Genomic DNA, 57,671 nt, shown 5'->3' on the forward strand with positions numbered 1-57,671 from the left:
CTGAACTCGGCGAAGGAACCGAATGGACCGGCGAGAAGTTAGAAACCGCCATTCAAAAGCTGGAAGCTCGGCTCCAGGAGAAACCGAAAGATAAACCACTGAAGAAAGCGGTACGTCAGCTCCGTAAGGATCTGCTTCCGCGCCTGAGAAAGTACGAACAGTATCAGAAAACGCTGGGGAGTCGAAACAGCTTCAGCAAGACCGATTCGGACGCCACCTTCATGCGAATGAAGGAAGATCACATGCGAAATGGCCAGCTTAAACCGGGATACAATGTACAGATCGGGACGGAAAATCAGTTTATCTTAGCCTACAGTGTTCATCAAAGACCTACAGATACACGGTGTCTGGAACCTCATTTTGAGAAGGTGAAACGGATACTGGGAAGACTGCCTGAAACGGTCATCGCCGATGCAGGGTATGGAAGCGAAGAAAATTACGCCTATTTAGAAAAAGAAAACGTCCAAGCCGTTGTCAAATATAACAGCTACCACAAAGAGAAAAGTAAGGCCTGGGAAACCCAGGTGGGGAAAATCGAAAACTGGAGCTACGACGAGGAGCAAGATGCGTGGACCTGTAAGGCTGGACGAACGCTTCATTTTCGCTACGAGAGCAAAGAAAGAACGGAAAGTGGATACGAAATTCGTAAACGCCATTACCGAAGTATCGGTTGTGAAGACTGTCCTCTGAAATCCAGCTGTACGAAGGCGGCGGGAAACCGGGAAGTCACCGTCAGTATGGAGGCCCTGCGTTACCGAAATCGGGCAAGGGAGCTACTGCGAAGCGAGGAAGGATATGCGCTTGCGGTTCGAAGAATGACGGAACCGGAAAGTGTGTTTGGCCAACTGAAGAACAACCGGGGATTCCGGCGTTTCCTGCTTCGAGGGTTGTCAAAAGTGACGCTCGAAGTCGGGTGGCTTTCGCTTGCCCATAACCTGCTAAAGCAGGCCACTACAGATCAAAAACGAAAACAAGCCAGTCTCCAATAACCCGGAGACTGGCTCGTTTTTTTACTTTTAAGGTTTTGAAGTGTCAAAAGACTGCCTCATACGTGAAAAATATCTTCTTTTGGGACAGCCTCCGTTCACTCAAAACTTCGCTATAAAAAATAGTCGACTACCAAACCTCTTACTCTCTACTTACATTATAACCCCATCTGAGAATTATTTATAGACTACTTTTTGACCCACCATAGCCTTATACTGTTATTCGAAAGACTAAAACTAAAAGGGGTGTGCCTATATGAATGACAAAAAAAACATCTTAGATCCAGGTCCGTTCTTTCATGGTACTAAAGCAGAATTGAAAATCGGAGACTTGCTTGAACCATTGTATTTTTCCAATTATCAGGATAAAAAATCTAATCATATATATTTTACTGCAACATTAGACGCTGCTAAATGGGGTGCTGAATTAGCAAAATCTAAATCAAAAGAGAGAATTTATATTGTAGAGCCAGTAGGTGATTTCGAAAATGATCCGAACTTAACTGATAAAAGATTTCCTGGAAACCCAACACGTTCATATAGGTCTAAATCTCCTTTGAAAATAATAGCTGAATTAAGTTCATGGGAAAGACATTCCGATGAAGAAATAAATCATATGCTTATATCTTTAAAAAAACTAAGTGAAGAAGGAAAGAATATAATATATGATTGAATCTTGCATTATTAAGTCTCCCACCAAACGCCAGATAAAAGCCAGATAAAAACTGAAGTATTGAACTAACGGGCAGTTTAATGCAACAATATTCTTGAGCAGAATCCTTTGATTCAGGTTATTTAACGACCCCGATTTACAATGCCTTAAAGATCGATCGAATCATACGCGGTATGTGCGTCCGCAACAGCAACAATTACTCTACCGAACTACGGATGGACGAAGTACCTTAGAATTAACAAAAGAAACTCGAAGTTTCATAAAAGACTTGGGTTCCTCGTCAATCTGAGTAGCTTTTAGGACTACTTTTTATTTGCTAATATTAAACCAACCAGGCATTGATTGAATTACATTCGAAAGTTTTTCTGGAATATTAAGCTGGTCGAGTTTCGAAACGTTCAACTCAGAATCCACCTCGGCTTCACGTCCATTTGCGACCTTTTCAACCCAATTAGGATCTATAATTAACGCATGCCCAATGGCGACTAGCGGCAATCCTAATTCCACAGCTTTAAGAGCATCATCCGGTGTTATTATGGAACCAGCAGCCATCACAGGTACCTTACCATTTGCTCTTTCAAGAATTAATTCAAGCCGTGTTTTTTCATCTTGACTATCTACTGGCTTTGAAGACACATTATCTAATGAAGCATGTATATAATCTAAATCCTGTTCAACAAGGATATCAATTAATTCATACGTGTCTTTCATACGTAATCCGTCCACTTTGGAGGATTCTTCAGGGGAAAGTCGGAATCCTATAATGAATGGTTTTATAGCATGTTTTTCAATGACATTTTTGATTTCGTCAATAATCGCCAATGGAAAGCGCAAGCGATTTTCAAGTGATCCTCCCCATTGGTCCGTCCGTTGATTTGTCGCTGGCGACCAAAAATTCTGAATTAAAAATCCATGAGCCCCATGAATTTCGACGCCATCAAATCCGGCTTCAATCGCTCGTCTTGTTGTGTCGCCAAAAGCACGTATAATCGATAAGATCTCCTCATGTGAAAGCTCTCTTGTCTCTGCAGTTGAACCTAAATTAGTAACTTCGGGTTGCAATGCACTCGCACTAACTGCATCCAATCCGGACAAGGCTTTATTTCCAGCATGAAAAATCTGTAGTATCGCAGGAGATCCTCCACTTTTCGCTGCCTCAGCTAATTTTCGTAAACTTGTAGTAAATTCATCGTTGTACCCAGCGAATTCATTCGTAAAACCCTGCCCATTAGGTGTAACATGAGTACACCCTGTAATGACGAATCCTACTCCATTCACTCTTTGTTTGTAATACTTTAATTCGTCATCCGAAATGGTAAGATCGTCATTACTTGACCAGGTTGTCATAGGTGCCATAACGATTCTATTCTTAATTGTTATTCCACTTCTGAATGTGAAGGATTCAAATAACCTACTGTATTTTTGATTCATTTCATTAACCTCGCTATCATATTTTCTTTTCTATTTCAGTGTACTTGGTTACCGTTACAGTAAGTCAAGGATTTATTTTTATATGATTACATATAGAATTGTTGTGTTGTCATTCTCTTTATGATATATATTTAGTTACAGTAACTGTAACTAAAGGTGGGGCAAGTAGATGTTGTATTCAATGACATATGTAGTGGAGAATTTAAATGTATCTGCAAAGACACTTCGATTTTATGAAGAGCAAGGGATATTACCAAATATATCTCGTGACGAAAAAGGCCGTAGAGTTTATAACGAACAACAAATAGATTGGATTTCTTTTATTCGTTGTCTCAAAGAGACAGGAATGCCTCTTTCGAAAATAAAGGATTACAAGGAACTTTATGAATTGGGAAATAATACATTTTTGCAAAGAGAAGAAATGTTGATGCAGCATAAATTGGAAGTGCAGAAGAAAATTGACGAAAGTTTTAAACACTTAGAAGAAATAAATTATAAAATCGCCATGTATGAACTTCAGAAAGAAGAGGTTATGAAAAACCCCAACCATAAATTTAAATGTCACGGTTTGGAGGTTAAGATAGTGAATTAATGTACTTACGCTCCCTTGAAATGATTCAGTATCCTCACTCTAGCTCATGAATTCGCAGGATTTCACCCTGTGGTAAGTGTAAGGGAAGAGCACATGGTGGAGGCGGTGGCTGGGGGATATCAGAAAGGGCATGCGGGAACAGAGGTGAGGTGTTCATCACCTATATTATTCCATACATGCACGTCTCCACTCTCCCCTAGCGATTATCGCTCCCATGTCTCAACGGGTCAAAGCCCTTTCATTCCTTCGTCACATCTTACTAAGGGGTGGAGGTCGGTCTTTCTAACGGAATGGGTCCGAGCCCTTTTGCGTAACGCCTCCCGATACTCCGTGCTTCTTTCATCCTGCGAATACATGAACTGGTGAAGTCGACAGGTGTTATGCGGCTTGTGGAAAGACTTTTATGGAGTCGTAAGCTTCACTGCTCTTAGCCAGGCCAACAAGCATTCGGGCAACTTTACCGCATAATTTCATAATGGACTTCATCTTCTTTAACTTCTTTACCTCGACGTTATGGTGGTGTAAGGCCCTGACGTCCGGATTGGTCATTACCATGCACATCGTCATTAAATAGAGAAAGTGTCGCAGACGTGGACGGCCTCGTTTGCTGAGCACCATTTTTCCACGCCACTTCCCCGAACTTGCTTCAGCTAGATTTAGGCCAGCACGTCGTAGCAAGGCATTTCCGTGTGCATAGCCGCTCAGATCACCGGCTTCGCCTAGTATGCCAGCTAAGCTCGTTGCATTAATGCCTCGGATTTGAAGCAGCTTCTGCGCGTAGGGAATACGTTCGAGGATGAGATGGAGTTCAGTCTCAATCTGTTCCAGCTGGCGCTGTGCTAAGTCATATTCCTCAAGTAGTTGGCCCAGATGAAGCTTGTAAGCGTGGAGCGCCTGAGTTGCACCCACACTGCATTTAGCTAGCATAATGAGTTGCTCAGCTCGTTTAACTCCGGAATGACGCTTTACGTATTGCTTCCAGCCGGTAAGGACCTGTTCAGTCGTTAGTCGACTAATTTCGTTCGGTAGAGGGAAGAGCCTAAGTGTAGCGATGGCACTGTTGCAGGTAAGAATCTTAAAGACCTGTCGCAACTCGGGGAACACAATATCTACCCAACGATGAATCTGGTTAACAGCACTGTTGAGCCGTTTGGTGACGGTGCCCCGGTTTGACATGAGAATTCGCAGTTCCTCGTAGGCTTCTGGATTAAAACGTACAGGAGAGTAGTATCCATTCTTAATCATATCTGCAATAACAAGCGCGTCCTTACGATCGCTTTTGGATGGGGTATTGTCGCGATTTTCCTTGTTCTTTTTAACGAGGTGTGGATTCACGAGAACAGCCTCAATGCCTTGGTCTGAGAGCCAGCGAGCCAGGCTCAGCCCCAGTAATGTCCGGTGGGTTCCATACCCACAATGATTTTGCTCAGCTTGTAAGACTTAAGCAGATCTTGAATCCAGCGTCCGAACAGGCGAAAGCCCTCGTCATGGCTGCCGAACTCGAGCGGCGATCCCAAAGCAATTCCCCGGTAGCTTACTGCACGAGCGACATGTGCTTCTTGTGCTATATCTACGCCGACTACAAGATGGGATGAGGAAATGTTTTCAATGAGTTGATTTTGCTTTTCTTGAGCTTTAAACTTCATAGTAGAGCGACCTCCTATATGGTGAGATTAAAAGGGCTGTAGACCCGTATCCAACTCCCATGTTACAGAGGCGCTCGTTTTTGTTCAAACTCCAAATTATTCAGTTTACAGGAATTCTAACAGGCAAGAACATGCGGAATCCAGTTATACTAGGTGATTAAACAATAAGCTATATTTTCGAAATATAAACGTAAGCAAGCCACAAGTTGGAAAGTGAGGGTCCTCATGGATTTTCCAGTCAACATCCTGCTCGTAGACGATCACCCCGAAAACTTGCTTGCCATAGAGGCAGCTCTCAGCGGAGCGCCTTATCGTCTTTTTCGGGCATATTCCGGGATTGAGGCTAAATTTACCCATGAAGGCAGTATATACATAATGGTTAACAAGCTGTCACAATTGTCCTAATGGATATCATGATGCCGGGCATGGACGGCTACGAGACGACCCGCGCGATCTGGCTCAAGCCGGAATTCAAGAACCTCCCCATCTTGCACTCACGGCGAAGGCCATGAAGGGAGACCGGGAGCTGTGTCTTGAAGCAGGCTGCTCGGATTACATTACCAAACCGGTCAACAGTGCGCAGCTGTTATCGATGATGCGTACCTGGCTGGACAAGTAAGAGGATATAAGGAGAGTTAATGATGTCAAAACAACGTAAGATTATTTTGACCATAACCGTATTCTATACCATTTTGATTCTTTATTTTCTGTTTTTCGCCTTCGGGCGATCAGATGCCGCAGAGCGAGCGAGTGACTACACCTTCATTTTTTTACCGGAAAATTTCTTGAAGCTGCCGTCGATATCCGATCTCCTGCCTCCTACCCTCATGGATTTGGTAGCGTTCGGTAACACCTTGGCCTTCATTCCTTTCGGAATATTGGTTCCATTGTTATACCGGATCACCTTTGTCCGATTCATTACATTGTTCTTTCTGGCGATTCTCCTGATGGAAACCATACAGGCGCTTTCGTTTCTCGGCAGCTTCGATATTAACGACGCCCTTCAAAACACAGTTGGCGCAGCCATCGGTTTTGGGGCGTACAAGCTCGGTGCTCGTTCAAAAAACGGCTGGCGCAAAGTGGTAACCACCGCCATTTCCTGTCTGGTTCTTTTTTTAGGGGTATGGGGATTGGGCGGGCTTGCAGATAAAGCGTTAACCAAAGAAGAAGGTCCCTTTGTGGCGATAAAAGAATTGATAGACAGCTCCGGAAATGCATCAGCGGGCAACCAAACGACTGAAATGATCATCAGCGATCAAAACGTAAAACCCCGCTATAACATGTATGACGCTGAAGGGAAAAAATGGAAACCTTCACGTTTAAGACTAGGGACGAACTCATCTTCTCCATAAATTTCGGAATTCCAGAACAAACGGATTATTCCGGAAGGATTCGCCTTTCTGTCGATGGACAAGAGATATTGAACAGCTCCGGAGAAGAACAACGGAGTGACCCGGAGCTGTTCCCTGCGAAGTTTGAGATGCCTGACGAGGCGGGGAGCGAGCTTAAGATCACTATTGAGGGCGACGAGAAAATGTGGGATGTCGGGTATAGGAAAATGCAATATTTTTGGAATTAAGCCAACAGCCATAGGATTCAATTAACGGAAAGGTGTGACTTCCGTGATTCGGGATCTCTCGCTGAATAGCCGCTGCTACGAGACACTGATTCACTTCTTCCGTTCGTCCGGCTGGTCCACCTTCTCGCTTCGGCAGAGGTGGCTTCAGGTCGTGCGCCAGCATGCGCCTTTGCTGGTGATTCAGAATCGCGTGGTCCTCGTCGGCGATGGCATGAAACAAGCCAAGGAAGGTCGCCGCATGTCAGGGGTCAAGAAGCTTCATCAGGAATCCGAAAATGTCTCCAAAGGTGACTATATCTTTGGTCATTTGTTCGGTGCCATCGGCATTCTAGTCGGCGATTCCCGGAAGTGGTTCTGCTTGTCCTTGTTCATGAATCTACAAGACGGTGTCCAAACCATTCTGGGCTGGAAGAAGTCCAGAGGCGAAGCGCAGACGCCTTCCCATGTCGTTCAGATGATTGAGCAGGGCTTCGAGGCTGCGAAAGGTTTCGGTCAGGCACTGCTGCTTCTGGATCGGTACTTTTTGTCCGTTCCAGCCTTGGAGCGGCTGAATGCGTGCCACCTCGCTTCCGAAACCCGCATGCACCTGGTGACGAAAGCCAAATCGAACGTAGTCGCTTACGAACGGCCCCGGCGAAGAAGCCGGGACGGGGCCAACCGCCGAAAAAAGGGCATGCGGTCAAACTGAAGGAGCTGTTCGCGACTCGCGCTGCCGATTTTCAAACCACCACCCTTCCGCTGTATGGCAAAGAAGAGACGATTCAATTCCTGTGCCTGGATCTGCTTTGGGGCCAGGGCTTGTATCAGGAATTGCGCTTTGTGCTGGTGGTGCATGAGGGCCGCTGCTCCATTATGGTCAGTACGGATTTGAGTCTGGCAGCCACCGACATCATCCGATTGTACAGTTATCGTTTCAAGATCGAGTGCACGTTTCGGGAAATGAAACAGGTCACTCACGCCTTCGGCTACCGTTTCTGGAGCAAGTCCATGCCGAAGCTGAACCGGTTTTTGAGAAAAGAGGAAGCGCACCCGCTCGAAGCCGTAACGAACGAGCAAGACCGGCAGCGCATCCAGAAAACGATCCAAGCGATCGAGGGATTCGTCATGTGCCAGTGCATTGCGATGGGACTCCTACAACTTGTCGCCTTGCAGTTTTCAGGCCGAACCTCGGGGCTGTTTTTCCGCTATCTGCGAACGCCCTCCCATGCCGTGGTCTCAGAGGCCAGCGTTGCCGCCTATTTACGCAAGTCTATTTTTCGCCTGTTTGTTCAAAGTCCACATTTATCCATAACAAAAATAATTAAATCCAAGCAGGAAAACGCTGATGCAGAACACGATTCGCTGGTTTCTTAGCGCTGTAGAACTTTTGACTGTCCAGACAATATGTTAGTACCAAGAAAATAAGGGGTGAATAAATGAAGAAGATTTGGGTAAATAACTTGTTTATTTATTTGGGATTCTTAGTAATCGTGATCTTAGTTTTTATATTCGGGTTAAAATATCAACATCATTTACAGGTAGAAGCACTCACGACGTATCAAACTAAAACTAGTGTTGTCTTTTCTGTTCTTTTTCCAATCTTCTTTGGATTATTACTCGGTTTGATAAGATTCTTTGAATTACTTCGGAAGGCTGGAGAATGGAAAATAAATTGGATTAAACTCTGTATATTCGGCTTACCTGCACTCTATGTCTCCTTATCTCCACTATTATTTTGGTCTGGTTTATCTATTTCTTATTATGATTTACCTTTGGGCTACCTTTTGGTCACTTCGGGAACAACAGCTCATACAATTAGCGGTCTGATATTCGGTTTTTTATTATTATACGTACTCGAAAGGGAAATTAATGAAAGATAGGAATCGCAATTTCTGTTTTTTACTTAAGCGAAGCGGGTATTAGCGTAGTGAAATTAGACATCTTCAACTCACGGGCAGTGTAGTTTAGTATGGGGTAATAAATGTTATATACCACATTCTAAGAGGTTTAGAGTGGGCAAACAAAAGTGCCCATTTCCCGGCTTCATACACGAGTATTCATATAATTGAGTATCAAGTTGGAAAATGGGTAGTCACATTTGAAAACCATGCTGAACAACTGACATACGCAAATTGATCGATGCACTGCCGCGATCGTGCAAGAACAATTCGCAATCGATAGCATACGGGCGGCAATGTGGACAGCGCCGTTTTCCCGATTCTGCGGGAACATTTCAACGATGCAAAGATTAGCGAGTTGTGTGTATGGATCTGTTTTACCATCGCAACGCAATGGTTTGGTGCCGCCATCTGACTTGAACCGGAGAACGATTAGATAAGATGAGCTTAAGATTGATACTATGATTGATTAGACAGATTACTTAACGGCTCTGGTATGGACGAAATCCATGCCTTTTAGCACGTAAGGCAACAAACAGAGCAAGAAGCAAGAGAAGCAGGAGTGCCCAAGGAAAGGATGTGGTACCCCATTGATTCAGAAGGACTCCTCCCAATATCCCGCCGCTAGCGATAGCCAAATTCCAAACCGTTGTATTGATTGGCATCACGATATCCACACCTTGCTTCCCCGCAGCCTGGGCAAGTGCTGTCTGCAACAATGTTGCCGCACCACCGAATGTCAGCCCCCACAGCGCAACAGAAATGAAGATAATAGTACCATGCTCACTCCAAAGTCCCAGTACAAGAGAAATCAGAGCAAATCCGGTAAGACTGATGAGAACCAACGGACGCAACCAACGATCAATGAAAATCCCAATCACCCAGATTCCCACCAGTGCCATAATTCCAAAAACAAGCAGAATCTGTCCAAGATAGGGTTCAAGCCCCATATCATCCAGGAAAGGAGCGATATAGGTGTACAAAATATTATGAGCCAGCATCCAAGCAAGAACCACAACCAGGATAGGAATCACCCCTGGTGTGAGTAAAACTTTGAATACTGAAATGCGTTTATCAGCCGACTGTCCCGGATAATCAGGTACTTTCCAGAGCACCCAGAAAATTAGCAAGAACGCCAGCAATGACATCAACCAGAACACCGAGCGCCAGCCCATAAAGGTACCTATCAGCGTACCGGCAGGAACTCCAAGGGATAAGGCAATGGGTGTTCCAATCATGGCTACAGCCATGCCCCTTCCTTTTAGATGATCAGGCACCATACGTAGAGCATAACTGGCAATTAAGCCCCATAAAACACCAGCAGCTACTCCGGCAAAGAAACGAGCGACAAGTGTTAGCACATAGTTCGATGAGAGAGCTGTAATGGTATTGAAGACAAGAAAACCGATAATCGATAGAAGCAAAAGAGGACGGCGCCGCCACCCCCCAGTTAGTACTGCCACGGGTATGGCGGCAACCAGCGAACCAATGGCGTACAATGTGACAAGTTGCCCTGCCAAAGCTTCCGATACCTGCAGCCCTTCTTTGATTTGCGGCAACAACCCCGCGGGAAGGGTTTCGGTCATAATTGCAATAAAACCAGCCATAGCCAAGGCTAATAATCCCAACCACGGAAAACGATTAGAAGATAAATCAGACATCTGTGAGCCTCCTTTTAGGCAGATATAAGAAAGTTGATCGAATTATGGATCGATCATTCCTTATGTTATTCGAACTTTCACACCTTGTCAATAACTTCTGGATCGATTAGTATATAATTAAGAAAACAAGGGGGAATCTCTTATGGCAAGAACTAGACGTCCGCGCATTTTCGATCGGGATGAAGCACTATTACAGGCGATGATGCTCTTTTGGGAACAAGGATACGAAGCAACCTCGTTGCTTCAACTTCGAGCGGACATGGGTAATATTTCAGCAGCCAGTTTCTATGCGGCCTTTGAGTCAAAGGAAGCCCTGTTTAAAGAAGCTGTTGAACAATATATGGGTACTTTTGGACGTGTCACAGAAAGTCTTGCGGATCTCACGCTTACTCCTCGGGAAGCAATTGAAACAACTTTAAGACGTACCGCAAAAATGCAAACGGATAGCGACCATCCGAATGGCTGTTTGATTGTGCTGTCAGCCAGCACATGCTCTTCCAAAAACAATCATATTCGTGAAATTGTTGCTGAAAAAAGAAAGCAGATTCGTAGCCATCTGCATGATTGCATCCAGCGTGCCATAGATGTTGGTGAAATTCCTTCATCCATAGATGTCTCAATGTTGACTACCGTCTTTGATACCTTTATGCATGGCATATCTACACAAGCCCGGGACGGAGTCCCTTTTGCAACGATAGATCGCGCCATCACGGAAGTAATGGGCATCTGGGAGCTTTTTAAACATTCAGCCTGACCGCTCGTGCTTTTAAAGCGATAGAAAAGCCAAAATAGGCACTCGGGACTAATCCCATAACGTGAGACAAATCAAAACACCTTTAAGAGGGTTCTTCCCTGTCGTAAGATAGGGAGATAATCTTGGAGGTGTTTTTGTGTTGGCAACCAGAGTGGGCTACTCGGTAGAAGTGAAGTTGAAGGCCATAGAAATGAGATTGGCAGGCGTTCCGGTGAGAGACTATGGGGCAGTTGTCCGCAGAAAATAAAGTCTTAGACTGACGAAGCGGCATTAAACTAACGGAGAACGTTAGATGAATAGTTACCTTTAAAAGTTGGGTGAAAAAATGCAGTATTTTTTAGGTGTTGTTCCTCCAAATGAGTACAAAGAACAAATAATCAGATTTCAAAATCGTTGGTCTAGTAATCGTATAGTGGATATGGAAGATGAAATCTGTTTTTGGATAGCGAACGGGGAAGGGCATTGTACGAACGGGCAGTTTAGCGTAACAAATCCAATTGTTGGAGATCTAATAAATTCTGAAGTAGTACAACACTTTATTAATAGCAACGGAAACACTGTCGCAATTGTCGTGACCACATTTGTGAGAGTGGTTTTTTTTGATGAGGTTACCGCTGAACATGCGTTCAAGAAAAAATCGGATGACAATAATCGAGAGTTTCATAATAAACTACCAGTTGTGTGTGACAGGTTTCAAATAATTCACAAGAAAAATAATGCTAAGTAGGTTATTTATTATTCATCGATGCTAAACTACGGAACCCCAAGAATTCATTATTAGTTGATGGACTATGATCATTAAAGCGCAATATTGAGGAGGTTTCTGTAAAATAGAGTGTTTAGAATGGTGTTATACTAAGACAATATCTATAGTTGAAGGGACGGATTACGGGTGTTTCAAGTACTGGTAGCAGAAGACGAACTCTGGATTCGCAAAATGATCATAGACATCATAGAGAAAACGGATGGATTTCAGGTAGTCGGTGAAGCCCGTAATGGCCAGGAAGCCTGGGATATGCTTCAGGAATTATGGCCCACCCTAGTCGTGACTGACATTATGATGCCTAACCGAGATGGGCTATGGCTGGTCGAACAAATTGCGGAGAAGAAGCTCCCCATGGAAACGATCATTATTAGCGGGTATGATAAGTTCCAATATGCACAGCAGGCGATGAAGCATCAGGTATCGGAGTATTTGCTTAAACCGCTCAAAGAGCAGGAGCTGAGAGATGCTATGCAGCGCTTGTATGCAAGACTTGAGGATAATGGTAAATGGCATACTTATTTAGTGAAGGTACAGTCGTTCCTAGAGGAGCTTGCCGCAAAAGAAAAGCCGACGGATATTCACGACCAGCTTGATAAGCTGCTGCATTCTGTCTTGGAGCTTCGTGATACCCATCCTGCTTATTACACGGCGTTATTACGGCTCCTGCATACGAAATGGTCCGAGCGGCTAGGCAGTATTCCCAACGGGACAGGTCAGCTTTTCTATCCTAAGGATGTCTTGTCGGTCGAACAGATCCGGACATCTTTCGAAGAACTACTAAGGAGTTCACTGCAGACTCAATCAAACGACAGTTACCAGTTGGATAAAAAAGTGATAAGGGAAATATGCGCGTACCTCGAGCAGCATTATCGGAAAAATGTTTCGCTGACCGAAATGGCCGAACGTTGCCATATGAGCGTCTCGCATTTCTGTAGTGTCTTTAAGAGGCAGACTGGGATGACGCTGATTAATTACGTAAATAAAACCCGTATGGATAAGGTAAGGCAGCTACTTCTTGAGCCGGATCTTAAAATCTATGATATTGCCGATCTTGTGGGCTATACGACAATGTCTTATTTCAATCGGATTTTCAAAGAGATGGAAGGTATATCGCCCAACGAGTACCGGAAGGCAAGAGGGATATGAGCATACGTAATCGGCTATCATGGTATAACTACTCCATAAAATTCAAGCTTACGTTCCTGCTGCTCGTCAGCAGTATTATGTGTACGTTTGTGACAGGTTATCTCATTAATCATAACTACAGTACAGCCGTCCTTCGTGATTATCAGGCGACTTCCAATGAAGCGACAAGTCGGTTGGGCTACCAGTTGGATTATTATTTGGAGCAGGTCGAGCATTCTACCTGGAATATGATCGGAGATTCAAAAATTCAGAGCTGGCTGGAGCAACCCGGAGAGTCAAATCGGGAGAGTGTGGCCGAAGTCCAGAATACGCTTGAAATGTACCGGATTTTCAATTCTTGGGATATTGCCGGACTTTGGGTAGTATCCACAAACGGGCAGATTGTATCAAGCGTTACAGATTTCGAAATTCCAAAGGCCCAATATACGAATACTTCCCCCCAAGTATCGATTGTGCGGCAGACAGGGTTTTATCGTAACGAGACATTTCCGCTAATTAGGATATCAATGCCTATTAACAGCGTTAACAATGGGCGGTTAAAAGGGCATTTAGTGCTGAACCTGCAGTTTTCTGAACTGCAACGGTTATTTACCGAGACAAAGCTGGGACAGACGGGGAAGTTTTATGTTATTGATAGTCAAAAGGACACTACGGTCTTCCATCCAATCCAGGCATGGATTGGCAGGTCAATTCAGGATACTGATTTGTCCGGTATGGATCTGCAATTCAAGGGCAATGTCTCGCTGCAGACGCTTGGACATAAGAGCATGCTGATTGGAACAAAGGAAATGCCCAGTCAAAGCTGGACCATTGTTTCGGCAGTTCCGCTTAGCGAGATGGCATCTGGACTTAGGGTGGCAAAAAGGACAACCGTCGTTATAATGGCGGTTATTTTACTGTTAGTGCTTCTGCTTGTTCCAGCCTTAGCGAAACGGTTCGTCGCACCAATCGGTAGGCTGATGACGGCAGTTAACCGGATGGAGCACGGCGATTTGAGCGTAAGGACGGAATTTCATCCGGGACCGGATGAAATCCAAGTTCTGAGCATGAAGTTCAACCGGATGACCGACCGGCTTCAGACGCTTATTGATGAAGTCATGGATTTAACAAAGAAGGAAATGCGGCTACAAATCAGACAGAATGAAGCGGCGATTCAGGCGCTGCAGAATCAGATCAATCCGCATTTTCTGTACAATACCCTCGATATTATTAAAAGTATCGCGTACTTCGAAGGAAATCAACGGGTCGTTGATATGACTCATAGCCTTGCGGATTTCTACCGGTATACCGCCAATGTCCGCGAGAAGGAAGTGACACTTGCTGAGGAACTCAACGCGTTGGAGCTGTATTTAAACATTATTCATATCCGATTTCCTGTTGAGTTTGCAAGCGAGGTGCTGGTGAACGAGAAATATAACGGCTGCCGGATGGTGAAGCTTACGCTTCAGCCGCTTGTCGAGAATGCGATCAAATATGCGATAGAGCCACGGGGGGGCGAAGGCGTCATCCGAATCAGCGCCTATAGCGAGAAAGAAAAACTGATTATCGAAGTAATGGATAATGGCCCAGGTATTCCGGAGCATATGCTTCATACGCTGCAGGAGCGCTTGGCAAGAGTAGTCGCGGATCCGGATAGTTATCGGGGCGAAGATTCGTATGGACTTGTTAACGTACATTCCCGCTTATATCTACAATACGGCGAAGGCAACGGACTAAAGCTGCATGCCTTTGAAGGCAGAGGAACAGTTGTGACAATTGTGGTTCCGTTAACGCACAATAAAGGGTTTAACTCTAAGCTGCTGGCTTAGGGTTAAACCCTTTTGTCGTCCTATTAGGCTGCGAATCTAATGTATATATAGATTTTGAGAAAGAGAAGAAAATTGAATCATATTGCAGAAGATTGAGAATTCAAGCAAAAGCCTGCTTTTGGTACTATTGGAGATGCAGCAACGACAGATTAGAGAAAAGGGGAATGAAGATGAAGAGGAAAAAATTAGCCTTTCTAGTATTAACGGCAGCGATCTCCTCGGCCGTATTGTCCGCCTGTGGTTCCAATAGCGCAAATAACGAGAACCAGGCGAACAATGCCAATAATGCGGCAGCACCGGCAACGAAAGATTCAGATAAGCAGGTCGAGCTTCGCATTATTAACTGGCGAGTAGAGGATAAAGCCTTCTTCGATCAGTTCAATGCCAAATTCGAGCAGGATAATCCGAATATCAAAATCAATTATGATGCCACGCCTACCAAAAGCTATCAGCAGCTCAAAAACTCCCGTATTGCTGCGAACGAAGTCGATATCGTCGCGGGAGATTACAAGACGATGAACTCGGCTGACCAGCGCGAACTGTGGATGGATCTGACGGGTCAAAGCTTCCTTAACAACTTTATGGAGGATGCCCTGCAGAACCTGAACTACGACGGTAAACAATATGGCCTGCCTTGGAACAAGGTCAGCCTTGTTGCTTACTATAATAAGAAGATTTTCAGCGATCTTGGCCTGCAAGAGCCAAAGACCTGGACGGAATTCACAGCACTGCTGGACAAGATTAAAACAGCCGGCATTGATCCGATACTGGTTGGTGGCAAGGATGGATGGCCAATACAGCAGATCATTCATACGCTGGAGCCGTCTATTGTTCGCGGCGCCAAGCCGGACTTTTATGGCAAAGACAATGCCAATGTGATGGCTCTTACGAGCAAGTTTACCGATCCGGAATGGGTGGAAGTGCTCACGAAGTTCCAGACCATCAGCAAATACTTCCAGAAAAACTCCCTTGGTATGGCTTATGGACAAGCTCCGGGTCTGTTCGCCCAAGGCAAAGCTGCGATGACTATCGACGGGACATTCAGCTTGACGCAAATCAACGACGCTAAGCCAAACTTCGAAGTAGGCGCATTTATCGTTCCTGCAACGGACGATGAAGCGAAGAATAAAATTGGTTATGCCAAAATCGGCGGTGTATGGTTCATTGCAGACAAATCTCCTAACAAAGAGGCTGCACTGAAGTACCTTGAAGCATTTAGCCAAAAAGAAAACTATCAGCTGTACGTTGATACCGTTAACCAATTCCCGGTTATGGAGGGCATCACGATGAAAGATCCGCTTGCTCAAAAGCTTAACGATCAATTATCAACTAAGAATGCCGTTGACCAGTTCACCAATATTCAAAATCCGGGCTCTACGTATCAGTTGGATTTGTTAATCAAAATTGCAACAGGCGATATAGAACCGGAAGATGCAGCCAAGCAGTGGCAGAAGGATTACGAAGAAAGCAAGCCTAACTGGAAGTAGAAAGATAGGGTTCAGGTCCCGCGAGGAATGCGGGACCTGAACCGTTCGAAAGGAGTGGGAAGATGGTTAAGACGTATCGCTCGTGGGCACCTTGGATGGCTATATTGCCGGCTTTAATTCTGTTTTTTGTCTTCAAGATTTATCCTTCAATCGGCACTCTCTATTTCTCAATGACGGATTTTAACGGCAACATTGACCATTTCAGCTGGATTGGTCTGAAAAACTACAAAAACGCACTTACGATTAATCTTGACGAGCTGATGAATGCTATTGGCATATCGTTTACATTTTCTTTTTTTACCACGGTAATCCAGAACGTTCTGGGCGTGGTATTAGCCGTGCTAGTTAACTTGAAAATTCGCGGTAAAAACGCCTACCGTTCGATTCTGTTTATGCCCAATGTGCTTGGGGTAGTTATCATCGGCTTGGTATGGACGCTGATCTTTGATCCGTATTCGGGGCCAATGAATCAAATCCTGGGTCTGTTTGGTACCAGTTCGAGTATGCTCGGCGATTCGAGGCTGGCGCTGCCCCTTGTTATATTCGTTCAGGTATGGACTTCGGTCGGTTATGCGATGGTGTTGTACCTTGCCGGTCTTCAAGGGATCTCGCAGGATATTTATGAAGCGGGAAACGTGGACGGTGCAGTCGGTTGGAAGTCGTTCCGCTATATTACGTTACCACTGTTGCAACCGATTATCGGCATTAATATTTTGCTTAGTATTATCGGAAGCCTCCGTGTGTTTGATCTGATTATGATTCTGACAAATGGCGGTCCAGAGAATTCTACAATGACTTTAGGCATGTTTGTGTTCAAGACCATCTTTGACTCTAACGGTACGCAGGGTTATGCCTCGGCTCTTGGTATTATTCATTTTCTTGTTATTGCTATTGTGGTTGTTATTGTACAGACCTATATGCGCAGACGGGAGGAAAAGCTCTCATGAACCAAACGGCAAAGCTCCCTTATGCACTTGTGCATGTCATTCTGATTGTGTTCAGTCTGCTTATGCTGCTGCCTATCTTAATGATCCTAAATATCGCGTTAAAGACCAATACTGAATTTCTGAATTCACCTCTGGCGATCGCAAGATCCTTGAACTTTGACAATTTCGCCGAAGCATGGAAACAGGGCGATATGATCATTAACTTTAAGAACAGCTTGATTTATACGGCCTGCTCCACGGTACTGACCTGTGTCGCTGCGTCGGTGGCTGCCTATCCGATTTCCCGTAAGCATATTCGGGGTACAGGCTTCCTGCTCGGGCTGATTGGCATTACGTTATTCCTTCCAGACGGTATTGTTCCGCTGCTCTTCTTCATGAAATACACTTCGTTATTGAATACATATGTCGGTTATATTCTGCTGAGCTCCGGCATTAATATGGCGTTGATGGTGTTCATCTTGGTTGGCTTCGTCAAAAATATTCCGGCTGAGCTTGACGAAGCGGCAGCCCTAGATGGCTGTGGCTACTTCCGCTATATTCTGACTATAATCATGCCGTTGCTCAAGCCGGCGATAACGACAGTTGCCATGCTCAAGATTATTAACGTATGGAATGATTTTATCAATCCGTATTTGTATTTGACCGACAAGGAGAAACGTCCTTTGACCTCAGGCCTGTACCTGTTCGTAGGGGAATTCTCGACTGACTGGACCATTCTTGCGGCGGGGATTATTATCGTCGTCACTCCGCTTGTTCTAGTCTACCTGTTCCTGCAGAAATATATTATTAGCGGGGTAAGCAGCGGAGCGTTGAAGGGCTAGTCAAACAAAAGCAACTACCGATTATGAAAGTGAGGTTCATCTATGATTCCACAATTTAGATATACGCCGGGTCCCGCACTCGTCCCTCAGCCTAATAGCGACTGGGCCAGTAAAATGGTGCTTAATCCAGCTATTGTCCAAGATCCTGATGGATCAAGACTGCATATGCTTTTCCGCGCCACCGGTCCATGGCCGAAGGAGCGGAAGGAAGGCTTATATGATCCGTACCCGATCTTCCTTGGCTATGCCTACAGTGATGATTTAGGGGAGACCTGGACGGCGGACTTCAGCCGGCCTGCTCTGATTCCTGCCCTGAAGCAGGCCGAAGACGAGATCTACATTACAGATATTCACGGGGAGCAAGTCCGCAATTACGCGAACGGATGTATCGAGGATCCGCGTATTTTCACGATTGAAGACGAGCTGTATGTGTCCGCTGCGTGCCGAATGTTCCCGCCGGGTCCCTATTGGATGGCGGACCAGGATCCCCCTATTGAGACGCGGTATGACTACATTCCTTCCTGGGTGCATGAACAGGAAACTCCGTTCCATGAGACGGCCCGCACGAATAATACGGTGACTGTGCTGTTTAAGCTGAACCTAGACAAGCTGAAAGCGGGTCAATATGAGGAAGCTTTTACTTATGTCTGTCCGTTGACGGATGGCAGTCGCAGTGATAACCGTGACGTGTTCCTGTTCCCTCACCGTATGCTGATTGACGGCAAGCAGCAGTATGTCATGCTGCATCGTCCGATGACGCCGGGGGCTTTCCCGGCTGGAGATACGGTTGCGACGCCGTCCATTTATATTGCGGCAGCCGAGCGGCTGGAGGAACTGGTATCGGAAAAGGCTGTTCATCGGTTACTGGCGACAAGTGTGCTGGATTGGGAAGCCAACCGCATAGGAGCTAGCTGGCCGCCGATTGCTATTAACAAGGATGAGTGGCTTATCTCGTATCATGGCAAGAAGGATACCGTGTTTGGCTATACGCAGTCATTTATGATCGCGCGCCACGTATCGGGTTCATTCCCGGAAATCATTCATCGCTGCTCGGACCGTCTCATGTATGCGCAGCAGGAGTGGGAGCTGCCGACGGATTATCCGACGCCTTGTCTCTTTACAACGGGAGGCATCGTAGTTGGAGACGAGCTTATTATGGCTTATGGTGCTGCGGATCAGAAGGTCGGAATTTCATGGGTAAACCTGGACTCGTTAATCGGTTATGTCAAAGGCTTCGATGCGAAAGGGGAGCGGTGCTCTCATGTATAACATTGTCGTCTACGGAGCTACAAGCGCCGGTGTTGCGGCGGCCGTTCAGGCTGCCCGCCTTGGCCGGAAGGTTCTGCTAATTGCCAATACGGAACATATTGGGGGAATGACTAGCTCCGGACTTGGAGCGACGGATATCAATAACCGTAAAGGCATTGGCGGAATTGCGCGCGAGTTCTATGGGAACGTCTACCGGTACTATGCGGAAGAAGCGAATTGGACCAGACAAACACCTGACGCCTACGATGGGCTGCTGGGTACCCGGTTCTGGCTTGGCCGTGATGAAGAGCTGAAGATCCGCTGGATGTTCGAACCCAAGGTGGCGAGCGTAATTTACGAGAACATGCTGGGCGAAGCGGGAGTGGAGATTGTCCGGAATGAACGTCTTGCTCTTGGAGCGGCAGATGCAGTGGTGAAGAAGAACGGATGGATTATCAGCATCAGGATGGAAAGCGGTAAGGTGTACGAGGCGGATTTCTTCATGGATACCGGTTATGAAGGGGATATGATGGCTCTTGCTGGTGTCTCGTATGTAACAGGCAGGGAAGTGAACTCCCTGTATGGCGAGCTGACGAACGGCGTCTTTGATAACGGTCCGCTGGAAGGCGGAGGGATTAGCCCGTATTTGGTAAGTAATGACCCGGACAGCGGTCTGCTGCCTTATGTACTGGCGGAATGCCCCGGGAAGAATGGGGAAGCGGATCACCGTGTGCAGGCATATTGCTATCGCTTCACGCTAAGCTCCGATCCGGCTAATCAGCTGCCGATTGAGAAACCGGCAGATTATAATCCAATGCGCCATGAACTGCTCGCCCGTCGTTTTGAAGTGAACCCCAGTTTAACGTTGGACGATATCCTGACGCTCACCCCGATTCCGAACCGGAAAACGGATACGAATCATGTTGATTTTGTCGGTGCGAACTATTCGTATGCAGACGGGGATTACCAGACCAGAGAGAGAATTGAAGCAGAGCACCGGGCTTTTACCCTCGGTACCCTATGGTTCCTTGCGAATGATAAACGGGTTCCCGAGAAGGTCCGTCAAAATATGCAGCAATGGGGCCTAGCAGCTGATGAATTCCTTGATAACAGAGGATTTCCTGTACAAATTTATGTCCGGGAAGGGCGGCGGTTGGTTAGCGACTACGTGATGACTGAGCTGTCTGTGAAGCAGCGCACTGCTCCACAGTCTGTGGGACTTGGAACCTATTATTTCGACTCGCATTATGTGTCCCATTATGCACAAGACGGGCAGGTCTATCTTGAGGGTACATTCTGGGAGGACGACGAGCTGCTCTATCCGGTTAGCTATCAGTCGATCCGCCCGAGACGGGAAGAATGCTCCAATCTGCTCTTGCCGGTTACGCTGTCATCCTCACATGCTGCATATGGATCGATTCGGATGGAGCCGGTCTATATGGTGCTTGGCCAATCGGCTGCCATTGCGGCATCGCTATGTCTGGAGCTGGGAGTAACGGTTCAGGATTTGCCGTATGAGGTGCTTCGTGCGAGGTTGCTGGATGCCGGACAGATTTTGGATGCCGAGCCGTTACTGTAACGATCATGCAGGAGGAGCTTCTTCCTGCAATTCTTTTGAAGGGAGGTGTCGGATCATCAGGGGGATTTAAGGGGATTTATTTCGCATTTCAAATCTAGAGGGAGGTTTTGATATGAAGCATTATCATGTAAACGGTTACATTAACCGGAGCTATTTTTCTAACAGGCTTGGGATTATTTTTATAGTGTTGTGTCTCGTAGTTTCCTCATTTTTTATTCCTTCTAAGGTAAAGGCAGCGGGGGTAACTCCAGTTACAGTATATGCCGATGATGCACTGCCTCAGACATTCTATGGCTATGGGGCTCAATTCGATCCATACATTGGCTCGGACCGTGTCATAGATCCATTAACGGCTGCCCAGTGGAACACTGTCTTGTCCCGAGTGGATTATATGCGGATGGGCTTCGCCCGCGTCGCGACCGCTCCGAATGCTTTCTCTCCGACATTAACGGTAGGGCAGTATGACTGGGATACGCCAGAGATGCAGCAGCTGTACAAAATTTTAGACCAGCTGAAGTCCGATGGCACGACCGTTCTATTCTCGACATGGAGAATGGATTACGCAGGTGATGATCTAACGAAAAACGCCTCGGAAACGTACGCAGACCTTGTCGTTGACGCATTGGACTATCTCATTAACACAAAGGGCTATACCAACATTAAGTTCTATCAGCATACTAATGAGCCGAAGTCGAACAAGATCACCTGGGCCGGCTACAAGCAGGCGATGATTTGGCTGAAGAGCAAGTTGGCGGCGAAAGGACTGCCGGTTGGCGTTATGGCAACGGGTAACCAGATTAATACCGGTCTTTATGCGGCTGCCAATCAGCTTGAACTGGCACCTTACCTCGGTGCTTATGATATCCATTATTATCCGTCACAAGCCTCGATTGCTAGCGCCAGCAATACTGAGGTGCTGAAAAGAATAACCGATCTGTCAAGTGCGCCCAAGCCATTGTTTATTACGGAAAGCGGTACTTTAGACGGTCAGACAGCAGCTGATGATCAGCCGAATGTCGTTAATTCCTCGTATGCGCTGCACCAGGTGGATATGGCGATGCAGGCTGTGCTTCAAGGAGCAAGCGGGGTAAGCACTTGGGAACTCGATGACGCACAGCATGACCGTTTATGGGGCATGTGGGATATTTTTAATGCGCCTACACCTAGACCATGGTTCTATACGTATTCTTTGCTAAGCCGTTATGTTACAGGAGGCTCCACGATTTATAAAGCAGCAGGCGCGTATGATAATCAGGTCAGAATGCTTGTCGCCCGGGGAGCTTCGGGCAGTCAGTGGACAATTGCGGCGGTTAACCGGGGAACAGCCGATCGCCAGGTTAACCTGACGATTCCCGGCGTCAATCAGGCTACATGGGATGTATACAAATATACGGACAGCTATCACCCGGCGGATGCCAACTCCCTGCCCGTGAAGGATTCCGTCATTTCCAACACCGATATGAGTTCCTCCGGTGTTGACATTACGATTCCTGCAGGCGGCTTTGTTCTGCTTACTACCTATGACCAGTCACCGGTAACCGGTGCGCCAGTGAATGGCCAAGCGTTGCCGCTGCTGGATGATTTCAATAGCGCTGTAACAGGAGCTATTCCTGAAGGCTGGCAGACCTTAGGCACAGGGGTAACCGTACAGGACGTACCGAGCTCCGCGAATAAAAGTATGAGAATAGCGGATAGTTCAGCTTCATCAGAAGTCAGTGCTTCGCATGCCTTTCCTTCTCCGAGCGGGGTGCTGGTTGAGGAGTTCGACATCAAGCTGGATCAGACCAATCAGCGGGTCCGGTCAGGTTATTTGTACAGTGGAACGGTACCGGTTGTGGTTGTTTATTTCGATAACGATGGGCAGCTCCGCTATTACAATGGGGGGAACAGTACAATCTTCATGCCTTATAGCGCAAACACCTGGTATCATATTAAAATCGCAGCTAACATTATGACGGGCAAGTATGATCTCTATGTAGATGACATGACTGCCCCCGCAGTGAGCCAGGTATCCTTCAAGTCAAGCACTGCCAGCCTGGACAGTATGTTATTTGGCACCTCCGATACAGGAACCGGAGCGTTTAACGTCGATAATGTTAAGCTGTATAAACAAGTGATGGTCGACAACTTTAATCTGGAGACGACCGGCGCCGCTCCTTCCAAATGGACGCTTGCTGGCAGTAGTATAACGATTCAAAATACCCCATCGGCAACAGATAAAAGCATGCGGATCGACGATGCTTCCACTACGGGTGAGGTGAAGGCAACGAATGCCTTTGCGGCGCAAAGCAACCGAGTTGTTGAGGAATTCGACATCAAGCTGGATCAGACCAATCAGCGGGTGCAGGCCGGGTATATGTATAGCGGATCAACGCCGGTAGCCGTTGTATACTTCGATTCGGACGGGAAGCTTCGTTACTACAACGGAAGCAGCAGTGAGGTTATTCTGACTTACAGCTCTAATACGTGGTACCATATCAAGATTGCAGCGGACCCTGCGACCAACAAATTTGATGTATATGTCAATGACATGAATACACAGGTTGTGAGCCAGGCAGTATTCAAATCCGGCGCTTCAGGCATAGATAGCATCCTGTTTGGCTCACCGGATACAAGCACGGCTAAATTTAATGTCGATAATGTTGCATTATCAAACCGCTAAGAAATACTATATTTGTCCTAGTGAATCTTATCAACCTCTTATACGAAAAGTTGGAAGGAATGAATGATGTTATGCCGCTAATTGATATGCCGTTAGACCAGTTGCAAAGCTATCAGGGACGCAGTCCGCGTCCGGAAGATTTCGATGCTTACTGGGAGCGTGCGCTTGATGAGATGCGTAGCGTTGATCCGCAAGTTGAACTCGTACCAAGCAGCTTTCAGGTGCCGATTGCCGACTGCTTTCATTTATATTTTACTGGAGTACGTGGTGCGCGCATTCATGCAAAGTATGTCCGTCCGAAAAATGCTTCTAAGCCGCATCCTGCCATTTTTCAATTTCATGGCTATACCTCCAATGCTGGTGATTGGTCGGATAAGCTGACTTATGCGGCTCTTGGTTACTCCGTATTCTCGATGGATTGCCGCGGTCAAGGCGGTTTGTCGGAGGATACCGGCGGAGTAAAAGGAACGACGCATTGTGGACATATTATCCGCGGCCTAAATGATCACCCGGATAATCTCCTGTTCCGTCACATTTTCCTCGATACTGCACAGCTTGCGGGCATTGCCATGAACATGCCGGAGGTTGATCCGGGCCGGGTCGGCGCAATTGGCGGCTCGCAGGGCGGCGCGTTAACGCTTGCGTGTGCATCACTTGAGCCGCGTATTAAGCGACTTGCTCCGGTGCACCCTTTCCTTAGCGATTACAAGCGGGTATGGGAGATGGATTTGTCCAGTAATGCATATGCGGAACTGACAACTTTCTTCCGTCAATTCGATTCTCGCCATGAGCGGGAAGCGGAGATTTTCGAGAAGCTCGGTTATATCGATATTCAATTTTTGACCCCGCGTATTAAAGGTGAAGTATTAATGACCGTTGGATTAATGGATACGACTTGCCCGCCGTCAACGCAATTTGCTGCCTATAACCGCATTATTTCTCCGAAGTCGCTGGACATCTACCCGGACTACGGGCATGAGCAAATGCCGGAAGTATCCGACCGTACCCTCCAGTTTATGCTGGGGCTTTGATAGGAGCACACGTAGATAGGACAGTCTTTTGTCATATGGAGTAACCAAACAGAAAATGGGGCTGTCCCATAAGCCATGAAATGGCTGCTTGGGACACCCCTTGTTTTTGGAGTCGGATAAACGGTTGTGCTTGTGAGGACGCTCCGTGAACGGACCATTGCTCCAATCGCTTCCGTTCCCAGCGGATGAAAGAGGTCCTTGAAACCGTGTTTACCAAGCTGAGGAAAAGTACGTCTCCCTAGATCATTATTTTGTAGACGGGACCAAGCTTGAAGCGAATGCCAATCGCTACACCTTTGTATGGGAGAAATCCGTTGTTAAGCACAAAGCCAAATTGCAAGAGAAGGTGCATACCCTTTTTGCTACCATGGAGGCTGACGAACAGCGGGAAGAGCAAATTCAACATGGAAGCGAAGAAAATTAAGCTTATTTGGAAAAGGAACAAATTTAAAATCACAATTCAGAAAAAGTGTATCGCTGATCGCCTGTCGAAGAGTTATTTATTGGAAGATAAAAGCTGTTTTTAGCTTGCGAACGGGGGAAGTGAATTGAACTAATAGGTAGCATAGTACAATTGCGGTCAACTGATGGAAAAGTGGATATTTCCATGCATTTGGATAATAGACTGGCAGAATTTTATTACCCAAATATGAATTACTTCACAAACTGGTTTAATAGCTTTTGAACAACTTCACGCTTTACAGGCTTACTGATATACTCATCCATCCCTTCAGTGAGGCACTTTTCCCGATCACCCTTCAAAGCATTGGCCGTGACCGCGATGATGGGAGGACTACTCTCCATGTGCTCCTCTTTTATCATCTTCATCGCATCGAAGCCGTTCATAATCGGCATGTGCAGATCCATTAAAATGAGATCAAACATTTCTTTGCGCGTTGCTTGCACCGCGTCTATGCCGTTTGAAACGGTGGTAACCTTATGGCCCATTTTTTCAAGTATTTTGGTCAGTACCAGCTGATTGATAGGGTTGTCTTCAGCAAGCAAAATGTTCGCCTCTCGTGCTATATGAGGTTTGTGCATGTGAATCTCTTGGTTGGGTGCTGATACTGTTTTCTTGAGTCTGATAGTGAAAGTAAATGACGAGCCGCTCTTCCCGTCACTTTCCGCGTAAATCTCGCCGCCCATCATGTCGATAATTTTGCGACTTATGGCAAGCCCAAGGCCAGTGCCTTCGTGCCTGCGCGTCATAAAACTGTCAATCTGCGCAAACGGTTCAAAAATCTCGTTGAGCTGCGTGGGATCAATCCCTATACCCGTATCAGACACCGTAAATACCAATAGGGAGGGATCTGCTTTTTCAAGCATTATCTTTACCGATATGCTTCCCTTGGGTGTGAATTTCACGGCATTGCCGAGCAGGTTTAATAGCACTTGTTTTAAGCGTTCGGCGTCGCCATAAATAAAGTCAGGAACACCGTGATGTATAGTGCTGGAGAGCTCCAGGTGTTTTTGTTCGGCTTTCATAGAAATGACAGCGAAGCTCTCCTTTATGCATTTACGCAGTTCGAATGTATCCTCTTGCAACTCTGTTCGACCTGCCTCTATCTTAGAAAGATCAAGGATGTCATTGATAATATTGAGCAGAGTATCCCCGCTTTTTCGGATGATCTCCACATAGCCTCGTTGCTCTTCATTGAGCTCTGTGGTGTCAAGCAAAATATCCGTCATACCGACCACACCGTTCATGGGGGTGCGGATTTCATGGCTCATCATGGCTAGAAACTCACTTTTAGCTTTGTTCGTAGACTCGGCGGTCTCCTTCGCAAGCAACAACTGTTTCTGCTCGGAGATGTCTTTGCATATGAGATAGAATCCGATATTTTGATTGTTCACAAAAATAGGTGCAATACTGGTAAGCACTTCGATTTCTTTGCCATCTTTGGCCACAAGAGTGTTTATGTGCTGCTCAACCGAATTATCGTACAACGCCCTATCTAGAATGTTCTGGACATTCTTCTGTCCAATTAGACTTGCAAGCTCCATACCGATCAGTTCGGACTCGATGGAGTAGCCTGTTATCTTTTCCGACATAGTGTTTGCGTTAATGATTCGGCCGTCAAGGCCAAAGGAAATGACGCTGTCATGATTGTATTTTTTGAGAGACGTATACCGCTCAACAGACTCCTGAAGTCGATGCTCGGATTCCTTTTGCTTTGTGATTTCAATAATCTGGCAGATGTAATACGTCGGTAGATTCGCCTCATCAATGAAAAGCTTGAGAGAGAGCAATCCCCACACGTCGTCACTCATCCTTGTGAGAAAACGCTTCTCAACCTGTACTTCCGTTTTCTCACCCATGAGTGCCTTTAGATCGTGAATATTTCTGATAGCATCATTATCGTGGGAGAGGTCTTCAAACCTCATGCCGTCAAACTCTGCTTTGGAATAGCCAAAGATCCGTTCCATGGCGGAGTTTACTGTTAAAATCATACCTTCTGTTGTAACAAGTGCGATCCCAGAGGAAGAATGATCAAACACTTGTTGATAGAATTGATACTGGTTCAGGTTAACTCGATGCATAGCGGCCTCCATAGGGTAAGGTAATGTTGTCACGAAAAATAGACCTCCTATTGAAGGTCATATCGATTTCTAAAAAATAAATGAATATAACTTTAATTTTATTTACCCACTTATTGTTTATCGAAACATATCCTAATAATTGAATATTACTCAGAATAAAGAATTGTTCAACTCCTATGAATGCTACCCATATAGGGTGCGACATTCTGTGATGCACCATAGCTTATCGACCTTCTTCGCCAGCCGTACAAACATTTTAGACAGAGGTATCCATTTTCATACTCTGTGGTGCAGCGCCGCTCTCAAGTACTATTTATGATGGTATTGGCTTAGATCATTTTGCCTATGAATCTCATTCTAAACGCGACTACGCCGCGTTTGTTCAAGGCTACCTGTTCCCCTTGTCTGAGGACATTGATGTTTATGCGGCAGAACAGGAGAGCGCTATACGTGTAAAGGACGGCAAAATAGAAATAATGGGTCCTGTATATTTAATTTCCCACTCAAAGATTCAGAAATTGGTTGAGACGCTCTAATTAGGGTGAGTGCTTACAGCAAATCATCTCAGGTTTCCTCTCTATGATTGGAATACTGTTTTTAAACAGATGCAATCTTAATATCCCCAACACTTATTGTTGAGCAGAAATGATAAATTTTTTAGACCGCCTTCAATGGCGGTCTTTCTATGCTCGGCGGATGCTAGCTGCTCATTATATTGAACTAACGCAGAACGTTAATTCAATAAACAGCGGAAAGAATAAGCCTTAATTTTCACGTTTATAGCTGCTACCACTTTATCTATCCCCATACGACTTTCCCCACCTTTTTGGGTAAACTAAGCATAAGCAATACTTTACCCAAATCCCACCGAAAAGAGGTCATGCCCCATGACAACGAATCACAACCCCAATAGATTAATCGCCGAGAAATCGCCTTACCTGCTCCAACATGCACCTAATCCAATCAACTGGTATTCGTAGTGATGGAATGGTCGACCTGCCATTGATGGGATGTTCGTGTGAATCAATTTTTGATTACATAATTATGCTGCCACAGTATGGGCAACTTTCTCTTATTCACTATTCTGATACCCTGTTCGTGATTTAATCTGAAAAACCTAGCAACTTCTGCCACACCTGCGAGTTTGCCGAAATCCGAACGGAAAAATCTTAGGACTACAGGGAAAATACAGATTGCCACTGTATCCTTTCTGTGGAGGAATGTTTATGGCCATACAAATTCTGCTTGTCGAGGACGATGAGCATATCTGCCATACAGTCAAAGCCTTTTTATCCGAGGCGGGATATAAGGTGGATGCCTGCCTGGACGGCGACGAAGCACATACCAAGTTTTACGAAAACCCCTATCAGCTTGTCATTCTCGACATCATGCTGCCGGGAATGAACGGGCATGAGCTTTTGCGGGAGTTCCGCAAGATTAACAATACCCCTATTCTGATGATGACCGCGCTTTCCGATGATGAGAATCAGATCAAGGCGTTTGACTCGGAGGCGGATGATTATGTGACAAAGCCGTTCAAGATTCAGCTTTTGCTGAAACGTGTGGAGGCGCTGCTCCGGCGAAGTGGCGCGTTGGCAAAGGAAGTCCGTTGCGGCAAGCTGACGCTCCTGCCGGAAGATTTCAAAGTTACCTATAATGGCGAGGAAATTGTTTTGACGCTCAAAGAATTTGAAATCCTTATGTTATTGGTTCAGAACAGGGGCAGGACGCTGTCTCATGAAATTATCCTATCCCGCGTTTGGGGCTATGCTTTTGACGGAGACGGCAGCACAGTGCATACCCACATCAAGAATCTGCGGGCGAAACTGCCGGAAAACATCATCAAAACGGTACGGGGGGTGGGCTACCGATTGGAGGAAGAATCCTCATGAAAAATCGCGGGATTTTTATTAAGGTATTTACTTATACAATAATCTCAATATTGTTGCTTGTCGGCGTGACGGCGGCGCTATTTTCGCAACAGTTTATGTCATTCTACAGAACGGCACAGGCTCGGCAAATCGTAGCTTCCTATCAGCCTTTGGTGGAACGGATTCAAAGAAACCATAACCACGACATTGCTGAATTGGCGCGGCGCTTTCACGAAAACAACCAGTCTTATGAGTTCTATATTGTGGATAAAGACGGCGGCTCGATATACGCTACGCCGAATGCCGACACCTCGGACCGTTTTGACGGCGATTTTTTTTATGTTGTGCATAACGATAAGAACTTTTCCATTATTGCTCAAAATAAGACGGGTTTAGAATCGTTTTATCGTGATTTAATCGTTCGGGCAATCGCCGTGTTTGCCATAATGCTTGCGCTCTGTCTCATCTGTGCTTTTGTCTTTGCGCGGCAGATGACCAAACCGATCAAACGCCTTGCGGACAGCGCCGAGAGGATGACCCATCTCGAAGAAGTTCCGCCACCGTTCGAGCGTAAAGATGAACTGGGCACATTAGCCCGCGACGTTTATTCTATGTACGTCAAGCTGAAGGATACCATCACCAAATTAGAGAAAGAAATCCTGCGGGAGCGTGAATTAGAGGAAACACAGCGATATTTCTTCTCGGCGGCTTCCCATGAGTTAAAAACGCCTATCGCGGCGACGAGTATCTTGTTGGAGGGAATGCTCGGAAATGTAGGCGATTACAAAGATCACCCCAAATATTTGCGCGAATGTATGAAGATGATGGACGCGCAAGACAAGATCATTTCCGAGATACTGGAGATTGTCAACTTGAGCAACGGGAAAATCGCGCCCATTCCTGAAAAACTGGATGTCAGGCATACCGTTTTCGAAATACTGCCCGATTTTCAGATATTGACTGAGGCAAACGGCCAGCATATCGTTACGGATATTCCTGACGGGCAGACCAGTCTTTCCGATCCCAAAATGCTCCAAAAGGCGCTTTCCAACATTCTATTGAATGCGGTGCAGAATACGCCTAAAGGCGGCGAGATTCGGATATGGAGCGAGCCTGTGGCTGAACAATATCGCCTTTGCGTACTAAACACGGGAGCGAAGATTGACGATGCGGTATTGCCGAAGCTGTATGACCCATTCTACCGCGTGGATCAGGCGCGGAGCCGGAAAAGCGGGCGGAGCGGCTTGGGGTTAACCATCGTGCGGAAAACGCTGGAAGCCATGAACATTGACTTCACTTTAGAAAACACCTCGGACGGCGTTCTGTTCTGGATGAACTTGCCGAAGGCGTAAGCAGCCATAAGGAGAACAAGGAAATGAAACTGCAAAAGCAAAACACGCTTACAATCACGTTGTTCATAGTATATATACTGCTGTTGACAGGAATTATCCTTTTCAAACTACCCTTTTATTCTGGAAAAATATCAGACGGGATACGAGTCATTAACCTGATTCCCCTTCAGGGGTCTTTCGATGAAAATGATGTTATACTCTTGCGTGAAATTATTTATAATATCCTTCTTTTTATACCGCTCGGCATCTATATCCGCATGTTGAAAAGCGAATGGCCTTTTAAGAAAAAAGTTCTTCCGGTTATCGCTTTGTCCTTATCCTTTGAAGTTATACAATTAATTTTTGCAATGGGAAGAACGGATGTAACCGACATACTTGGCAACACGCTTGGAGGGATAATCGGCATCGGTATGGGTGCCATATTATTCAAGATTTTCAAAAACAGGACCGTTAAGATTATGAATATATTTGCTTTGGCAGTAACTGTTTGTATGGTACTGCGTTTCGTCCAGCTGTTTTATCTCAGCCATTTTGTCATGAGGGCTCTATATCGCTGATGTAAGCAACCATACTTATCACTTTGACCGACAGGTTTAACCTGCCGGTCTTTTATTGATTTCTCGCCGCTTGATCCGCCCTACTTTTTTTGTGATTGACCAGATAGCCGACTTCTCATAGTGCTGTCTGCATTCGGGGATACCCAAAATACAAGAGTTGAAAAACAACATAAAAAAGCAAAAGAGATACCAGTATAATGACATCCCTTTTGCTCTGAATATAGGAAATGTAATAGGTGTTAAATTGCCAACAGCAACATACGCCGTTGATCGTCAATTAAAAGATTGAAATGTCTCTTCTTGGAGTTTTACCCTACGGGATAGGGCTCTTTATGATTGGTTCTGTTCAGTAAATAGTCTGTGCTCGTATGATGGAAATCAGCCAGTTTAATTAAAATTGCCGTTGGAATATCTACATCACCACGTTCGTAATTACTGTATATCCGCTGACTGCATTTCAAATACTCGGCCATTTGGGTTTGAGTCAAATCTTTATCCTCGCGTAAATTTCGGATTCGTTGATACATCTTATGCACCTCCAAAACAAGAATATCCTAGCGAAATATTCGCTATTGATTTTTAGCGAGTAATTCGCTAAAATAAATCAAAAGACAAATCCATTTAAGGAAGGAGTAAAGGATGTGAGTATATTGGAAGATTTATATTACGGGAAATGTTATCCAAGTGTACGAATCAAACCGAATGATCCTCAGTTTATGCAGATCACCCAACAAATATCTGATATTATGGAAACTCTTAAAATGAAGTTGCCTGAAAACGAATACACATTAATTGAGGAAATATGGGATTTACATGATATTTTAAATTCCATGTCATCCGCTTCAGCTTATATTTATGGATTTAAAATGGGTGCTGCAATGATAATTGAAGTATTAGGCTGGAAGGAAGGAGTTATACATAAAGAATGTTAAGATTCAAACAAATCAGAACATAGAATAGGAGAGAACAATGACAGAACAGGGATATAAGAGAAAAGATCAAGGAACAAGCTGTATTAACAATAAAGTTCATCTGATGATTGACGATCTCCTTATGACACAGAATGTGGGTGAGAATCAGGGCAAATGGGTCTCTGCGATCAAAGAAGCCATTTCCATGGATGAGAAGGAAAAATTGATCCAACTCAGGTCTATGTTCCCATACTCTTTTGAGAATCGCTAAGGCATTTGAAGAAGGAAGAACGTGAATTTATAAAGAGTGGAGTTAGGAGATAGGAGCCGGTAGCTATATGCACCGGCTTTTTTGTTTGAGCATGCAGTTGACGGAATAAAAAGATTTGTTGCTGATTTTGTATTAATGGAAGAAAAGCGAGCCGCGATTTCCTTACTTAGTATCATAAGACACAAAATCGGTACTGGTGGATGAAGGCAAGCGTTCTATTCATCGGGCCATAGTTGAAAAATACCTGAGTGGAATCAAGCTTGGGCATATTGCGATATGGTTAACGGATAACAAGATACCTACGCCATACAATATTAAGCAGGATGGAAGGGACAAGGGATGGTCGAATATGACTGTGCAAAGGCTGCTATTAAGTGAGATCCATCTCGGTTATTTAATCTACGGAAAAACTCGAACGAAGCGTGGACAGGTAGAGATTGTACCTGAAGAAGAACGAATTAAGGTCATGGGAACGCGTGGAAAATTGAAGACAAAACAAGAGCATGATGGGATCATGGAGCGCTTTGTCAAGAATGGGCTTATGAACTCCAAGAGTCGGAGAAATATCTTTCCGCTGTCTGGGTTGCTCTATTGCGAGAGATGCGGCTGCAAGATGCAGTTCCAAGTAGAACAAAGCAAAAACAAGGGCAATACTGGAGCGCGTTATGCTATCACCGTTATAAAGATGGCAGCAAGTGAGCAAAAGGATAAGGTATTGGAAAAAGACTTTTTTAATGCATTAAATGAGTGGATCATTAGTGAAGCTGGAGCGGATAAGATGTGTTTCAGTTTTTTATTGACTTGAATTATAATCAATTGATCTGAATTGAAGAAAAATGAAGGGGAATAATAGGATATGTAGAAATAAATGAGACAGCAATAAACTAGTCATTACACGTTTGTGTAGTATTTAGTCACTGCATGCTAGTAATTAAAATTATCTTTATGAGGTGGGTTAAAATGTTTATAGAAATTGACAATTTGAATGAAAAAGTGAAAGTTGAACTATCTCCGTCTGTCGAATATTCATCCAACTGTACTTTAATGGATTTTCCAGATGTTAACTTTAGCTCTGCTATGGGACCTATTTATCATACTATCAAAGTTATTTCCTCTCTTGATCTGATTAGAGAGGAATATGAACTGACTGAAACAGTAGATGAACAATTTTCAGAAAAGTACTGGATAAACAAAGAGGAAGACAAAATCATTTTGGCTAAATTGGTCATTACCGAGTTTCCAAATGAATGGAAAGAACAGATAGATGAATCTTGGGCTTATTGGCTAGACGCCTTAGATGGAGATCACGCAGTAATTGGTTCTAGAGCTGATGAAATTCTGGAGCGAGGTATTTATGATGATGATCTATTCGAATTCGGGAGTTTATTTTATGTTAAAGATTTAGAGATTCATCATGAATTTAATAGTAGTAAGTTCGCTATAGATTTACTTCGGTTTACTTTTGGGAATTTGATAAGAGATAGAACTGGGATTCTTTTTGTCATTCCACAGGAACGTATTATAGGGGAGATAGACAAGGAATGGAAAAATGAAACAAAGAAATTAATTGATTTTTATGAGAAATCAGGTTTCACAAGAGCTTTTAATTCAATAAATGAAGATGTAGTTATGGAAATTGATTTGAGAGCTTTTTAATGCAGAATGAGTAAAGATTTAAATAAATAATAGAGGTGTAATTCTAGATGCTGCAAGTAGTTTTTGATTATTTTAGAACTAATCCTACATGGCCATTAGCAATTACAATTTTAAGTACTGCAATGATCTGGTTGTACAAAGAATTCAAAGTAATGTTAGAAAATGATAATAAGAATAAATTAGCTCTTGTTCAAAAAAATTGGATCTATATTCATCAATAGAAGCAGCCACGACAGCTCAAGTAATTAATAGACAAGGGGACTCCTTTGCAATACAAAATCTATATAGCAAATTTGGTTGAATCGAGCGCATACTTCTCAGCAGATGTTCGTAAGATCATTAGGGACTATTATGGGCAAGCAGATTCTTCTATTTTAATGACTCTGATGACTTTTATTAGAGTAGAGACAACAAAGCTCGATAGGGAAAAACTAAATTAATTGCATTAGACACTTCTTCTGATGTATTTGACACGATATCAAGATTGGTGAGACCGTTAAAACCAATTCTATTGGTGCTTTTTCTTATTTTTATAACTATCTATTTCATTCTCCTTTCACTCCAAGTAGATGAAGTGACAGATACTATTTATTTATTTACAATCTTTATCTCGTTAGTCTTAAGTGGATCCGTGTTATGGGCAATTTTATCATTACTGATAGAGAAAAGTTTAAGGATTAAAGGTAGATACAGGTGAATATTGATTGTTAGTATGGTAGTTTCACCTCTTTTGATTTTATTAAATTGGAAATTTTCTATCCTAGCAGTTGTCATACAAAGTGTTTCCTTAATCTTATTCGTTAAAAGCAAGAAGAACGATTTCATCATAATATAGAGAATTTACCCTGTCAGGCTTTTTAAGGTCAAAATCTCTCCAGAAGTAACATAGGGGGATCAGGCGTTGGTACAGTCACAATAACATTGAAATGGGGGGGGGTATTATTGAAAGTCACAACAAATTTCACGAAATTAATGGGTTTTGCGTTCATATTATTATCAGTCTTAAGATTAACTCCAATCATCAGTGTAAACGGGAAATTATTACTGTGTTTTGGAATTGCAGCGTTACTTCTAATTTTATCTGATTTATTTGAATTTATAATTGAAGGTTTTGTAAAAAACAAAGGATTTCATTGGGAGAAAGCATTAGAAATTTTACATTACATTTCTCTTGCTTGTGCAGCGATAGCAATAATCGTTTTACCTAATCTAAAGATCGGAATTTCCGTTAAAGAAGTAAATGCTTGGAGTGACACAGTTACATTAGCTGGACTGGGTATCGCAATAACATTAATTGGTCTTAAGCATGAGAGGATGCAGAAAAGACTATTATCAAGTAAATTGAAAAATAAAGGAGAGGGAACAAATCAAAATGCATAAGTCATAATACAACACTGTTTACATAGGAGAAATTAATACTGGAAATAAGCATATTGACGTATTTAACCATGAGATAAGTTGTGGTATCCATAGCTTTGTTACTCATTTTTACGAGATCTCTAAGCCGTTCCTAGGTAAACATTTAACTTATAGCCTGGGGCAATAATAAAGGTAACCCATATAATATGGAGTTGCCCTTTTTCATACCTGAGACTTCCCCCACCCAGTTGGGTAAACTAACACTAAGGTTTACTTTACACAAATCCCACCGAAAAGAGGTCGCGCTACCTGACAACTCAAAAAGTACCCAATAGATTAGCCGAGGAAAAATCACCGTATTTGCTGCAACACGCACATAACCCAGTGAACTGGTTCCCTTGCTTAGAAGAATCTTCTGACAAAGCTAAACAGGAAAACAAACCTGTCTTCTTATCTATTGGGTATAGCTGACGTTAACGATACACGCGTACCTGTCATTGATGGGATGTTCGTGTGACTCAATTTTCATTAAAGCTTTTGCTGAAACTACAGGCAGGAGCTTTTTTATTGGAAACTATCTTTATCCCACATCTTCAAATGTTCTATAATAAGACTATCTTTTTAGAAATATGGTTTTTTTTGGAGGTTAGTGCCTTGTTGGATGCTCGAACTGTACTTAGGTATTTTATTGAATATGAGAAAAAGACGGCGTTAATGGAAAATTCGCTTTTAAAGGTGGACGGAGAACTCTTTAGTGACGATCAATTGAGTAATACCAGCGATTTAGAAGAATATTCTTTCCGTAAGAAAGTTTCTGCTATATTCAAAAAGGTTACGGATTACAAGGATATAAAAAATCAGCTTAAAAAAGGAAAATACAGCGAAGTTGAGCTCACTTCTAGTATTGAACTTGTTGTTTCAGGAGAAATGGAGACCGCTGATTTTTTATCCTGGCTCTCCTTCGGATACCCGGATAATAGAGTGAATACTGAAGAATTCATAAAAAATTTACTAGTAGATACCACAACAATTTGCTATCCACTTTTAAAGAAAAAAACGAAACAAGAGACGACGATGAAGCCCTTGATCACTTTTATCTGCAGGTTTGAGGAGCAGAAGCTTAAGGTAGATAGTTTTTTTATCAATCGGGAAAGTTTAGAGATCATTGTTGCTAAGCTCACCAATTGTTCAACATCTGAGATTGCTGAGCTTGAAAAAAACAATTTACAGGAATTGTTAAGTGCAAATGACTATACACAACAAACGAATATGTTTGAAATCATAAATATTCTGAATAGAGAGTTATCGTCAAGATACGGGAAAACCCTTGAACATTTTAAATCTTATGAAGGTTGGCAGAAACTCAATCAGGCATTTATTACATTTGAAACATTGGAGGAGATGACAAGACCGATTTTTCAAAAAGAGATTCAACGTATTACTGAATTAGTTTCAGAGAAAGTAAAGTTTCCCGAGTTGTTGTTAACTTATTTAATCGGGGAACAGTCCACTGTAGAGTATAGCAGCTCAGAAGCAGGCAAGTTATTTCATTATGGAAGTTATACAGGTTCTTATCCGATCAATGAGAAGCAATGGCATACGCTTGATGCAGCTCAAAACCACAATCTTTTATCGGTAAACGGCCCGCCTGGAACAGGGAAAAGCACACTGCTCAAAGAAATTTTTGCCGATAATATGGTAAAAAAAGCAATGGGTCTGATTGAGGTTTGGGAGCAGCCATGGGAGCGATTTAAGGAAAGAAGCTGCGAACTTTATCGTTATCCGATTACTGGTAATAGACGAACTTACTCGATGGTTCTAACTAGCACCAACAATAAGGCCGTGGATAATATTGGGATAGAGCTGCTTAAAGAAGTGGCGTACTTTTCTCAATTTGTAACAAACGAAGAAGAAAATGAGCAAATTAACGGCTTCTTTTGCGCAAGATTAGGCAATGCCACAAATAAAGAGTCATTCATCAAGCAATTTGTTCCAATGTTTCTTAAAGGGCTGGAAGCTGAAGATAACCAATATCTCTTGCCTGAGGTAAAGACTCAATTTATTGATACATATAACAAACTTGAGAATATCTATGGTGATATAGAGCGATTCATTGAAGTAAGAGAAGAGACCGTTCGTTTTTATGCTGATAATAAAATAACATCTATAGGCACAGCCGAAGATAGATCTAGATTTGTAAGCGAAAGGGAAGAATCCGAAAGAAGAGCTGTTGAACTCGAAATTTCAATGAGCGATCTGAAGGACAAACTTACAGACTCCGAATGTAAAATGAGAAACTTGGAAAAAGAAATGGAAGACACCGAGTTTCGAGTGCAATCCATACCCGAAGAGATCAAGGAAGGCTACAGTATTTTGGAGAAATATCAAAGATGGAAAAAAGGCAGTTGGTTTGGTTGGTTTATTCCAAAAAGAAAAGTTTTTTTTAAGGAATATCCCTCTGAAAATTATATTGAAAATCGTTTGATTAAAAGTAAAGAAGCCGAAGAACAAGAATTACTAAATAAGCGATTACCTTCCTGCCTAAACGATCTTAATATTCAGAAATCGATTGTATTAGAGATTCAGGAACAGCTTGCTTATCAAGAGAAACAACAACTGGTTTTGACCCGAAAATTGCAATTTCTTTATAAGGTGATTGAGTTGTTGGAATTACAGATGCTTAAGGAACAAGAACTCTGTGATAAGTGGGAGTTTGAAGGAATCTCATTAAACAGCAGGTTTGACTTTTCCAGCAATCCTATTATTCTGAAAAACCGTCACGAATTGTATTTGCTTTCCTTGCGAGTGACAGAACAGTATATTTTACAACATGCAGAAGAAGTAATACATAACTTGAATTTGATATGTGAAGGCAGCTGGTTCAATCCTTTTTTCAACGAAGGAAACAAAAGAGACATTCAATATGCAAAAGGGATTCAGAGTCTATGGGACACAATGTTTCTTTGTTTTCCAGTCGTTACTTCTACCTTACATTCCTTCGGGGAGAGAACCTTTCATTTGTTGCCACAACTAATTGACACCTTACTTGTCGATGAAGCTGGGCAGATTATGCCGCATTATTTGAGCAGCCCCCTGTTTCGATCCAAAAGAGCTATAATCGTGGGGGATATTGAACAATTGGAACCTATAAGACTCTTAAAAAGCAATGTGATTGAGCAATTCCAGCCTATATCGGAGACACATCATGATGTGCTGTGTGTGCAGCGCAACAGTGCACAAAGTTACGTTGATTTTAATTCTGATATATACGAATGGGATTACCAAGGAAAGAGAAAAGGCATGATCTTAACCGAGCATCGCCGATGCGAGGAAAGCATAATGTTATTTTCGAACCAATATGTTTATGGAAACATACTTTCCATCATTAATAAAGATAACTATGAAAAACTGTTTGAACGAAATTTGGTAACGATAGACGTGCGAGGTTTAAAAGATCGCAGAGCCCACTTTAATCTTTCAGAGGTGCAGGTGTGTAAGAATTTAGTAGATACCTACGTGAAGGAATATGGAGAAGTCATTAAAGAACAAATCGGAATTATAACTCCTTTCAGTAAACAAAAGGAAAAGCTGCAAGCAGCTATTCCTGGAGTAGATATCGGCACTGTGCATACCTTTCAAGGGCAGGAGAAGAAGTATATAATTTTCAGCTCAGTCATCGATAGTGACAATCCCAAAAAACAAGGTCTTGCTGCATTTATTGGTGGCCGGACTAATCTACTAAATGTAGCTTTATCCCGTGCCAAAGAACAGTTTGTGCTGATTGGAAATCTAGATGTTATTTCCAATCTCAAAAATAATTATTTGCATCATGTTCTTCAGATCATTATGGAAAAGGGTATAGGCATTAGCCCTTATGACGAACAATTTCATACTGTAAGTCCAAGTAAGGAAACTATTTCTTTTGCGTTGTTTACTACTCCCAATGATAAGCAAGAGAAGGAAAATGACATATTTTCGGCATACATTCGTGAACATATACCGCAACATCTGATATTATCACCAGAAGAGCATTATCAGGTGCTAATAGAAGCAATGCGTTATGCAACAAAATCAATAGTCATTTTTTCACCTTGGATCATGCCATACGTGGTCAATGATGAATTTATTGATATAGCTAAGGCAGCGATGGAAAAAAACGTGGAACTCCGAATTGGTTTTGGATATAAAGGGGGGAAAGGGATCGATATCAATGATGTTAATAGTATTGTTTTGAAGGACTACATATATGGTGAAAAATCCGATATTGAACTATCCATTTCAAAGCTGAAAGAGGTAATGGGAGAGGCTCTTCAATATATTCCTCCTATTCATTCGAAAATTTTGTTGGTTGATGATAAGTATTTGTTTATCGGTTCTCATAACTGGTTATCCAAAATTGGAAAGGTTAGCAAACGTGATGAAGTAAGCTGTTTGATCGTTGAAGATAGTATGATTCAGTATTTAAAAGAAAGATATATTCATATTAGATTGAAATAAGAATGTGCCTGTTATAAGAAATTTGAATTAATAGATGTAAAAGGTAATACAACAAATTAAGTTATCGAATCATGTTAAATGGGATATTGTGGGTGGGAATTCCTGGGGGCCTTGGCGGGATTTTCTGGACCACTCCTCATCTGGAAAATGGTGATTACTCGGTTTCGTAGCTGGCGTAAGGGATAGCAAACATATCGGTCTCCCCTGAATTTGAAAATATCATGATTGATATGACTACATCCCTATTCACCAACATAGAGAGGGGAAGAATCAAGGAAATTGGATGCTCTAGAGGTTGAATAACCACTAAATTCACGCGATTTAGGTTTTCGCTCATTTTTTTGTTGTATTATGGATAAAATGTATAATTTGTAAAACATAATAGGAGGTAAATAATGTTAGATAAAATCGATAATGTAAAAACTTTTAGTGATGATAATCCATATGAAATGCTAGAAGTAAAACCATATATTATTTACGAGTTTTTTAAGATATATAAACAATTGGAATTTTTGGAGAAGAAGAGAGAGATATATTTATTGTTGAGAGGTAGTCGACACAATCCTGATTTTTTTACTATGTTAGATAAACATTTTATTGTAGGCATAAAAAGTAATTACTTTATGCAAAATAATTTTAATGAATATTTTTTTTATATGAATAATAATTTGAGCATAGCCGAGGAGATTAAGAAATTAATTGAAGATATTAATAAGATATTAATTGATAAAGGGTTACAAGGACAGTTGAAATATAATGAATTATTGAGAGAGGTTAATAATAAGTCTATTGAGTTAAACGATTTAAGATTGTACTTATATTCCTTTCTTCATAATATTGGAAATAAATGGACCAACAAAAAAAATAGTTTTTTAATATCAAATACATACGGTAGAAGAAAATTTGATACTGCAAAAGAATTTGCTATGACAGAGAATAATGCAAATGATACGGTGCCCATTATTCATATTAACTATGTTTGTACTTCTTCAAGATATTACATAGCCACAAAATTATTAAATAAATTTCTAGAGAATGAGCAAATAGAATGGTATGAAGATATTCATTCAGAAATTATGATGTTAGACGGATTATTGCCACAAACTAATTTAGGATTTTTGAGAATAAATAATGATGACTCTTATGACTTAATTATTAACCCATGGTTAGTGAAACAGATTACTAATAAAAAAAGATTTAGTTGGACAGCTGGTATACAAATCGATCAAACGAATTTCTATAAATTCGCAAACGAGCTTGGTTATAACAAGTTTTTTGAACAATATATTGATGGAACTAGAATTTATAAAGATATTAATGATACCAGAGTAAACCATACGAGAGGTTTTCATACACGTAATCGACACAACTAACACAAGTTTCAACTGCAGGTATGTTCCCTCATTTGAAAAAAAAGAAAAAGCTGATTTCAGTGAAAAAATTATAAGGACAAGTGGAATAGGCAAGATAAACATCTTATGTCCTAAGGCCTTTAAATTTATAAATACTAAAAGATTGGACGAAGTCATATTTATATTGCGCCTTCCCCCACCTTTTTGGGTAAACTAACCATAAGCAATACTTTACCAAAATCCAACCCAAAAGAGGTGATGCCCCATGACAACTCAAAAAGTACCCAATAGATTAGCCAAGGAAAAGTCCCCATACCTGCTGCAACACGCACACAACCCCGTGAACTGGTTCCCTTGGGGAGACGAAGCCTTTGCCAAAGCCAAGTCCGAGAACAAGCCGATTTTCCTATCCATCGGCTATTCAACCTGCCACTGGTGCCACGTAATGGAGCGCGAGTCCTTCGAAGACGAGGAAGTCGCCAGCTTGCTGAACGAGAACTATATTGCTATTAAAGTAGATCGCGAGGAGCGGCCGGATATTGACGCGCTGTATATGTCAGTGTGTCAGGCGCTCACAGGATCGGGCGGCTGGCCGTTGACGGTGCTGCTGACGCCGGAGAAGAAGCCTTTTTATGCGGGTACTTATTTTCCGAAACGGCGGATGTTCGGGCGGTTGGGAATCATGGATGTTCTGGAACAAATCCGCGACAAATGGGCACAGGACGGAGCTTCTTTTACCCGGCTTGGAGACGATCTGCTGGCTGAGCTGCAGTCGTCAGAGCAGAAGGATCGCCAAAGTGGAAGCGCTGAAGTCGGTGAAGAGCTGCTGCATGAGGCCTTCCAGTTGTACGAGCGCCAGTTTGATGAGCAGTACGGCGGGTTTGGCAATGCACCGAAGTTTCCTTCGGCGCATAATCTTTCTTTTTTGCTGGCTTACAGTCAGGCCTATGATAAACCGGAAGCGTTGCAAATGGTGGAAACTACCCTGGAATCGATGTTCCGTGGTGGATTATATGACCATGTTGGTTTTGGATTTTCGCGTTATTCGACGGATCGGGAGTGGCTCGTTCCCCACTTTGAGAAAATGCTCTATGATAATGCGCTGCTGGCTTACGTCTATCTGGAGGCTTTTCAGATTACCAAAAAGCCATTATATGCGGAGATTGCCGAGAGCGTGTTTACGTATGTGCTGCGGGATATGACTTCACCGGAGGGTGCGTTCTATTGTGCGGAGGACGCTGACTCGGAGGGTGAAGAAGGGAAATTCTATGTGTTCTCCCGGGATGAGATTGAGGAGGCGCTTGGCTTGGAGGATATGCATTCCTACTGCCATGTGTACGGGATAACACCGGAGGGGAATTTTGAAGGCCGTAATATTCCGAATCTGCTGCAGGACATGCCGGATAAGATGGCAGAGAAACTGGGCATGAATCCGCTGGGCTTGCGAACCCGGATGGAGGAATGGCGGGAGAAGCTGTTCGCATATCGGGAGCAGCGGATTCATCCCTCTAAGGATGACAAGGTGCTGACGGCTTGGAACGGGCTGATGATTGCGGCGCTGGCCAAAGGCGCGAAGGCGCTGCAACAGCCGGAGTATGCCAAGGCTGCAGCCACTGCCGCAGATTTCATATGGGATAAGCTGCGGCGTGAAGATGGCCGACTGTTGGCCCGCTATCGGGATGGAGATGCGGCTATACCGGGTTATGTGGACGATTACGCCTTTATGCTCTGGGGTTTGACGGAGTTGTATGAGGCTACTGGCAAGGCCGTATATCTGGAACGGGCACTAATCCTGAAGGATGGACTGCTGGAGTTGTTCACTGACGAAGAGCAAGGTGGATTCTTTTTTAGTGGCCGGGATGGGGAGCAACTGCCGATTCGTTCCAAAGAGCTGTATGATGGGGCGATGCCGTCTGGTAATTCGGTGGCTGCCAAGATTCTGTGGAAGTTGGCGGCTGTTACTCAGGATGTGGAGTTAAAAGGAATTGCCGAACGCACCGCCGGAGTTTTGGGAGTCGCAGCAATGGGTTACCCAGCGGGTTATGCGATGTATTTGCAGGCACTATTGGCCATGGTGGGTGGCGGCAAGGAGTGGGTGCTGTCCGGGAAGCACGATGATCCGGCGCTGCACGGAATGCTGGCCCAATTCCAGCAAGCCTATATGCCGGATGCTGTCCTGCTCGTGAAGTGGGAGGGAACTGGAGCGGAAGACATTGTGAAGCTCCTGCCTCATCTTGCCGATAAGCCGTCTATTCGCGGAGCGGCTACTGCGTATGTATGCCGTGATTTTGCCTGCCGGGAACCGATCACTAATGTAGAGGCCGTGAGGGAGCTTCTGGCTGCCAAGGGTAAGGCATAAGCTGCAGGCTGAATATTCACTATGGAGCCGGAAGTTAACGGATGAGATTTTACCGGTTTTATCGGTCTGCCACGAATTGGGGATTGGATTTGTATTCAAAGAAAGCGCCGCAGAGATCAACCTGCGGCGCTTTCTTTGAATACTTCAGTTACGAGGGAGCTTGCTGCCATATTGTGCCCGCAGGTGCTGAAGCTTGTCCAGCTTACGCAGACTGCTGTCCCGGTTCGCAAGTCCGACACCGAGAATCAGATTCTCAATAATATAGGTGGGTCCGACCATGGAGTGAAACTCCCATACTTCTCCCCGTCCGGCGTACAGCACAATATCGGCATCCTGGGAACGGGGGTAGACAAGTCTATCGGTAATCAGGATGACCTGAAACCCTGCTTCACGTGCATAGTCGAGAATAACCTCTGTTTCCGGCAAAAGCTGTACAAATCCGAAGATCAACACCGTATCTCGTTTCCCCGCATGCATTAATGTCTCCAGCAGCTCATGTCCGCTCGGGGCCATTCGCTTAAGGCTTAGTCCGAAGCGCGCCAAGCGATAGCACATCAATTCGGCCAGTCCGGCACAGGGTCCGGGGCTGTAAATATAGATATGCCTTGCCGCCGTAAGGGCATTCACGGCACGCTGCAGCACTTCGTCGGTCAAATAACGCTGCGTTTCTTCTAAGTGGTGCGCACAAATATCCAGCAGTGTTTGAGGCAGAGAATTATCGCCGGTCCGCTGCATGGCATCGCGCATTTTAACTGAAGGCGTGGATTCAAAGCGGAATCGCAGCCGGGATTTGAAATCCTTGACATGTTTGAAGCCAGCGGCTTTCCAGAACCGGGATACAGAGGCAATGCTCACACTAAGCTCGTCAGCCACTTCCTGCTCGGTCATATATACGACGCGCTGCTCATTTTTCTGAATAAAATCGGCAATGATCCGTTGATTCGGTGAAAAAGCGCGGCGGCTCCAATCTTTATACATCTCTATAATCCTCCTACTTATGAATCGTTGAACCCAATATAACCTGCGAAGATGTTGTAAATATTTTTACAACGTTAAAATTATTGAAAGAAATATTACTCTCCTTTAACAAATGGGAAAAGCTGTGCTGACAACTCTTTTTTATACTAAAGATAAATCCCTGTAGGAGGTCATTTGTCCATGAGTACGTTGAAAATGCGTTATACACTGACCCAGTCACAAAAAATGATGATTTTTGTCCTGTCGATGTCGCTTTATGGCTTGTCCAACATGTTTACGGAGCTGATTCCCAGTATCCAGCTGGGTCCTGTTGAGCTGTCTGTTGAATATTTCGCTTTCATTCCTTTGACATTGTGTATGCTATTTCATCCGTTGTATGCTGCTGTAGGAGCCGCTGTCGGCGAAATCATTTTCGGTGAATTAATGCTGGGCCAGTTCGGAGGACTTGGTGAACTCGAGAAGTTCATTACCTTTTCATTAGCGATGTATACAGCAGGGCGAATGGTGTCTGATCCTAAGAATCGCAGGCAGGTCGGTGTAGCAGCTATGATCGGGGTAGCCATACACCAGTTCTTAAGCTCTGTTGTGGATATCGTCAAGGTGTGGGTTGGGGTTGAGGAACTGGAAGCGGTGAAAGGTTTGGCGGAGAGTATCGTCGTGATTGAGGGAGTGGGCTTTCTAAACGATGTGTTGTTCTCGGGTATTTTGTTCGCACTGCTTCCCACCTTGTATCTGGTGCCGCGATTGTACGGGAAGATCGAGCCCTTACTTGGCATGAAGCCACGTGAACGGAATATGAAGTATGCATCGGGTACCTGGCTGTCTCCAAAGTTGGTCATTGGCGGAATTCTGCTGGCTGCGGTCGCGTTGGGGGCAGAGCTTGTGTCGGAATCGGGCTGGAGCATCGGCGAATTTGAGTTGCCTTGGGCAGAATCCAATGAGGAAAGTATGATCTGGCTGAGCATGCTGGTTGCAGCAGTTGTTGCGGCTGTGGTAATAATCTCACTGCTTCGACGTGCGAAGCGCAAGGGACAGCAAGCGGGACAGCTGGATGCGTGAACCGGTTCTTGAGCTAAAGGGAGTGACGTTTACGTATCCGGGGGCTGATCAGCCAGTGCTGCATAATGTATCAATGCGCCTAGTAGAAGGGGACTTCACAGCGGTTATCGGCAGCAACGGATCAGGGAAATCAACGCTCTGCAAATGCTTCAACGGTTTAATTCCACATTATTACAGTGGTGATTTCAGCGGGGAGGCGGTCATTTGCGGCCTGTCAAGTGAAGGGAGATCTGTTGCGGAGCTGTCCAGGCATATAGGCTACGTCTACCAGGATTTCGAGAATCAGCTGGTGCGACCCACGGTAATGGATGATGTATGCTTTACTCCGCTGAATTATGGCTTTGCTGATTATAAGGAGCGGGGCGAGCGGGCGCTGGCCCTGACAGGTCTTAGCGAGCTAAGAAATGAATTCATCTGGCAGCTTAGCGGCGGGCAGAAGCATCTGCTTGCTTTGGCCGGTGCACTCGCCATGGAGCCGGAGATTCTTGTCATCGACGAACCGGTGGCTCAGCTTGATCCGCAGCATGCGCGGCACATCTATGAGATCCTGCGACGTTTGAATGTGGAGTATGGCAAAACAATTGTGGTCATCGAGCATCATGCTGAATTTATTGCCGATTACTGCAGAAATGTCATCCTGATGGACAACGGCAGTATACGCTGGCAGAAGCCTGTTCGAGAAGCGATGTCTTCCGTGGATGAGCTGCTTGCGCTAGGCATATACCCGCCGGATGTAACACAGGCTGCCTGGATGCTACAGCCTGGTTTGCGGTTAGGTAGGTTATATCCCTTGAATGTTGGTGAAGGAAAAGCCTGCTTTATACATCGTGATAAGGAGGTTGTTCCTTCGGTGCTTTTTACCAATGAGGTGCATCTAGTGGAGAAGGAGAAAGAGATTGTCGTACAAATGAAAGACGTCCGGTTATCCTACCGTACGATTCATCGAACAATGAATCCTGTTCTGAACGGAATTGGGCTTACGCTGCGGCGAGGCGAGTCTGTGGCCCTCATCGGCAACAATGGAGCGGGCAAGTCTTCGTTAATGAAGCTGATAGCCGGTATGGTCAGACCCACGGAAGGTACGGTCAATGTAAAAGGAATTAAGGTAAATGGACTGCCACCTGAGCGCTTATCCGGAATAGTGGCTTATATATTCCAGAACCCAGAGGAGATGTTTATAGAGGACTCGGTGCGCAAAGAAATTGCTTATTACTTGAAAGCGCGGAGGCTAACAGATACAGAGGAGAGAGTAGAACAGATGCTGCATGCCTTTCGGCTTAGCGAGCTTGCGGAACAGGATGCTCGTCTGCTCAGCGGCGGCCAGCAGCGCAGGGTATCGCTGGCGATCGGAGCGGCCATTCGTCCTGCGGTCATGCTGCTGGACGAACCAACGGCCAATCTTGATATTTCAACCAAACAGGAAATGGTCAAGGTGCTGGAGACACTTCGCGGCCAGGTGGAGACGGTTGTGATTGCAACCCATGACATGCAGCTCGTGGCGGAATGGGCGAGTAGAATTATCGTTATGCACCAAGGGCGGATTATTGCTGACGGCAGCAAGGACGAGATTTTCGCCGACGGGCAGCTTTTGCAGCGCGCCGGTCTGGCTCAGACTCCATTAATGGAGCTGAGTCAGATGCTGGGACTCCCCCATATTTGCAGCAGCCTGGAAGAGTTTACGCAGAACGTTGCACTTCAGAAGGAGGGACCCGTACATAGTGGATGCTGTCAAACGGGCGCTTGACCGTATATCTGTAGAGCAGATCAAGCTGGAGCTGCTCGGAACCGCTTATAACAGCAGTAGTACTTTTCTCGGAAAGCTGGACCCGCGCACATTGCTGGTATGGTATTTATTTTTTGCCATCGTACCCTGGTTTGTATATAACAGAACAATCCTGCTGGGGATGTTTATCCTAATGGTCATAACTACTGTTCTATCGCGGGTCAGTCCGTATATTTTATTTATTCTATGTTTTGGCCTAATCAGCCAGATTGGGTGGTTATTCCTGTTGTCCCTCTTTTTCGGAGGGGGGATTGAATCACTGCTGCCTATGTTGACACTCACACTTAAATTATCTGTAATCTCGCTGGCGAGCATTACTGTATTTTCCAGTCTTGACCCAGAACGGCTGAGTGATGGCCTGTCGTCGTTAGGTGTGCCGGATATGTTTGCTTTCAGCTTATCCTACGGCTATCGTATCTTACCTACCTTGCTGGAGGAGTTTCACCAAATCTTGCTTTCCTTCAGATTGAGAGGACAAAGACCGCTTAAGCACGGATGGTTGTATTGCAGAACAGCGGTGTATTACTTGCGGATTGTAGTGCTGGTATTTTATCCGCTGATGCTGAACACGGCTAAACGGTCTCGGACAACTATAGAAGCGCTTGAGACTAGAGGCTTTAGTTATGCTCTAAACAACCCCAAGGTGAAGAAGCTCAAGCTCTCCTATTTATTAATGAAGTGGTCCGACTGGTTGTTTCTGTCAGGCTCTTGTCTTTATATCACCCTGCTGTTCTGGCTTGGGTATCTGCACCCTAACCTGCTCTATTAACAGGCAAAGCTTAAAAGGAGACGAAACTAATCATGAATATTGATTTGCATACCCATGGGAAACTGTCTAAGAAATCAGCTTTTTCCCCTGATTATTTCCGGGAAATGATGTTGGAGGCCAAAGCAAATGGATTGCAGGCTCTGGCTTTGACAGAGCATTTTAATACCTCTAATTTCTTCGACATGTACGCAACTCTTGATAGCATGTATCCGTATAACGGCCATTATTATGATGTTGACGGGCTCAAGCTGTTTCCAGGTATGGAGGTGGATATATTCGAGACGGGGCACATCCTGCTGATCGGGCTTAAGGAGAACATTCTTGCTGTCCGAACTTTGCTAAGTGAGCATACCAGCGAAGGTCACTTTGTGCCCTTCAGCAACTTGCTTGATCTGGCCGATTCGCATGACCTGTGGAAAATCGGAGCGCACCCGTTCCGGAGCTCCACGCCATTGCATCATTTGGACCCGAAGTTGCTAAAGCGGTTGGATGCTTTTGATCTCAATGCTAAAGATATTTACATGCAGGGAACGGAAGCTTACACACAGCTGATTATGCCTTTTGCCGAAAAGCTGGATGTTCCGGTGATCGCTGGCAGTGACAGTCATCAATGCCTGCAGTACGGAAGTGTCTTGAATCGGCTGCATGATAGCTGCTCTACAGTAGAGGAGCTGAAGCAGGCCATCCGCCAGGGAAGCTATGAGATCGAAATTTCTCCCTGTCTGGAGACTAAAGTGAAGGCATCCGTCATGATGAAAAAGCTGTTGAAGCAGCTGCTGGGAGAGGCCCCGTCAAGGGAAGAGGCAGAGACCGAATAATGGGTTTAGTTGCACATCCAAACAACCTGCTGCCAATCGGCCGCAGGTTGTTTTATTTGGATTCTCTCAACGGGTTACTTCGTTGCATGAGATGATCATTATTCACTTGTTATTTTTAGGAATGACGCGTGTCGGTCTCACTACCCAGTTATCACGCTTCATCGGTTTTACGGTATCCGTTCGGGGATTCGGAATTTCAATCGTAGCCTCAGTTGTATCCGGTTCCGCTGCAGCTGTTGCTTCTGTGCCCGCAACGTCCTTTTTCACCAGACCACGTCCATTATGTTTACCTTTGTTCCATACTTTGTCCTTGCTCATTCTTTACACTCCATTTCTATATCCATATTTATAAACCATATCACACTAAGGATCACGAACACAATTTAAGATGCACAAATAATTCAACTTTACAAGTTATAAAGGATACTGGAGTTTCCAAATGGTGATAGCTATAATAGTACTGATATTGAAAGGAGAGTCCCTATTATGGCTATTAAGATTATTACTGACAGCGGTTCTGATCTACCCCTTGAATACATGGAGAAATATAATATTTCGGTGATCCATCTGCCAGTTCATTTTCAACATGAGCTGATGCCGGAAGATACAGATGCAGAGAGTTTTTATGCTAAAATGCGCGAATCCAAGGAATTGCCTACTACAGCCAGTCCAAGTCCAATGGTATTTCTGGAGAAGTTCATAGAAGTGGAAGCAGGCACTGACATTATGGTCATCTGCATGTCCGCGAATATCAGCAGTACTTATCAGGCTGCGAGGATTGCTATGGAAATGTATAAAGACGAAGGACATACCAATGCGATTGAAGTTATAGATTCCAAGAATTTCTCCGGAGGGCTATCGCTGATTGTTGCTATGGCGGGCAAGTGGTCTCTGACCTGCTCAAGTCTGCTGGAACTGAAAGAGAAGGTAGTTCGACAAAGCGAAGAGGTACAAGCTTATTTTACGTTGGACACACTAGAGAACGTGATTAAGGGCGGACGGCTAAGCCGATTGTCGGGTGCGGTTGCTTCGGTGCTCAATATCAAGTTGCTGCTTAAGATCAGCGATGAGGGAACAGTAGAGGTAGTGGAGAAGACACGCGGACTTCCGAAAGCTCTAACCCGTCTGCTGGCCCGTCTCGAAGAGAAGCAACATGATTATGAAAAGGCTGTTGTCGCTATCGTGCATAGCAATTGCGAGAAGCTGGCCTTGGAGATCAAGGAACGGATTCTCGAGAAATACCCCTTCAAGGAGGTTGTCTTCTCCAATATGGGTCCGATTATGGGCACTTATGCCGGTGAAGGCGGAATTGGGGTAGCATTTTAGCAGTCATTTGTGGAGCATTCGTACATGGGACCCGTTCCTATGTGCGATTTTTTTTGGGATGGCAGCATTATTTAGTTAATCTTTAGATTCTGTTTAGGTTGGGTTCAGAATGTTAAGATATAGTAAGACACTGGGGGGATGACCATGTACACCATTTTGATCGCTGACGATGAGTCGGAGATTGTCGAACTGCTGCAGTTATATCTGGAGAAAGAATATACCATTCTGGAAGCGAACAGTGGAACACAGGCTCTGAAGCTGATCCAAAATAATAAAATAGATCTGGCTATTCTCGATATTATGATGCCTGGTATGGATGGGCTGCAATTATTGAAAAGGATCCGCGAGCAATATCAGTTTCCGGTGCTGTTTCTATCTGCGAAAAGTCAGCATCACGACAAGATCCTGGGTCTTGAGCTTGGAGCGGATGATTATATTTCCAAACCGTTTAATCCACTGGAAATTGTGGCTCGTGTAGGGGCAATGTTGCGGCGGGTTTACCATTTCGATGCCCCGGTGGTTGAAGAGAAGCAGAGTGAGCAGCTTGTACTCGGCCATTTAATGCTGGATCGGAGCCAATGTCTGCTGTACCGTTCAGGTCAGCCAGTGGCCCTTACCTCCACGGAATACAAAATTCTGGAGTTATTGATGGAACAGCCAGGGCGTGTCTTTACCCGCAAACGAATTTATGAGGCGGTCTGGGAGGATTTTTACGTGTATGAAGACAATAGTATTATGGTGCATATCAGCAATATCCGAGAGAAGATCGAACAGGACTCTAAAAAGCCACAATATTTGAGAACTATTCGAGGATTGGGGTACAAAATTGAAGCGCCTGTGGAGAACTAGGGAAAAGCGGCCGCTGCAAACGTCATTTACTTTGGATTTTATGCTCTTTATGTTTATCCTGTTGGTTCTTGCGCTTGGGGTATACTTATTTGTCAGTCTGGATGTGACCCATACGTTCGCAAAGTATCGGATAGCGGACCCGGATCTGAAGGTTGAAGCCAACGCGTATATGGAAGATCCGGACAACGGAATTGAAAGCAAACGGCTCCTGCAAAGTGGTGGGTGGCTGGAAATATTGGATAACGAGCGAAAGGTCATCAAGGTTGTGGGAGAGAAGCTGGACTTAGTGAGTCAGTATAGTGATGATGACTTATTCATTGGGCTGGAGAACCGCTCTCAACAGACTTATTTCTATTCGCTGGCCCATTTTCCGGACAATGCTGCTGGCTGGCTGTTGCTGAAAATACCCCGTGAAAAAATTGATGTCTCCATTAATAGCGACCCGTTGATTTCTTATCTGAAACATCCAGTTTCCTTCTATGTCCTGCTTGCAATCTGGCTGATGTTGTTGCTTATATTTGTATACAGCTATTGGATGGCCCGGCGAATCAGGAAACCGCTGCGTATTATTACGCAAGGTCTCAATCAGATGACCAGAGGGAAATACAATACTCGTATTACCCTATATGCAGAGGAGGAATTCGTTCAAATTGGCGATACCTTCAACTACATGGCTGACGTGATTGAGAGAACAGCGGAAGAGAAGCGCCAAGCGGAGGAGAGTAAGCAACGTCTCATGGTAGATCTTTCGCATGACCTGAAGACACCGATTACGAGTATTCAAGGATATGCGCAAGCGCTGATGGAAGGCCGTGGCGAGGATGAAGAACGTCAGAAACGTTATTTAACCTACATCTATAACAAATCCGCTCAGGTCACCAAGCTTATCCAAAATATCTTGGACCTGCTGAAGATAGATTCGCCTGACTTTATGCTGCATATGAAACGGCAAGACCTGAGTGAATTCATGCGGGAAATTATCGCAGATACTTATGGGGAGATTGAACAAAAAGATTTTGTGCTGCAATTCCTTGCTCCTGATGAGGGCGTGTATGCAAGCTACGACTCAGAGCTGCTCTCCAGTGTGGTAAATAATCTGATCTCCAATGCCCTAACCTATAATCCGCCAGGGACGCAACTGCGAGTGGAGGTCATACCTTCAGATGACGATGTTGTCATAGAAATTGCCGATACGGGAATCGGAATTCCTGAGGAGTTATGGTCCACGATATTTGATCCGTTCGTTCGTGGGGATAAAGCGCGGTCTGCGTCCGGTGGGACAGGGCTAGGCTTATCGATTGCTATGAAGAACATGGAGAAAATGGGCGGTACGCTTCAACTCAACAAGCGGGATAAGGAAGCAACGGTATTTACGATTCGAATTCCAATATAGAAGGATTGGTCTGGGTCTAGGTGCTTGTGAATCTAGTGCTTGGTGTATTAATGTATATGTAGATCCAATAGCTTAAAGGGGGATTCATATGGAACGGGAAATTCAAAAAGGTCTGGTTGATATTTCCGATGGTGTTGTTTCGTCCATTGTAGGGCGTGTGGTACTGGAAACGCCAGGAATCGCGGGAATGTCCGGAAGCAACATTACTAAAGGGTGGGCTCAGCGCCTCAGCGGTAGAAATGTATCCAAAGGTTTATCTGTCGAGGTCAAAGAGGTAGACGTTGCCATTGATCTGCGGGTTATTGTAAACTATGGCTGTGTCATTCAAGAGGTGTGTTACATTCTGCAGCAGAATGTACGCAATGCGGTGGAGACCATGATGGGTCTGTCTTTGGTTGCTGTGAACGTTAAGGTTGAGAAAGTGGCTATTCCATAAGCGGGTTGCCTTTAAGTAGGCACCGTGGCATAGGCTTCTGCATAGAATGGAGTAAATTCATTTACGGAGGTCAGAACAACGATGTCGACATATTACACTGGGCAGCCAGAGACTGTTATTTATCAAGCCGATCCTGCTGTGATCCAGCACCTGCACGGTGTCCGTGAATCCCTGCATCATTCCTGCAAGCCATATCTCAACCATAAAGTGAAGGTACAAACGGTGGAAGGGCAAGTCCATGAAGGAGTAATCGCCGGCGTAGATAACAAGCATCTGTATTTAAGCATGAAGGTTACCACAGAAATGGCTCGTGGATATTATAACCCTTATTATAAGCCGTATCCTACTCCCTACCCAGGCGGCCCATACCCGGGCTCTCCGTATAATAACAACGTTATTTTGCCGCTTGTGCTATTCGAATTGTTGGCAATCTCTTTAATCTAAAGCGAAAAGAGGATGTCCCGATGTAGCTGGGGGTATCCTCTTTTCTTGCACGAGTATGACAACTTGGAGGCGACATATGATTACATATCCTTTTTTAGATAAAGGAGCTACGATCGGGGTGACAGCACCCTCATCCGGGGTTGGCGTAGAATATCAGGAATTGCTTAAGCTTTCCACTGGAAGGTTGAAGAAAGAGGGTTTCCAGTTCAGTATAGGAGAAACTGCGAGCACACAAGCTAAAGCAAAGTCTGCTCCCGCCAAAATACGTGCTGAAGAGTTCAATGCGATGATGTCTGATGAACATATTGATATCATCATTCCGCCTTGGGGCGGGGAACTGCTGATCGAGATCCTTGAATATATTGATTTTGACCTGATTACAAATAAGTGGATATTAGGCTATTCAGACATCAGCTTATTGTTAATGGCTATTACTTTAAGAACCGGTATAGCCACTGCTCACGGAACGAATCTTCTTGATTTGCGAGGAAAGTATTTTGATGAGACAACAGCACAGTGGCAAGCGGTATTATCTACACGAAGTGGTGATTCCATCCTTCAGCACTCCTCACAGAAATATCAACGGGAATGGCAGGATGCGAAACCATCACCCTATGTCTTTCATCTAACGGAGTCCACAGTATGGAGAACAGTGTCAACTGACACTGTACATCTACAAGGTCGCTTATTGGGCGGATGTATAGACGTAATCAGACATCTAATCGGTACACCCTTTGGGAATCTACAGTATTTTCAACAACAAATCATCCATAATGAGCCTATAGTTTGGTATTTGGAGAATTGTGAGCTGAACACAACCGATTTACGCAGATCTTTAGTTCAAATGAAGCTGGCCGGCTGGTTTGAGCATTGTTCAGGCGTGATGTTTGGCAGAAGTGCGGCCAACAAGCCTGTTGAGGGCTACACCGCTGAGGACATTTATCAGGAACTGTCAGAGGAGCTTCAACTACCGATAATCTATGATATCGATTGTGGCCATGTTCCGCCGCAGATCACGTTTATCAACGGGGCCTATGCGGAGATCGTAGTGGAAGCTGGCAAGGGAACGGTTAAGCAATATTTTCGTCCATAGGCTTCATATCCGAAAATACAACAAAAGGGGCAGCTGCATAAGCTGTCCCTTTTGATTAATATTCGATTGAACTATTGCGTAGTTTAAACATTGAGTTGCTCGTAACCGTCTGCGACAAGCTTAAGCGCTCCGGTTGTCGGGTCGATGATCATGCCATGCACAGGAATATTAGGCGGGAGCAGGGGGTGGCGCTTAATTAACTCTACAGAGCGCAGGACCGCTTCATCTACATTGTTAAAGCCGCGCAGCCAGTTGGTAAGCTTGATTCCTGAGTTCTCCAGTGTTGACAATACCTCATCAGAGACACCACGATCTTTGATGGATTGGATCATTCTTTCTGAATTAAGAGAAGCCATGCCACAATCATAGTGTCCCACGACAATGACTTCATCGGCGTCCAGTTCATATAGCGCAACCATAACGCTGCGCATAACGCTGCCAAAGGGCTGGGAAATAACGGCTCCCGCATTTTTGATGATTTTGACATCACCGTTCTTGAAATTCATAGCCTTAGGTAGAAGCTCAACCAGTCGCGTATCCATGCAGGTAATAATGAGCATTTTTTTGTCCGGATAACGGCTGGTCAGATAGGCTTCATATTCCTTGTTCTCTACAAAATGTTCATTAAAGTTCATAATATTGGAAATTTGACTCATGACCGTGTGTCCTCCTCCAGATTAACGAGCTATATTTAAGTGCGTAAGTCTCTTACTAGAATGTTATTGCCATAAATTTGCGAATGACTATCCAGCTTGAAGGAAGAGAATTGTTCTTCTGTATCAAGCCGCATCGTTTCTTCATAAAAGATTTCCTGTTGGCGGCTAATGATAAAGGGTAGAGTGCCTGCCTCAATGACAGAATCCCCCTGCTCCGCCGCGTGGACGATCGTTAGTACGTTGATCCCGTCACAGCCGCAGCCTTCCGTATCATAGAAAAGCTTGAAAATACCCGGCTCGACGCCAAGCCTCTCCTGCAATTTCTTTTCTGCGAGAGGTGTTACTTGAATCCTCATAGCCGGTCACACTCCTAAAAAGTTATGCGAAGCAAGGTCTGCTTCAACCGCAATCGGAAGAAGTATTTTAAATTAGAGATGTATGCTCCTGAAGTTGATTATACTTATTTAAAAAAGTATCATCAAGAGGAGTCGGTAAAACAGAGAAAGCAGGTGCTCTACAATGGAACAGCATGTACAGGATGAGTGGGAGAAATTCAGTGAGCTTTTAGCTAAGATTAGTGGGTATTCGGAAGCGATTGGGTTACTGCATTGGGATTTGCGCACAGGTGCGCCGCGTAAGGGAGCTGAGATTCGTTCCGAAACCATTGGGATGCTGAGTGGAGAAATGTTCAGACTGGAGACCTCGCCCTTGATGGGGAAATTCACCGAGTTTTTCAGCCGTCCTGAGGTAATGAAGCAGTTGACTGCTGTGCAGAATACAATTGTTGCGGATTGCCGCAAGGAGTATGACCGCAGCAAGAGTATTCCTTCCAAAAGATACGAGGAGTACTCCGTCCTGGCTGCCCATTCCCAAACGATGTGGGAGGAAGCCAAGGAGAATAACGATTTTGCCTCCTTTGAGCCTTATTTAAGCAAAATAGTGGCTTTCAAACAGGAGTTTATCGACTACTGGGGCGTGAAAGGCACACGTTACGATACACTGCTCGATATGTATGAGCCTGATCTGACTGTGGAGAAGGTAGACGATTTATTCAACCGGCTGCGCAGTCGTCTTGTTCCGCTGGTAGAAGCGATCTCTGCTTCGCCGCACAAGCCAGATACGAAATTCCTGCATGCCATCTTTGAAAAAGAGCAGCAGCAGAAGTTCGGACTTTTTGTTCTGGAGCAGATGGGTTACGACTTTGCAGCGGGACGTTTGGATGAGAGTGTGCATCCTTTTGCCACTGGACTTAATCCGGGCGATGTTCGCATCACGACCAACTACCTGCTTGATAATGTTACGAGTGCTGTATTCAGCTCCTTGCACGAAGGCGGGCATGCACTCTATGAGCAAAATATCAATAAAGAACTTGTAGGTACACCGCTTGCTCAAGGCGCATCTATGGGCATTCATGAGTCCCAGTCGAGATTATGGGAGAATATGATTGGTCGCAGCCGAACCTTCTGGCATCGTTACTATGGTGACCTGCAGCAGCATTTCCCGCAGCAGCTTGCGGGTGTAGAGGTAGAGGATTTCTACCAGGCCATTAACAGCGTAGCCAACTCCTTTATTCGGATTGAAGCAGATGAGCTGACCTACAATCTGCATATCATTGTCCGTTACGAGATTGAGAAACTGATCTTTAATGAGGGGCTTGCCGTTAAGGATCTGCCTCAGGTCTGGAACGCCAAGTACCAGGAATATCTGGGAATAACACCGCCAACGGACGAACTTGGAGTTCTGCAGGATGTGCACTGGTCTGGTGGAGATTTTGGCTATTTCGCCTCTTATTCCCTGGGCAATATGTATGCTGCCCAAATCCTTAACACCCTTCGCAAAGAGCTGCCGGAGTTTGATGAACTGATCGCTGCCGGCAATCTGCTGCCTATTAAGGAGTGGCTGACTGCTAAAATTTATGTGTATGGCAAGAGCCTGACGCCTGCACAGATTATCGAACAAGTGACAGGTGAGCCACTGAATCCTGATTATTTGGCCGACTATCTGGAGGTGAAGTATACAGAGCTTTATAAATTGTAAGCTTCGAGCGAAGCATCGCCGGCAAGATTGGATTGACTCTGGGGTAAAGGATATAATAGAAGAAAACCGCAAAATGAAAGGATTTTAGTATGGCAAACACACATACGTACAGCCGCAAGGAAGAGGTCGCAAATGCGATTACACACGGCATTGGTGTCGTATTAAGCATAGCTGCGCTCGTCTTGCTTATTGTTTTATCCAGTGAAAAGGGGACGGCTTGGCATGTTGTCAGTTTCTCTATCTATGGTGCAACGATGCTGCTGTTATATCTCAATTCAACACTGGTGCATAGTCTCAGGGATGGGAAAGCGAAGGATTTATTCGAATTCTTCGATCATTCCTCCATATATTTGTTTATTGCCGGCTCTTACACGCCCTATCTGCTTATAGCGATTCGTGGAACACTCGGCTGGAGCTTGTTTGGCATCATCTGGGGAATGGCCGTATTAGGAGTCTTGTTCAAGGCTTTTTTTGTTAAAAAATTCTTGTTCATGTCCACTATTTTCTACATTATCATGGGCTGGCTGATGATGATCGCCTGGAGTCCACTCTCTCATGTTGTAGCCGCAGGAGGTATGCACCTACTGTTGATTGGTGGATTGCTGTACAC

At 44.5% G+C, this 57,671-nt stretch carries 51 protein-coding genes and 5 pseudogenes (1 of these 56 running past the window's edge); 47 read left to right on the forward strand and 9 right to left on the reverse strand.

Annotated elements, in window-relative coordinates:
- Positions 1-989: transposase (locus GJB61_RS27450; RefSeq protein ID WP_154122227.1), on the forward strand; the 989-nt coding region annotated here is incomplete at its 5' end.
- A gap of 253 nt (positions 990-1,242) precedes the next feature.
- Entirely contained in the window at positions 1,243-1,659 is a 417-nt protein-coding gene (gene arr / locus GJB61_RS27455) for an NAD(+)--rifampin ADP-ribosyltransferase (protein WP_154122228.1), read from the forward strand.
- A gap of 309 nt (positions 1,660-1,968) precedes the next feature.
- On the opposite strand, the gene GJB61_RS27460 is transcribed toward arr, so the two are convergent.
- Entirely contained in the window at positions 1,969-3,090 is a 1,122-nt protein-coding gene (locus tag GJB61_RS27460; RefSeq protein WP_154122229.1) for an NADH-dependent flavin oxidoreductase, read from the reverse strand.
- Positions 3,091-3,259: 169 nt separating this feature from the next.
- Between GJB61_RS27460 and GJB61_RS27465 the strand changes: the two genes are divergently transcribed.
- A complete protein-coding gene (locus GJB61_RS27465) occupies positions 3,260-3,682 on the forward strand; it encodes a MerR family transcriptional regulator (protein WP_154122230.1) in 423 nt (140 codons plus the stop codon).
- Between the two features lie 378 nt (positions 3,683-4,060).
- On the opposite strand, the pseudogene GJB61_RS27470 reads toward GJB61_RS27465, so the two are convergent.
- A pseudogene (locus tag GJB61_RS27470) lies at positions 4,061-5,328 on the reverse strand (IS110 family RNA-guided transposase).
- 225 nt (positions 5,329-5,553) lie between these two features.
- Between GJB61_RS27470 and GJB61_RS27475 the strand changes: the two are divergent.
- From GJB61_RS27475 to GJB61_RS27495, 6 genes and pseudogenes are all read left to right on the forward strand, one after another.
- Entirely contained in the window at positions 5,554-5,733 is a 180-nt protein-coding gene (locus tag GJB61_RS27475) for a response regulator (protein WP_154122231.1), read from the forward strand.
- Positions 5,718-5,947: pseudogene (locus tag GJB61_RS27480) on the forward strand (response regulator); the annotation flags it as partial. The gene GJB61_RS27475 and the pseudogene GJB61_RS27480, both read left to right, overlap by 16 nt.
- 22 nt (positions 5,948-5,969) lie before the next feature.
- Positions 5,970-6,907, forward strand: a pseudogene (locus GJB61_RS27485) (VanZ family protein).
- A 175-nt stretch (positions 6,908-7,082) separates the two neighbouring features.
- Positions 7,083-7,595, forward strand: a complete 513-nt coding sequence (locus GJB61_RS32000) for a hypothetical protein (protein ID WP_229522481.1) — start codon at positions 7,083-7,085, stop codon at positions 7,593-7,595.
- 110 nt (positions 7,596-7,705) lie between these two features.
- Positions 7,706-8,260, forward strand: a complete 555-nt coding sequence (locus tag GJB61_RS32005; protein WP_229522482.1) for a hypothetical protein — start codon at positions 7,706-7,708, stop codon at positions 8,258-8,260.
- Positions 8,261-8,322: 62 nt separating this feature from the next.
- Positions 8,323-8,766 carry a hypothetical protein gene (locus tag GJB61_RS27495; protein WP_154122232.1) on the forward strand — a complete coding sequence of 148 codons (444 nt, stop codon included), beginning with the start codon at positions 8,323-8,325 and terminating at the stop codon, positions 8,764-8,766.
- 500 nt (positions 8,767-9,266) lie between these two features.
- Here GJB61_RS27495 and GJB61_RS27500 read toward each other — a convergent pair whose 3' ends face one another.
- Positions 9,267-10,445, reverse strand: coding sequence for an MFS transporter (locus GJB61_RS27500; protein WP_154122233.1), 1,179 nt, complete (start codon positions 10,443-10,445; stop codon positions 9,267-9,269).
- A 142-nt stretch (positions 10,446-10,587) separates the two neighbouring features.
- Here GJB61_RS27500 and GJB61_RS27505 point away from each other — a divergent pair, with 142 nt between their 5' ends.
- The 12 genes and pseudogenes from GJB61_RS27505 to GJB61_RS32625 form a co-directional block, all read left to right on the forward strand.
- Positions 10,588-11,199 carry a TetR/AcrR family transcriptional regulator gene (locus GJB61_RS27505; protein WP_154122234.1) on the forward strand — a complete coding sequence of 204 codons (612 nt, stop codon included), beginning with the start codon at positions 10,588-10,590 and terminating at the stop codon, positions 11,197-11,199.
- 313 nt (positions 11,200-11,512) lie between these two features.
- Positions 11,513-11,926, forward strand: a complete 414-nt coding sequence (locus tag GJB61_RS31375; RefSeq protein WP_195724495.1) for a hypothetical protein — start codon at positions 11,513-11,515, stop codon at positions 11,924-11,926.
- A gap of 165 nt (positions 11,927-12,091) precedes the next feature.
- On the forward strand, positions 12,092-13,111 hold the full coding sequence (locus tag GJB61_RS27510; RefSeq protein ID WP_154122235.1) for a response regulator: 1,020 nt from the start codon (positions 12,092-12,094) through the stop codon (positions 13,109-13,111).
- Positions 13,108-14,919, forward strand: coding sequence for a sensor histidine kinase (locus GJB61_RS27515; protein ID WP_154122236.1), 1,812 nt, complete (start codon positions 13,108-13,110; stop codon positions 14,917-14,919). The genes GJB61_RS27510 and GJB61_RS27515 overlap by 4 nt, the downstream gene beginning before the upstream one ends.
- Before the next feature lie 170 nt (positions 14,920-15,089).
- Positions 15,090-16,406, forward strand: a complete 1,317-nt coding sequence (locus tag GJB61_RS27520) for an ABC transporter substrate-binding protein (RefSeq protein WP_195724496.1) — start codon at positions 15,090-15,092, stop codon at positions 16,404-16,406.
- 62 nt (positions 16,407-16,468) lie between these two features.
- Positions 16,469-17,353, forward strand: a complete 885-nt coding sequence (locus tag GJB61_RS27525) for a carbohydrate ABC transporter permease (RefSeq protein ID WP_154122238.1) — start codon at positions 16,469-16,471, stop codon at positions 17,351-17,353.
- Complete coding sequence (locus tag GJB61_RS27530; protein ID WP_154122239.1) at positions 17,350-18,174, forward strand: carbohydrate ABC transporter permease; 825 nt, start codon at positions 17,350-17,352, stop codon at positions 18,172-18,174. The genes GJB61_RS27525 and GJB61_RS27530 overlap by 4 nt, the downstream gene beginning before the upstream one ends.
- A 42-nt stretch (positions 18,175-18,216) precedes the next feature.
- Positions 18,217-19,443, forward strand: a complete 1,227-nt coding sequence (locus GJB61_RS27535; protein ID WP_154122240.1) for a glycoside hydrolase family 130 protein — start codon at positions 18,217-18,219, stop codon at positions 19,441-19,443.
- The gene (locus tag GJB61_RS27540) at positions 19,436-21,001 is read left to right on the forward strand and encodes an FAD-dependent oxidoreductase (protein ID WP_154122241.1); all 1,566 of its coding nucleotides are present in this window, start codon (positions 19,436-19,438) and stop codon (positions 20,999-21,001) included. Before GJB61_RS27535 ends, GJB61_RS27540 begins: the two co-directional genes overlap by 8 nt.
- A 112-nt stretch (positions 21,002-21,113) precedes the next feature.
- Positions 21,114-23,663 carry a hypothetical protein gene (locus tag GJB61_RS27545; RefSeq protein ID WP_154122242.1) on the forward strand — a complete coding sequence of 850 codons (2,550 nt, stop codon included), beginning with the start codon at positions 21,114-21,116 and terminating at the stop codon, positions 23,661-23,663.
- 71 nt (positions 23,664-23,734) lie between these two features.
- Complete coding sequence (locus GJB61_RS27550) at positions 23,735-24,694, forward strand: acetylxylan esterase (protein ID WP_154122356.1); 960 nt, start codon at positions 23,735-23,737, stop codon at positions 24,692-24,694.
- Positions 24,695-24,858: 164 nt separating this feature from the next.
- Positions 24,859-25,109: pseudogene (locus GJB61_RS32625) on the forward strand (IS1182 family transposase); the annotation flags it as partial.
- Positions 25,110-25,348: 239 nt separating this feature from the next.
- Here the strand turns inward: GJB61_RS32625 and GJB61_RS27555 are convergent.
- Entirely contained in the window at positions 25,349-27,268 is a 1,920-nt protein-coding gene (locus GJB61_RS27555; RefSeq protein ID WP_338116162.1) for a PAS domain S-box protein, read from the reverse strand.
- A gap of 854 nt (positions 27,269-28,122) precedes the next feature.
- On the opposite strand from GJB61_RS27555, the pseudogene GJB61_RS27560 reads away from it, so the two are divergent.
- From GJB61_RS27560 to GJB61_RS27575, 4 genes and pseudogenes are all read left to right on the forward strand, one after another.
- A pseudogene (locus GJB61_RS27560) lies at positions 28,123-28,212 on the forward strand (DUF255 domain-containing protein); the annotation flags it as partial.
- Positions 28,213-28,461: 249 nt separating this feature from the next.
- On the forward strand, positions 28,462-29,127 hold the full coding sequence (locus GJB61_RS27565) for a response regulator transcription factor (protein ID WP_154122244.1): 666 nt from the start codon (positions 28,462-28,464) through the stop codon (positions 29,125-29,127).
- Positions 29,124-30,458: an ATP-binding protein gene (locus GJB61_RS27570; RefSeq protein WP_154122245.1), complete on the forward strand. Its 1,335-nt coding sequence runs from the start codon at positions 29,124-29,126 to the stop codon at positions 30,456-30,458. Before GJB61_RS27565 ends, GJB61_RS27570 begins: the two co-directional genes overlap by 4 nt.
- A 23-nt stretch (positions 30,459-30,481) precedes the next feature.
- Positions 30,482-31,015, forward strand: coding sequence for a VanZ family protein (locus GJB61_RS27575; RefSeq protein ID WP_154122246.1), 534 nt, complete (start codon positions 30,482-30,484; stop codon positions 31,013-31,015).
- A 308-nt stretch (positions 31,016-31,323) separates the two neighbouring features.
- Here GJB61_RS27575 and GJB61_RS27580 read toward each other — a convergent pair whose 3' ends face one another.
- On the reverse strand, positions 31,324-31,542 hold the full coding sequence (locus GJB61_RS27580) for a helix-turn-helix domain-containing protein (protein WP_154122247.1): 219 nt from the start codon (positions 31,540-31,542) through the stop codon (positions 31,324-31,326).
- Between the two features lie 114 nt (positions 31,543-31,656).
- Between GJB61_RS27580 and GJB61_RS27585 the strand changes: the two genes are divergently transcribed.
- The 10 genes from GJB61_RS27585 (at position 31,657) to GJB61_RS27630 (ending at position 43,420) form a co-directional block, all read left to right on the forward strand.
- Positions 31,657-31,947, forward strand: a complete 291-nt coding sequence (locus GJB61_RS27585; RefSeq protein ID WP_338116163.1) for a DUF6809 family protein — start codon at positions 31,657-31,659, stop codon at positions 31,945-31,947.
- Between the two features lie 37 nt (positions 31,948-31,984).
- A complete protein-coding gene (locus GJB61_RS27590; protein ID WP_154122248.1) occupies positions 31,985-32,197 on the forward strand; it encodes a hypothetical protein in 213 nt (70 codons plus the stop codon).
- A 196-nt stretch (positions 32,198-32,393) separates the two neighbouring features.
- Positions 32,394-33,002: a recombinase family protein gene (locus GJB61_RS27595; protein ID WP_195724497.1), complete on the forward strand. Its 609-nt coding sequence runs from the start codon at positions 32,394-32,396 to the stop codon at positions 33,000-33,002.
- A 155-nt stretch (positions 33,003-33,157) separates the two neighbouring features.
- Complete coding sequence (locus GJB61_RS27600) at positions 33,158-33,853, forward strand: hypothetical protein (RefSeq protein WP_154122250.1); 696 nt, start codon at positions 33,158-33,160, stop codon at positions 33,851-33,853.
- A gap of 47 nt (positions 33,854-33,900) precedes the next feature.
- A complete protein-coding gene (locus GJB61_RS27605) occupies positions 33,901-34,074 on the forward strand; it encodes a hypothetical protein (protein ID WP_154122251.1) in 174 nt (57 codons plus the stop codon).
- A 721-nt stretch (positions 34,075-34,795) separates the two neighbouring features.
- Complete coding sequence (locus tag GJB61_RS27610) at positions 34,796-35,233, forward strand: hypothetical protein (RefSeq protein ID WP_154122252.1); 438 nt, start codon at positions 34,796-34,798, stop codon at positions 35,231-35,233.
- Positions 35,234-35,521: 288 nt separating this feature from the next.
- Complete coding sequence (locus GJB61_RS27615; protein ID WP_154122359.1) at positions 35,522-35,683, forward strand: DUF255 domain-containing protein; 162 nt, start codon at positions 35,522-35,524, stop codon at positions 35,681-35,683.
- A gap of 42 nt (positions 35,684-35,725) precedes the next feature.
- Complete coding sequence (locus GJB61_RS27620; RefSeq protein WP_154122253.1) at positions 35,726-39,709, forward strand: AAA domain-containing protein; 3,984 nt, start codon at positions 35,726-35,728, stop codon at positions 39,707-39,709.
- 395 nt (positions 39,710-40,104) lie between these two features.
- Positions 40,105-41,082 (forward strand): hypothetical protein, encoded by a 978-nt coding sequence (locus tag GJB61_RS27625; protein ID WP_154122254.1) that lies wholly within the window; start codon positions 40,105-40,107, stop codon positions 41,080-41,082.
- Between the two features lie 244 nt (positions 41,083-41,326).
- A complete protein-coding gene (locus GJB61_RS27630; RefSeq protein ID WP_154122255.1) occupies positions 41,327-43,420 on the forward strand; it encodes a thioredoxin domain-containing protein in 2,094 nt (697 codons plus the stop codon).
- Positions 43,421-43,564: 144 nt separating this feature from the next.
- Here GJB61_RS27630 and GJB61_RS27635 read toward each other — a convergent pair whose 3' ends face one another.
- Positions 43,565-44,398 carry a MurR/RpiR family transcriptional regulator gene (locus GJB61_RS27635; RefSeq protein WP_154122256.1) on the reverse strand — a complete coding sequence of 278 codons (834 nt, stop codon included), beginning with the start codon at positions 44,396-44,398 and terminating at the stop codon, positions 43,565-43,567.
- A gap of 180 nt (positions 44,399-44,578) precedes the next feature.
- On the opposite strand from GJB61_RS27635, the gene GJB61_RS27640 reads away from it, so the two are divergent.
- From GJB61_RS27640 to GJB61_RS27655, 4 genes are read left to right on the forward strand one after another with little or no spacing between them, the layout of a single operon-like run.
- The gene (locus GJB61_RS27640; RefSeq protein ID WP_154122257.1) at positions 44,579-45,457 is read left to right on the forward strand and encodes a DUF8171 family membrane protein; all 879 of its coding nucleotides are present in this window, start codon (positions 44,579-44,581) and stop codon (positions 45,455-45,457) included.
- Positions 45,450-47,201, forward strand: a complete 1,752-nt coding sequence (locus GJB61_RS27645) for an ABC transporter ATP-binding protein (protein WP_154122258.1) — start codon at positions 45,450-45,452, stop codon at positions 47,199-47,201. Before GJB61_RS27640 ends, GJB61_RS27645 begins: the two co-directional genes overlap by 8 nt.
- Complete coding sequence (locus GJB61_RS27650; RefSeq protein ID WP_338116165.1) at positions 47,176-48,009, forward strand: energy-coupling factor transporter transmembrane component T family protein; 834 nt, start codon at positions 47,176-47,178, stop codon at positions 48,007-48,009. Before GJB61_RS27645 ends, GJB61_RS27650 begins: the two co-directional genes overlap by 26 nt.
- Before the next feature lie 32 nt (positions 48,010-48,041).
- Positions 48,042-48,827 (forward strand): PHP domain-containing protein, encoded by a 786-nt coding sequence (locus GJB61_RS27655; RefSeq protein ID WP_154122260.1) that lies wholly within the window; start codon positions 48,042-48,044, stop codon positions 48,825-48,827.
- 102 nt (positions 48,828-48,929) lie between these two features.
- Here GJB61_RS27655 and GJB61_RS27660 read toward each other — a convergent pair whose 3' ends face one another.
- Positions 48,930-49,145 carry a hypothetical protein gene (locus GJB61_RS27660; protein ID WP_154122261.1) on the reverse strand — a complete coding sequence of 72 codons (216 nt, stop codon included), beginning with the start codon at positions 49,143-49,145 and terminating at the stop codon, positions 48,930-48,932.
- A gap of 168 nt (positions 49,146-49,313) precedes the next feature.
- Here GJB61_RS27660 and GJB61_RS27665 point away from each other — a divergent pair, with 168 nt between their 5' ends.
- The 6 genes from GJB61_RS27665 (at position 49,314) to GJB61_RS27690 (ending at position 54,368) form a co-directional block, all read left to right on the forward strand.
- The gene (locus GJB61_RS27665; protein WP_154122262.1) at positions 49,314-50,153 is read left to right on the forward strand and encodes a DegV family protein; all 840 of its coding nucleotides are present in this window, start codon (positions 49,314-49,316) and stop codon (positions 50,151-50,153) included.
- Positions 50,154-50,297: 144 nt separating this feature from the next.
- A complete protein-coding gene (locus tag GJB61_RS27670; protein WP_154122263.1) occupies positions 50,298-51,002 on the forward strand; it encodes a response regulator transcription factor in 705 nt (234 codons plus the stop codon).
- 40 nt (positions 51,003-51,042) lie between these two features.
- Positions 51,043-52,395 (forward strand): sensor histidine kinase, encoded by a 1,353-nt coding sequence (locus tag GJB61_RS27675; RefSeq protein ID WP_229522485.1) that lies wholly within the window; start codon positions 51,043-51,045, stop codon positions 52,393-52,395.
- An 88-nt stretch (positions 52,396-52,483) separates the two neighbouring features.
- Positions 52,484-52,831 carry an Asp23/Gls24 family envelope stress response protein gene (locus GJB61_RS27680; RefSeq protein WP_154122265.1) on the forward strand — a complete coding sequence of 116 codons (348 nt, stop codon included), beginning with the start codon at positions 52,484-52,486 and terminating at the stop codon, positions 52,829-52,831.
- Positions 52,832-52,912: 81 nt separating this feature from the next.
- The gene (locus GJB61_RS27685; protein ID WP_154122266.1) at positions 52,913-53,275 is read left to right on the forward strand and encodes a hypothetical protein; all 363 of its coding nucleotides are present in this window, start codon (positions 52,913-52,915) and stop codon (positions 53,273-53,275) included.
- A 76-nt stretch (positions 53,276-53,351) separates the two neighbouring features.
- Positions 53,352-54,368, forward strand: a complete 1,017-nt coding sequence (locus GJB61_RS27690; RefSeq protein ID WP_154122267.1) for a S66 family peptidase — start codon at positions 53,352-53,354, stop codon at positions 54,366-54,368.
- An 83-nt stretch (positions 54,369-54,451) separates the two neighbouring features.
- On the opposite strand, the gene GJB61_RS27695 is transcribed toward GJB61_RS27690, so the two are convergent.
- Positions 54,452-55,024 (reverse strand): beta-class carbonic anhydrase, encoded by a 573-nt coding sequence (locus GJB61_RS27695; protein ID WP_154122268.1) that lies wholly within the window; start codon positions 55,022-55,024, stop codon positions 54,452-54,454.
- Between the two features lie 35 nt (positions 55,025-55,059).
- Complete coding sequence (locus GJB61_RS27700) at positions 55,060-55,380, reverse strand: iron-sulfur cluster biosynthesis family protein (RefSeq protein ID WP_154122269.1); 321 nt, start codon at positions 55,378-55,380, stop codon at positions 55,060-55,062.
- Between the two features lie 163 nt (positions 55,381-55,543).
- On the opposite strand from GJB61_RS27700, the gene GJB61_RS27705 reads away from it, so the two are divergent.
- Positions 55,544-57,061 carry a carboxypeptidase M32 gene (locus GJB61_RS27705; RefSeq protein ID WP_154122270.1) on the forward strand — a complete coding sequence of 506 codons (1,518 nt, stop codon included), beginning with the start codon at positions 55,544-55,546 and terminating at the stop codon, positions 57,059-57,061.
- 89 nt (positions 57,062-57,150) lie between these two features.
- Positions 57,151-57,671: the 5' portion of a PAQR family membrane homeostasis protein TrhA gene (trhA, locus tag GJB61_RS27710; RefSeq protein WP_154122271.1), read on the forward strand. 124 nt of this gene lie beyond the right edge of the window; the window shows 521 of its 645 coding nt (coding positions 1-521); it begins with the start codon at positions 57,151-57,153; its stop codon lies beyond the right edge, outside the window.

It is taken from the genome of Paenibacillus monticola (assembly GCF_009664975.1).
In the GTDB taxonomy this organism is placed as follows: domain Bacteria; phylum Bacillota; class Bacilli; order Paenibacillales; family Paenibacillaceae; genus Paenibacillus_AQ; species Paenibacillus_AQ monticola.

Excerpts from the sequence above, each read along its gene's own strand:
- arr (WP_154122228.1), top strand. The coding sequence starts at position 1,243 with ATGAATGACAAAAAAAACATCTTAGATCCAGGTCCGTTCTTTCATGGT.
- GJB61_RS27460 (WP_154122229.1), bottom strand. The coding sequence starts at position 3,090 with ATGAATCAAAAATACAGTAGGTTATTTGAATCCTTCACATTCAGAAGT.
- GJB61_RS27465 (WP_154122230.1), top strand. The coding sequence starts at position 3,260 with ATGTTGTATTCAATGACATATGTAGTGGAGAATTTAAATGTATCTGCA.
- GJB61_RS27475 (WP_154122231.1), top strand. The coding sequence starts at position 5,554 with ATGGATTTTCCAGTCAACATCCTGCTCGTAGACGATCACCCCGAAAAC.
- GJB61_RS27495 (WP_154122232.1), top strand. The coding sequence starts at position 8,323 with ATGAAGAAGATTTGGGTAAATAACTTGTTTATTTATTTGGGATTCTTA.
- GJB61_RS27500 (WP_154122233.1), bottom strand. The coding sequence starts at position 10,445 with ATGTCTGATTTATCTTCTAATCGTTTTCCGTGGTTGGGATTATTAGCC.
- GJB61_RS27505 (WP_154122234.1), top strand. The coding sequence starts at position 10,588 with ATGGCAAGAACTAGACGTCCGCGCATTTTCGATCGGGATGAAGCACTA.
- GJB61_RS27515 (WP_154122236.1), top strand. The coding sequence starts at position 13,108 with ATGAGCATACGTAATCGGCTATCATGGTATAACTACTCCATAAAATTC.
- GJB61_RS27520 (WP_195724496.1), top strand. The coding sequence starts at position 15,090 with ATGAAGAGGAAAAAATTAGCCTTTCTAGTATTAACGGCAGCGATCTCC.
- GJB61_RS27525 (WP_154122238.1), top strand. The coding sequence starts at position 16,469 with ATGGTTAAGACGTATCGCTCGTGGGCACCTTGGATGGCTATATTGCCG.
- GJB61_RS27530 (WP_154122239.1), top strand. The coding sequence starts at position 17,350 with ATGAACCAAACGGCAAAGCTCCCTTATGCACTTGTGCATGTCATTCTG.
- GJB61_RS27535 (WP_154122240.1), top strand. The coding sequence starts at position 18,217 with ATGATTCCACAATTTAGATATACGCCGGGTCCCGCACTCGTCCCTCAG.
- GJB61_RS27540 (WP_154122241.1), top strand. The coding sequence starts at position 19,436 with ATGTATAACATTGTCGTCTACGGAGCTACAAGCGCCGGTGTTGCGGCG.
- GJB61_RS27545 (WP_154122242.1), top strand. The coding sequence starts at position 21,114 with ATGAAGCATTATCATGTAAACGGTTACATTAACCGGAGCTATTTTTCT.
- GJB61_RS27550 (WP_154122356.1), top strand. The coding sequence starts at position 23,735 with ATGCCGCTAATTGATATGCCGTTAGACCAGTTGCAAAGCTATCAGGGA.
- GJB61_RS27565 (WP_154122244.1), top strand. The coding sequence starts at position 28,462 with ATGGCCATACAAATTCTGCTTGTCGAGGACGATGAGCATATCTGCCAT.
- GJB61_RS27570 (WP_154122245.1), top strand. The coding sequence starts at position 29,124 with ATGAAAAATCGCGGGATTTTTATTAAGGTATTTACTTATACAATAATC.
- GJB61_RS27575 (WP_154122246.1), top strand. The coding sequence starts at position 30,482 with ATGAAACTGCAAAAGCAAAACACGCTTACAATCACGTTGTTCATAGTA.
- GJB61_RS27580 (WP_154122247.1), bottom strand. The coding sequence starts at position 31,542 with ATGTATCAACGAATCCGAAATTTACGCGAGGATAAAGATTTGACTCAA.
- GJB61_RS27590 (WP_154122248.1), top strand. The coding sequence starts at position 31,985 with ATGACAGAACAGGGATATAAGAGAAAAGATCAAGGAACAAGCTGTATT.
- GJB61_RS27600 (WP_154122250.1), top strand. The coding sequence starts at position 33,158 with ATGTTTATAGAAATTGACAATTTGAATGAAAAAGTGAAAGTTGAACTA.
- GJB61_RS27605 (WP_154122251.1), top strand. The coding sequence starts at position 33,901 with ATGCTGCAAGTAGTTTTTGATTATTTTAGAACTAATCCTACATGGCCA.
- GJB61_RS27625 (WP_154122254.1), top strand. The coding sequence starts at position 40,105 with ATGTTAGATAAAATCGATAATGTAAAAACTTTTAGTGATGATAATCCA.
- GJB61_RS27630 (WP_154122255.1), top strand. The coding sequence starts at position 41,327 with ATGACAACTCAAAAAGTACCCAATAGATTAGCCAAGGAAAAGTCCCCA.
- GJB61_RS27635 (WP_154122256.1), bottom strand. The coding sequence starts at position 44,398 with ATGTATAAAGATTGGAGCCGCCGCGCTTTTTCACCGAATCAACGGATC.
- GJB61_RS27640 (WP_154122257.1), top strand. The coding sequence starts at position 44,579 with ATGAGTACGTTGAAAATGCGTTATACACTGACCCAGTCACAAAAAATG.
- GJB61_RS27645 (WP_154122258.1), top strand. The coding sequence starts at position 45,450 with ATGCGTGAACCGGTTCTTGAGCTAAAGGGAGTGACGTTTACGTATCCG.
- GJB61_RS27655 (WP_154122260.1), top strand. The coding sequence starts at position 48,042 with ATGAATATTGATTTGCATACCCATGGGAAACTGTCTAAGAAATCAGCT.
- GJB61_RS27660 (WP_154122261.1), bottom strand. The coding sequence starts at position 49,145 with ATGAGCAAGGACAAAGTATGGAACAAAGGTAAACATAATGGACGTGGT.
- GJB61_RS27665 (WP_154122262.1), top strand. The coding sequence starts at position 49,314 with ATGGCTATTAAGATTATTACTGACAGCGGTTCTGATCTACCCCTTGAA.
- GJB61_RS27670 (WP_154122263.1), top strand. The coding sequence starts at position 50,298 with ATGTACACCATTTTGATCGCTGACGATGAGTCGGAGATTGTCGAACTG.
- GJB61_RS27675 (WP_229522485.1), top strand. The coding sequence starts at position 51,043 with ATGCTCTTTATGTTTATCCTGTTGGTTCTTGCGCTTGGGGTATACTTA.
- GJB61_RS27680 (WP_154122265.1), top strand. The coding sequence starts at position 52,484 with ATGGAACGGGAAATTCAAAAAGGTCTGGTTGATATTTCCGATGGTGTT.
- GJB61_RS27685 (WP_154122266.1), top strand. The coding sequence starts at position 52,913 with ATGTCGACATATTACACTGGGCAGCCAGAGACTGTTATTTATCAAGCC.
- GJB61_RS27690 (WP_154122267.1), top strand. The coding sequence starts at position 53,352 with ATGATTACATATCCTTTTTTAGATAAAGGAGCTACGATCGGGGTGACA.
- GJB61_RS27695 (WP_154122268.1), bottom strand. The coding sequence starts at position 55,024 with ATGAGTCAAATTTCCAATATTATGAACTTTAATGAACATTTTGTAGAG.
- GJB61_RS27700 (WP_154122269.1), bottom strand. The coding sequence starts at position 55,380 with ATGAGGATTCAAGTAACACCTCTCGCAGAAAAGAAATTGCAGGAGAGG.
- GJB61_RS27705 (WP_154122270.1), top strand. The coding sequence starts at position 55,544 with ATGGAACAGCATGTACAGGATGAGTGGGAGAAATTCAGTGAGCTTTTA.